Here is a 52,830-nt window from a genome sequence, read left to right on the forward strand (position 1 = left end):
GGCGGGGCAGTCAATCCAGCGCCAGACGGTGGTTACAACGCTTCAAACACCATTACAACCACGAACGACCCAATCAAGCGCTCGACGGACGAACGCCGGCTCAGGAGGTCCAGAACTAGACAGTGCCGCAAGCGTCGTTATGTAGTTGATGCTAGAGAATGTGACGCTTGGTCGAACAGGCTGGCTGGTGGTGTCTTCGGACGAAATGTTCGGGCAGACTCCCCGTTCGTGTGGGCTACGCTCGGTGTGTGGTGTGGCTCGATGGCACCGCTCGGTATGGGCTGGCGCAATCATGCGCTCGCTGCCGACCGCCGTCTACCGCCGGTGCCGATACGGATCGGCCGATCACTCGTCGAACAGCACGACCGTTTGCGTGTCCGGTGCGCCGAACGGTCGCCCGCGCCAGCGAACCGTGATCGTCTCGTCGCCGCCTAACTCGAAGCCGACGGTCGCGTCGGCGTCGAAGAAGTCACCGTCGTCGTCACTGTCGACCTGTGGATCGTCGACGGTGAGCCGCTCTCCTTGCTCGACCGGGAACGCGGCGACGCCACGCTCACCAGCCCACGTCACGTTCTCCGAGTGTCGTCCGTCCGAGACAGAGACGACGAGCGCGTCGCCCGCCGGTATCGCGCCACCACCGTCGTGGGTGATCGTGTATTGCTTTGCCGCGTCGTCGTAGGTCACCTCGAAGTCGACCGCCGGTGGTCCACCGACGGTCGGTACGCCGGCAGTCGCGACGGTCGCGATGAGTGCGACGGCCAGCACTGTGACCACCCACGCGCCGACTCGCTCGACGCCCAGGGCCGCTCGAAGGTATTCGCGCAACGCCATCTATTCGTGGCTGTTTCGGGACAGTCTTGAATCGGTCGGTGCCGACCTGCGCGGCCCGCCAACACCGCCGACCCGTTCTTTTCAAGTAGCTCAATCATCTACAGGTGGATAACGAATGAGCGAGGACTTCTACGAAGTACTCGGGGTCTCCCGGGATGCCAGCGAGGACGAAATCAAGGACGCGTACCGGAAGAAAGCACAGGAGTACCACCCGGACGTCTCCGACCACGAGGACGCAGAGGAGAAGTTCAAGAAGATACAGAAAGCCAAAGAAGTCCTCACCGACGACGAAAAGCGCCAGATGTACGATCAGGTCGGTCACGAACGCTTCGAACAAGCAGAGAAGCACGGGGGCGTCGGCGGCGCTGGCGGCGGCCGCGGCGGCAGCGGGCCGTTCGGCGGCGCTGGCGGTGGCGGGGGCAACCCCTTCGGCGGTGGCATGGGCGACATCTTCGATCAGTTCTTCGGCGGCGGCGGTCGTGGCCGGAGCGGACCACAGCAGGGGCAGGACCTCAAGACCTCGGTGACGATCGATCTCGAAGACGCCTACAACGGCGTCGAGAAGGAACTGACCGTCCGCCGGCCCGAGACCTGTCCCGACTGCGACGGCCGGGGTCACCCCGAGGACAGCGACTCTCGAACCTGCCCGCAGTGTAACGGGCAGGGCCAGCAGACCCGCGTCCAGCAGACACCGATGGGACGAGTCCAGCAGACTCAGACCTGCCGGCGCTGTGAGGGCGAGGGGACACTGTACGACGAGACCTGCGGGACCTGCCGTGGCGAGGGCGAAGTTCGAAACGAGGCGACGCTGTCGGTCGAGGTTCCGGCCGGGATTCAGGACGGCCAGACGCTACGGATGGACGGCGAAGGCGCGCCCGGCGACCGGGGCGCACGTAACGGCGACCTCCTGATCGAAGTCTCGGTTCGCGACCACCCCGACTTCGAACGCGACGGCGCGGACCTGCACTACCACCTCCCGCTTTCGTTCCCGCAGGTCGTCTTCGGCGACACCGCCGAGGTCGAGACGTTCGACGGCACCGTCGAGTTCGACGTGCCTGCAGGGACCCAGAGTGGCGAAGTGTTCCGCCTCTCGGGTAAGGGAATGCCCCGCCTCCGCAGACGGGGCAGCGGCGACCTCTACGTCGAGGTACAGGTCGTCACCCCCGAAGAACTGACCGACGAACAGCGCGAAGCGCTCACGCAGTTCGCCGAGGCCGGCGGCGAGGACGTCTCCGTCGACGAAGGGTTCTTCGAGAAGATCAAGAACTCACTCTAGTCCGGAATCCACCGACTTTTGAGACGCCAGTGCGTAGCCTCGGCTATGCAGGTACTGGGTGACCTCGTCGCAGACGCGCGTCAGCGCGAGGGCGCGCTGTTCGAATCGACCGAGCGGGCCGCGCCGTACAGCTACGGTGATTTCGCGGTCACCGTCTGGAAGACCGGGAACCTCCTCCGTCACTACGGCGTGCGGGAGGGGGCCCGCGTCGCCGTCGTGGCCGGGCCGAAAGCACCGACGGCGGAGAACGAACCGGGATGGCTCGGTGGGACGCCCGATCCGGTGGTAGCCTTCCTCGCGGGGGCTGTCGACGGTGCCATCGTCGATATGGACCCGCCTGCGGCCGTCGACGCCAAAGTAATGATCGCTCCGAACGACTGGCTCGCCGACTACTCGCTCGGACCGGGGACGAAGGCACTGGCCTACGGCGGGCCGCCCGAGGACCCGACGGTCGCACACCTCGAACGGGAGTCCTGGAGCGAGAATCCGCTCGAACCGCCCGCGACGGTCGATCCCGGTGATCCGGTGCTTGCAGCCGACCGGACCTACAGCCACGGCGACCTCCTGACTGCCAGCCGCGGGGTCGTCGACGAGTACGATCTGTCGGCCGACGACGAGGTCGTGCTTCGGACGCCGCTGACGGACCCCGGCACTATCGTCGCGGGCATCCTCGCCCCGATGCGGGTCGGCGCGACCGTCGTGATCGGCCCCGATGCGACCGGCACCGTCGCTGTCGGCGATGGCGGCCCGGAAGAACGTGTGATCGATCCCGGCGCTGTCTTGTAGAATCCATATCTCTCCATCCACTTGACTTCGTTAACAGTTTAGTCAGTCCAGCCACAAACGCCGGTATGGAATTCGACTTCTCGCGGTCTGTGATTCCACTCGTCGTGATCGTTGCCATCGCAACGGTCGCGCTCACGACTATGATGACCCCCACAACCGTCTTCATGATGGTATTGCCTACGATGATCGTCTTCTCGATCATCGTGTTCTTCCTCGGGATGAAACACGGTGAGTTCCGCGCCACGCCGTAGCCGAACAGGTCGATTATCTCTCGGTAGTGAGGTTCATGCTCAGATCAAGGCGTGCCGGTTCCACGAAGCAGTGCTACCGAGTGATACGTTGGCTCTTGCGCACGGTTCTGAACGGAATCGTGTAAGCGGTCGTCGGGGCTTTCCCACATGCTGTACCAACCGTCGCAACCGAAATCGACGGAATCCGACTCCGCTCGTTTATTCTGTGGGTCTGACCAGATCCGCCAGCGTGACGAGAACACCGAGGAGCCAGCCGAGCGGGATCGAGATGCCAAGCCAGATGAGCGCGTGGGCAGCGCCTTCGCGCTCGAAGTTGGCCCGGAGGTAGTCGCCCACACCGACCGGGTCCATCACGTTAAAGAGGAGCCAGCGGGCGAGGCTGTCGCTGAGCGGGATGACGGTGTCGGCGACGGCCGGCGAGAACAGCGCGGCGACGACTGGCGGGAGGAAGATGGCAGTCACGCCGAAGGGATACGAGACAAGCACCGTCACGGGCCGGCCGTCGATCCGTCGCGTGGATACCGCAAGCGCCGCGGAGACGGTCGCGACACCGCTGGCGGCGGCGACGGCGGTGATCCCGCCGGTCGCCAGATCGAGTCGGAAGCGTGCGAGCGCGATCAGTGCCCCCCAGACGAGGACCGAGAGCAGGACGACGCCGACGACGCCCAGTCGGGTCGCGGTGCTGTCGACCCGGCGGGTCTGAAATCGGAGGAACGCACCGAGAAGCACGAGTGGATAGACGACGGCGATGACGGGCACGCCGACGACAGACCAGAGTCGGTAGAGTACCTTGCCGACCTGACTGTCCGGCGTCCACTTTCCAAGTACCGTGTTGTCGGCCCCACGCTGGCGCGGATAGACGAGTTCCATCCACGTCTCGTGCAGGCGCTTGAGATCGATTCGAACACCTCCGGCGATGCCCTGTTCGCTCCCGACTGACATACGTGCTCGTTTGGCCGGCCCCTATTTAACCACTTGTGGCCGGCGAGCCGTCAGTTTTCGACACTTTCACTCCCACTGTCGTTCCGCTGTGGAACTGACCCAGCCGTTACCAGCTATCGGGGCCGAAGTCGGGGTCGACGCGCCGGTCGGTCCGGTCGATGGCGTCGATCCGTTCGATCTCCGCGTCGCTCAACGTCAGATCGAGACTCGCCCAGTTGTCCTCGATGTGTTCGCGACTCGTCGCCTTGGGGATCGCAGTGACGCCCTTCTCGCGGAGCCACGCGAGACTGACCTGTGCCTCGCTGACGCCGTGGTCCGTCGCGATGTCGTTCAGTTCGGGCACGTCGAAGACGGTGCCGCGTGCCAGCGGCGAGTACGCGACGAGGTTCAGATCGGTCTCGTCGGCGTAGCGTCTGAGTTCGTCCTGCTGGAGGAGCGGGTGCATCTCCACCTGATTGGCGAAGATCGGTTCGTCGAGGACCTCTCGGGCCTGGTCGACGTGGTGTGGCTCGAAGTTCGAGACGCCGATCCGGTCGATCAGGCCCCGGTCGAGCAGTTCGCCGAAGGCCGGTAGCGTCTCCTCGGGATCGTACGCCCGGGCCGGCCAGTGGACGTAGAGCAGATCGACCGAGTCGACACCGAGTTTGTCGAGGCTGTCTTCGGTACTCGCGATCACGTCGTCGTGTGCCAGCTGGCTGATCCACACCTTCGTCGCGAGGAAGATGTCCTCGCGGTCGACATCGGCGCGTGCGATCCCCTCGCCGACATCGGCCTCGTTGCCGTAGATCTGTGCGGTGTCGACGTGGCGATAGCCCATCTCCAGTGCCGTCTTGACGCTCTCGGCACACTGCTCGCCGTCGGTGTTCTCCCATGTTCCGAGTCCGAGCATCGGCATTCCGTCGGCGGTCGGCACGCCTGTTGTGGTGTGGTGGTCGCTCATCACACTTTTCGAGGAGTGTCGTACACAAGTGGGTTGTGCCATCACGGTTTGGCCGTCCCCACAGGTGGGAACCGTATCGAAGTATTCACTACGGGGGACCCCCAAGCGCCGCGTATGACAGACGGGACAGCCGACGTCTCACGGCGTGCCTTCATGCGCACGGCCGCGGGCGCGACGACCGCCGCCGCGGCGACCGGCACCGTTGCCGCACAGGAATCGGAGGACAGTGGCGGGGAAAGCGGCCCGCCGGACTTCGGTAGCTGGTTCGCCAGTACGGACAACTTCAGTGAGACCCAAGATTCGACTGGGCAGGACGAGGTGACCGTCAAAGTGGGGACCCAGGCCAACGGTGGGGCCTTTGGTTTCGGACCCGCTGCGGTCCACGTCGACAACGGCGCGACCGTCAAGTTCGAATGGACTGGCGAGGGTGGGACCCACAACGTCGTCTCCGATGGCGACGGCCCGCTCGATTCTGGTAGCGCCGTCGACACGACCGGCGTCCAGTACGAGCACACCTTCGAAGAGGACGGTATCTACAAGTACTACTGCGTGCCCCACGAGGGACTCGGCATGAAGGGTGCCGTCGTCGTCGGCTCGGACTACCCGACCAAAGACACCGGCGGCGGCGGTGGCGGCAGTTCCGCGCAGCCACCCCTCCCCGAAAGCGTCAAATCGCTCGGCGTGGCGACCTCCGTCGTCATGACCGCGACGCTCGGACTCGCGTACGTGTTCATGAAGTACGGCGGCGACTACGACACACCCAACTAGTCGTCTCTCGCTTTTTGTCGTTTAGACCGCGTCTGGACTGGTGTGAATCGTCAGTTCGACCTCGCGACGCCGCCCTTCGAGGTCGGCGACGATCCGTTCGACGACCCGCTCTGCCTCCTCCTGAATCAGTGGTTTGACCTTCTCGATGACCCAGTCCATCGACACCAGTCGCGGTAAATCGAGCGCGTCCGAGGACGCCGATCCCGGGTCGAACTCGACGGTGAGTCGTACCTCACAGGCGTGGTCTTCCCCGTCCGGGGCTTCCTCCGGCATGGGCGTGATCCGCCAGTGGCCGGTCGCGTGCAGGTCTTTCGTGATCTTCCAGTCGATCTCGGTCGGTCGATCGATCGCGACCACCTCTGATTTGGCGGTGTAACTGAGCTTCCACCACGCGAAGCGAAGCGCGTACTTCGTTCCCGGTGAGCCGTCGCCCTGCTGTGCCACGTCTTTCAGATACTTCGAGTAGCGCGCGTAGCCCGGGAAGTCCATCAGAAACTCGAACACCTCCGCGGGCGGCACGTAGACGACTGTACTGACGTCGACGGAGTCCACATCCTGACAAGGGTGTCGGGTACCAAATGCTTGCCCCCTTTCGACGAGGCTGTCGTCGTTCGATGGGCCGGCCAGACCCCAAAGCAGTGACCGAGCGCAATACCAGTATATATACTGCCACGCGTCCAATCGCCGCCAATGCTTTCGGGAGTGAACGTCGCGCTGGGCGTGACCGGGTCGATCGCGGCGGTCAAGACTGTCGAACTCGCGCACGAACTGCGGCGACAGGGCGCGACCGTCCGGGCCGTCGTCACGGACAGCGCCACCGGAATCGTCCACCCGTGGGCCGTCGAGTTTGGGACGGACAATCCGGTCGTGACGGAGTTGACGGGGGCCGTCGAACACGTCGAACTGTGTGGCGTCGACGGCTGGGCCGACGTGTTTCTGATCGCGCCCGCGACGGCCAACACCGTCGGCAAGATCGCTGCGGCGATCGACGACTCGCCGGTGACGACGTGTGCGACGACGGCCCTCGGTGCGGACGTGCCCGTCGTGATCGCCCCGGCGATGCACGAGCCGATGTACGACCATCCGGGCGTCCTCGATGCCATCGAGCGCGTCGAGTCGTGGGGCGTCGACTTCGTCGATCCACGCATCGAGGAGGGGAAGGCGAAGATCGCGAGCGAGGACGCCATCGTCACGGCCACGGCCCGGGCAGCGAGTGACCGACCACTCGCGGGTCGACACGTCGTGGTCACCAGCGGCGCGACCGCCGAATCGATCGATCCGATCCGAACGCTCTCGAATCGGGCCTCCGGCCGGACCGGTCGCGCGGTCGCGCGCGCCTGCCACGTCGCGGGCGCGGACGTGACACTCGTCCACGACGGCCCGGACGTAGCTTACGCGACGGTCGAATCGGTCGAGAGTGCCGCCGAGATGACAGCGGCCACCGTCGACGCGTGTGCCGACGCCGACGCCCTGCTCTCGGCGGCAGCTATCTCCGACTACACGGTCGAGCGCCGCGACGAGAAGATCAAGTCCGGCGAGTCGTCACTGACACTCGAACTCACACCGACGCCGAAACTCGTCGACACGGTCCGAGAGACCCACTCCGACCTCGCCATCGTCGGGTTCAAAGCCGAGACTGGCGTCGACGACGAGACGTTGATCGAGCGTGCCCGGGCGATCCGCGACCGGGTCGACATGGCCTTCGTCGTCGCCAACGACGCCGACGTGATGGGCGCGGACCGAACGCGAGCGCTCGTCGTCGACACGGAGACGGCGACGAACTACGAGGGCGACAAGACGGGGCTGGGCGAGCGCGTCGCGACCGAACTGGCCGCGCGACTCGACTAGTCGTCGGCGGGTTCGTTTTCGGTGCCCGTCTCGACCTGTTCGGGCCAGACCGCCTCGCCGTAGAACGGCACACCCATCTTCTGGGCCGCGCGGGAAATCATGTGCGCACCCGTGGGTGCCGTCAGGAACAGGAAGACGATGCCGACGAGGGAGGTGAGACCGGCACCCTCCGGGCCGTAGTACACCGTGGCCGCCAGAAAGAGCGACGCGGCTCCGAGCGTCGTCGCCTTGCTCGTGGCGTGCATCCGGTTGTACACGTCGGGCAGGCGGATGAGTCCGATCGTTCCGATCGCCAGGAAGAAGCTCCCGACGACGACCAGTGCCGTGACGACGACGGCCTGTAGCATGGTGGTCATGGTTCGATGATGTCCCCCTCCGTGACGAAGCGTGCGACGGCGATCGTACTGATAAATCCGATGATCGCCAACACGAGACTGACCGTGATGAAAAGCCCCGTTTCCGTCACCAGCGCGTAGAGGGTCGCGATGGCGACGACGTTCGTTCCGATGGTGTCGAGTGCGACGACGCGGTCGGGCGTCGTCGGACCGACGATGACGCGATAGCCCGCAAGCAGCGTCACGCTGCAGGCGAGTATCAGCCCGCCCTGCAACACGAGTTCGAGGAACTGGAAGCTCTCACCGGCCATCGTCCTCACCTCCTGTCGTGACCTCTTCGGTCTCCGGGGTCTCGGTTGCCGCATCGAACGCATCGTCTTTGGGAACGCGTGGCACCGATGCCGACGGCGCACGCTCCTCGTCGAAAATCCGCAGCGCGTAGTCCTCCCAGCTACGGATCGGGTCGACGACCTCGGCACGGGTGGTCGCGGCCAGCGCGTGGACGTACAGTGAATTACGCTCGGCATCGTAGTCCATCGACAGCGTCCCCGGCGTGAGTGTGATCGAGTTCGCGATGGTCGTGATCGCCAGATCCGACTCGACGCGCAGCGGGACTTCCACCACCTTCGGCTCGATCGGCATCGACGGTGAGAGGACGCGCCGCGCCACGTCGATGTTGGCGGTCAGGAGTTCCCAGGCGAACAGCACGACGTAGCCGAGGATGGCTGGGATCGACCGGATCACCTGTCCGACCGGATACGTGTCGGTGTAGAACTGTCGCGTGACAAATGCCAGCGGGACGCCGACCAGCAGGCCGATGATGAACTCGGCGACGATCCGGGACGGTTCCAGTGCCACGCCGCGGACGAACAGCCACAGGAAGGCAAGCCCCAGCCCGATCGCGGGCCAGCGTCTCATCGGTCCACCTCCAGTACCGCGTTCCGGTACGCTTCGGGGTCCGTCGCGGCATGTGCGCCCGCTCGCGCCGACTCCAGCACTGGATCGAACCCGACGCCCAGAGCGACGATAACGACGGCGAGCGCGACGACGACGCCAAGCAGGAGCGGCGAGAGTCGCATGTTCGCGATCAGTTCCGAGGGTTCGCCCCAGAAGCCGAGACTCCACGCCCGCGAGACGTACGCGATCGTCAGGACCGCCCCGACGAGCGCGACCGCGAGACCGAGCCACGCCGACGGCGATCCAGCGGCCATCGCCCGTCCGGCCGTATCGAACACCAGTAGCTTCCCGAAGAAGCCGGTCAGCGGTGGGATGCCGACGAGTGCGAGGCCGCCAACGAAGAAACTGGCCGCCGCCAGCGGCTGTGCCCTGGTCAGGCCGCCCAGATCGTCGAGCCTGACAGAGCCGAGACTCTGCTTTATGCTCCCGCTGAGCAAGAACAGCAGGGCCTTCGCGAGCGCGTGGTTCAACGAGTAGATCAGTGCAGCGACGACGCCCAGTACAGCGATCGCGGGGTCTGTCACCGTCGCCGCGATCGCAAGGGGCAAGATGATGAAGCCGACTTGCCCGATCGAGGAGTAGGCGAACAGACCGTCGAGATCGGGGCGACTCACTGCACCGACGCCGCCGATCAAAACCGACGCCGTCGCCAGCACGAACAGGACCGGCCCGAAGAAAGCGAGGAAGGACGTTCCCGAGAGACCCGGAACGGCGAGATCCCGCGGAAGGGTCCCGGCGGCGAAGACCACGAAGTAGAGCCTGATGATCGCGTAGACGCCGACTTTCTTCGTGACGCCTGCGAGCATGGCCGTCGCGGGCGCGGGGGCGGCCCTGTACGCCGAGGGCACCCAGAACTGGAAGGGGACGATCCCGGCTTTCAGCGCGAACACCGCGAGCAGCAGCGCCGCGAGTCCGAGCACCGGCGTCGGATCGGCGATCGCTGCCCCTGCCGTCCCAGCGTTGGCGAGGCGCATCGAGAGGTCGGCCATGTTGAGCGTGCCGGTCGTGCTGTAGAGACCACCGATCGCCAGCAACATCACGGCCGACCCCATCAGATTCAGGGCGGTGTACTTCAGGGCTGCGTCGGTGTGCTCGCTGCCGCCGTGGAAGACGACGAGGATGTACGACGGCATCAACATCACCTCGAACCAGACGAACAGATTGAACACGTCGCCGGTGAGGAACGACCCGGAGATCCCGACGAGCATGAAGTGAAAGAGCGGATGATACGAGATCGACTGCCCGACCCTGTCGATCGAAACTGTCGAGAAGACGACGGCCGCGACCGCGACGATGGCCGCGATCGCGAGCATGAACACCGACAGCGCGTCGGCGACGAGCGTGATCCCGTAGGGGGCCTGCCAGCCCGAGAGCTGATAGGTGAGGATCGCTCCGGCGTCGGTGACAGACGCCCCCGAGAACACCGCGGCCGGGAGGATTCGCTCGCCAAGCATCGCGACCGCACCGGCGTATGCCAGTACCCCCACGACACTCACGACGCGCTGGACGCGCGGCGCGAAGCGAATCCCCAGTGTGACGATCGCCGTCGCGAGCGCGACCAGCATCGGCAACACGACGATCTCGCTCATCCGCGCACCTCCCTGAGATCGATCGTCCCGTTGGTCTGATAGACCCGGTAGGACAGGCCAAGCGCGAACGCCGTCGTCCCGAAGCCGATGACGATCGCCGTCAGCACCAGCGCCTGCACCAGCGGATCGGTCGTCTCGGCACCGTGCCCGTGACCGTGGAGGATCGGGACGCCACCAGCGAACCCACCCATCGTCACCAGATAGACGTTTGCGGCCTGTGACATGATCGTCAGCCCCCAGACGACCCGCACGAGATCCCGGCGCAGGACGAGGAAGGTCCCGAGCGCGAACAGGGTCCCGAGCACGAGCGCGAGAACGAACTGCGTCATTCTGCACCCACCACCGCGAGGACAGTCAAGAGTGCCCCGACGACGACGGCGTACACGCCCAGATCGAAGACCAGCGCCGAGGCGACCTCGAACTCGCCGTAGATCGGAACGTGGTGGAAGAACCACACCGCCTGCGTGAGGAACGCTTCGCCAAAGAGGATCGCGACGACGCCGCTGCCCGCGGCGAGTGCCAGCCCGGTCGTAACGAGCGTGCCGTACTCGCGCTCGATCCCGGCCTCGTCGCTGAAGGGTGCCGACGGTGCCCGACCGAGCAGTTCCCGTTCGAGGAAGTCCAGTCCGTAGATGACGTAGATCAGCCCCACGGCTGCGACCGTCAGGGTCCCGGCGATGAAGCCACCACCGGGGAGGTTGTGGCCCTGCAGGAGCAGGGCGATCGCCGTCACGACGATGATCGGGAAGACGACGCGTGCGACCGTGCGTGCGATGACTGTCGTATCGTGCTCTGTCGTCACTGAGTCTCACCTCGTGTGCGCATCGCGATCAGGGTCACGATCGACAGGGCCGCCATCGCGACGACGCTGATCTCGCCCAGCGTGTCGAAGGCCCTGAAGTCGACCAAGATCACGTTGACCACGTTGTGGCCGCCACCGGAGTCGAGCAGGAAATTGCCGTGCTCGGCCGGCGGGGGCGCGCGTTCGATAAAGAAGTCTTTCAGGCTCTTGTCGAGGTACGACGGCACGCCGGGCGTCCGGGCCGTCGACAGCAGGACCGTCGCCGCGACCGTGCCACCGACGAGGAGGGACGCGCCCGCGTCCCTGATCGTCGTCCACCGACCCGAGTCACCGTAGAACGCCGGGAGCTTGTCCAGTACCAGCAAGAAGAGCAGGAGTACCAGCGTCTCGATGACCAGCTGGGTCAGCGCCAGATCCGGCGCGTCCGCGAGGATGTAGAAGATCGCGACCATGAATCCCAGAATCGAGAGCGTCAGCACCCCTGCGATGTGGGAGGGGGCGTCCGTCACGGCCGCCGCGCCGACGATGGCGACGACGAGGACGATGCCGATGGCCGGCGTCACGGCGAACGTCGTGAACGCCGGCACCGGGACCGTGGCGGCGACGTACGCCGAGAGTGTCAGGACGCTCGTACCGGCGAGGAACCACAGCGCGTACGTCCGCAGGAGTCCGTTGTGGATCAGGTCGCCAACACCGTTGGCGTCGACCCACGCCGTCGCGCCGTCGTAGTACCAGTTCGGCCGGAGGGGATCGGCGTCGCGGACCTCCCGCAGCGCGTCCCGGATACTATCGTAGAACGGGTAGGCGACAGTGCCGACGGCGACCGTGATGGCGCTCATGGCGAGCCACGGCGAGAGCTTCGTCGGGAGATAGTACGAGAAGTGGACCGCTTCGCCGTGGGCCGGCACCGAACTCTCGATCACCCGTGAGACGAACTGCTCGACCGGGCCGAGATGGACACCGAACACCGCCGTCACGCCGCCGAGACCGACGATGCCGGCAAGCACCGCGAGCAACAGTGGTGGGCCGCGCATCGACCACGGCGGGCTGTGGACGTGCCCCAGTGCGTCGGGTTTCTCACCGAAGAACAGCATCAGGAACCGGATCGAGTAGAGGAACGTAAAGACGCTGCCGAGGACGGCGACGACCGGCAGCAGCCACCAGAGACCGCCGTCGTGGGCAGCCAGTTCCCACGTCGCGTGAAAGAGCAGTTCCTTGGAGTAGAAGCCGTTGAACGGCGGGACGCCGGCCATCCCGAGGGCGGCGACGGCGGTGATGCCCGCCGTCAGCGGGAGGTCCTTCCGAAGGCCGCCGAGTTCGTCGATGGCACGCGTCCCGGCCTCGTGGGCCACGATCCCGGCGACGAGAAACAGCGTCGCCTTGAACAGTGCGTGATTCAGGATGTGAAAGGCACCCGTCTCGGCGCCGAGTAGCCCGATGTGGCTGTCGGCCGTGCTGGCGATCCCGTAGCCGGCGACGATCAAGCCCAGATGCGAGGCCGTCGAGTACGCGAGTAGTTCCTTGATGTCGCTGGCCGTGACCGCAAGCATCGCGGTGACGGTCATCGTGAGGAGTCCCAGCAGCGCGAACAGCAGGACCCACTCGTCGGTGACCAGCAGTGGACGCACGCGCCCGATCAGGTAGACGCCGGCTTTGACCATCGTCGCCGAGTGGAGGAACGCCGACACGGGCGTCGGCGCTTCCATCGCGTTCGGAAGCCAGATGTGCAGCGGGACCTGCGCGGACTTGGCGGCCGCACCGACGCCGACCAGCAGCAAGACCGGGACGAGCAGGCCCTGCTGTCTGAGGGCGGTCTGCATCGCATCGGCGTTTGCAAGCATCGATCCCTCACCGGCGAGTCGGAACGCGGATTCGACGGCGGCCACGTCGAGGGCGACCCAGTGGAGCAAGAGGAAGCCGATCAGCATGAACAGCCCACCGGAGACAGTGATGAACATCGATTTGCGGGCCGCGTACTGGCCCGACTCGTCCTGATAGTGGCCGATCAACAGGAAGGAGGCGACTGAGGTCAGTTCCCAGAACAGGAACAGGGCGATCAGGTCCGCGGCGAAGGCCACGCCCAGCATCGCACCCATGAACGCGAGCAAGGTCGCGTAGTAGCGCTGCTTGCCCGGCTCGGTGTGCATGTAGCCACCGGAATACGTGAACACGAGGACGCCGACACCACTCGCGAGAAAGCCGATCAAAAGCGAGAGACCGTCGACGTAGAAGGAAAGCGAGATATCGAACGCGGGAATCCACTGGAAGGCAACGGCACCTTCCGTTCCGAACTGCGTCGCGATCAGTCCGAAACAAGCTGCTGCGATCGCTGCGGCGAAGTATGCGGTTCGTTCACCGATGACACGATAGACGAATGGGACAGTCGCCGCAGCGAGAAAGGGCAGTGCGACGACGGCCAGTACGATCCCCGCTGTCGGTTGCACGTGCGACCCTCGGGCGACCCACGACTTAATCCTTCTCAAAGTCCGTCGCATGGCGATTCTCATGCCAATTATTGCCGCTGAGTCTGGCCTACAAGGCCACGTTGACCGGTGCCGTCCGGCGTTCAAGCCTGGCCTAATTTTTTCCATTGATACTGGCGCAGGAGTCTTTATTTACCCGTCTCGGGAACCCTCTGACAAGCGCGTGACCGACCACGGATGGCCTGCCCGATGGTGTTCACACCACCGAGTCGGTGGCCGACGTGCCCGGCGCGCGACGAACGGAGACAATCCATGCACGTGAAAGAACTTCTCAACGACGACGAGGCCGTGAGCCCGGTGATCGGTGTCATCCTGATGGTGGCTATCACTGTGATCCTCGCGGCCGTGATCGCAACGTTCGTCCTCGGACTCGGGGATCAGATCAGCAGCACTGCGCCACAGGCCAGTTTCAGTTTCGACTACGACGAGTCAGCGTCGCTTGCGTCGCCCAGTTCCGATCTCAACCTCACTGGTGGTGCGACTCCCGCTGGAAACCTCACCGTCCGACACAGCAGCGGCCAGACGATCGATAACTCCAGTATTCGTATAGCCGCCAACCCCGGTGGAAGCGTCGATGGTAGCAATACGACCTTCGGAGCTAAGATTTCCGCAGGTTCATCGACGACCGTCTCAGTCAGGAGTGACGCAAAGGTCAACCTCGTCTGGCAGAGCAGCGACGGCGGTGACTCCGCGACGCTCGGTCAGTGGACCGGCCCGGACGCCTAAACAGCGACCCGTCGGTCTGATTTCCGTTCTTCTTAGCCATGTTGAGCAACAGATGTACCGCTGCGATTATATACTGTCCCCACCCATCCTGGGACGTGCGAAGGATGGTCGTGACGGAATCTCGAACGCCGGGGTCGATCGGCGATGAGTAACGCGGATGCGACACAGGTCACCGCCCGGGACAAGCTTTCCAAGGGCGAAATATTCGAAGTCCTGCAGAACAAACGCCGCCGGTTCGTCATCCAGTACCTCCGTCGCCACGGCGGCCCCGTCGAACTCGGGGAACTCGCGAACTACGTCGCTTCGTGGGAATACGATTGCGCACGCGACGACATCTCCAAGGCCCAGCGCAAACGGGTGTACACGACGCTGCAGCAGACCCATCTACCCAAGATGGACCGTACGGGAATCGTCGCGTACGACGCCGACGACGGGGTGATCAAGACGACGCCGCAGACGGACGACCTGACGGTGTACCTCGAGATCGTCCCCGGTAGCGAGTTCCCCTGGCGGGAATTCTATCTCTCCTTTGGAGCAGTGAGTCTGGCCATCGTCGCGACGCTGTGGGCCGAGGTATTCCCGTTCACCATGGTCTCGCCGCTCGTCTGGGCGACGCTGTTCGCAAGCATTCTCACCCTCGCAGCGGGGTACCACACCTACTCGGCTCGCGAGATGACCCTCTCGGAATACGAGGAGCCACCGCACGACGAGGACATAGAGTGACAGCACGGCGGTACTCCGACTACGACGGATCGCTGAGAATATTCAATCGACAGGCCACCGATAGACGAAAGTTATCGGTGGCCCAGACTCGAAGGTCACCTCTGGCATGTCGATCACGATCGGCGTGAACGACGACTACGACATCACGTTGGTCTTCCAGGAACCGGACAAGGACGAATCGACGACGCTGGACTCCGACACCGGCCCGGCCGCATGAGCGTCATCTCATGCTCGCTTTCGACAGTCAATCTCGTTCGAGCGGCCGTGGCTACGAAATAGTTGTTACGAACACCGTCCGAATACTATCGGGTCTGCTACCGCTGATTTCCGGTTATAGGTTCTCTTGAAGCGACTCAGGCATTGGTTGAACCGGTAAAACGTAGGAGGGGTATAAGTGCACCCGCCGAAGTGGATGGTAGTAGCACCCACCGCGAGCGGGGGAGGCAGGGGACAGTTCCTTCTCGCTGTGGACGGGTGTGCGTGATCAACCATGGATCTGAAAGCACTATTCAACGACGACGACGCGGTATCGCCTGTCATCGGTGTCATCCTGATGGTCGCCATCACGGTGATTCTGGCAGCCGTCATCGCATCGTTCGTCCTCGGACTCGGCGACCAGGCACAGAGTCAGCAGGCTCCTCAAGCTAGCTTCAATTGGGAGTACGACGGAACGAACGTGACTGTCTCCCACGAATCTGGACAGTCTATTGAAGCAGACAATCTTGTCTTCCGTGGTAGTGGGTTCAACAACGGCGGGACGGCTTGGATTAATGCATCCAACCATAGATGGACGAACGCAACCGATTTCAGTGAGGGAGATTCGGTGAGCGCCGGTTCGAAAGTCGAGGTCGCTGCAGGCAGCAGCTACGATATCAGTCTGATCTACGAGGAGCCAGGAAGCGGCAGCTCAACGACGCTGGACTCCGACACCGGTCCAGACGCATAATCGCGCAGTTCACCTTCTCCATCTTTCGAGGTCGTGAGCGATAGTGTCATCAATGCATGTGATACATTGCGCGTGCACGCTGTGATCTGTTTCGCGACGGCGACCGCGACGATTTTCGTCTGCTTCGCCGCCGTCGAGTACTACGGACTCGGCGAGTCACACGCGATACCGATGATGCGTGTCATCGCCGAGACACTGCCGCTCCGTTGACGACGGGTTTTTGTCCCCGCTCGAAGTACCGCCGACATGGATCAGCTCAAGCAGTCACTGCTCGACGCCCCGATCATCGAGAAAGAGGGGTATCACTACTTCGTCCACCCGATCAGTGACGGTGTCCCGATGCTGCGACCCGAACTGCTCCGTGAGATCGTCATCAAGATCATTCGCAAGGCGGAACTCGAAGACGTCGACAAAATCGTCACACCGGCCGCGATGGGGATCCACATCTCGACTGCGGTCTCGCTGATGACCGACATCCCGCTCGTCGTCGTCCGCAAGCGCCAGTACGGTCTCGACGGCGAGGTCGCACTCTCGCAGGTCACTGGCTACTCCGAGAACGAGATGTACGTCAACGACGTGTACGAAGGCGACCGCGTTCTCGTCCTCGACGACGTGCTCTCGACCGGCGGCACGCTCGCAGCCCTCACCGGCGCGCTCGAAGAGATCGGTGCCGACATCTGCGACATCGTCTGCGTCATCAAGAAGGTCGGCGGCCAGAACAAACTCGAAGACGACGGCTACCACGCGAAGACGCTCATCAACGTCGATGTCGTCGACGGCGAAGTCGTGGTCGTCGACGACCACGGCGACGACTAGACGACCACCTTTTTCCCGCTCGGGTCAGCTTCGCTGACCTCTCGCGGCAACAACGTCCTCAGAGATCGAAGATCTCTGATGTGCTCGCGAGAACACAGTTCTCGCGAACGTGGGTGAAAAAAGCCGGACGCTCCCTTCGGTCGCGTCCGGAGAACCGGGCGACCTGCCGGGTCCTTCGGACCGCTCGGTCGCCCGGATGCTCCAGCAAAGCGATTCCACGCTGCGGTGGCGCACGCTGTCGCGCTCCTGTGGCGCGACAGACATTGTACGAGGTCTTCCTGAACGAAGTGAAGGAAGGATCGGGAGAGCTTGCTCTCCCGATGGATGAGGAGCGCAGTGAAGCGAGCACCGCAATCGGTTGGGGAGGAAGGTGAATGCGGTGTTGTGCGGTGCGTTCCTGGTGGACGATCGGGCGAGGTGCGGTGGGCGGTTCTGCGCGGGCACTATCCGAGCGAGCGTAGCGAGTGAAGATATCCCGCACAGAACCGCCCAGCGTTCCGAGGGCGTTCAGTTCACTCGCCGCTCTGCTCCTCGTTCAGTTGGTCGCTCGAAAATAGCGGGAGGTGGATTTGAACTTGGGGACGAAATGCTCGCTCCCGGCGGTCGCTGCGCGTTCCGTCCTGAGTTCAAATCACCACGTTGTATTTTCGCTGTACACGCGACTCGCTTCGCTCGTCGGTTTGTGTACAGCGAAAATAGCGGGAGGTGGATTTGAACCGGAGGAAGACTCACTGCGTTCGTCTTCCAGGGTTCAAACCACTCCGTACGATCTTCTGTTGCTCACGAATTTGTTCGCAACAGAAATAGCGGGAGGTGGATTTGAACCGGAATCAGACGTGCTCGCTCACTCCATTCGCTGCGCGCGACTGATAGGGTTCAAATCAACGTGTGCTATTTCGAGCGACCGGACCACTCGTCGCTGCGCTTCTCGTTCAGTTGGTCGCTCGAAAATAGCGGGAGGTGGATTTGAACCGCGAGGACTTCGCTTCGCTCGTCCTCTGGGAACAAATCCACTGTTCGAATATTTGCCGCTCGCGAGTTAGCTCGCGGCAAAAGTATAGCGGGAGGTGGATTTGAACCACCGATCTACGGGTTATGAGCCCGCCGGAATCTCCTGGCTATCCCATCCCGCTACTTCTTCGTATCGCCGCCCCCGGATTAAGGGTTGTGATTCGGTCGTCCTCTGTCACTTCCTCCCGCGGTTCGCATCGACAACCGAGTGCGTGGCTGGGTAGTCGACCAGCAGACGGTCCACAGCGGGCCACTCACTCGTGGATACGCCAGGTAAAGAGGCTCTCGAAGACGTAGTTGACGAGCATCGCGATGGCGATAGCGCCACCCTTCACGGCGATGGGCCACAGCTCGACGCCAGCGAGCGAGAGCGGGTACTGAATCTCGTAGACGACCAGCACGGTAACGAGGATAGCCCACTGGAGCGTCGATCCGCCGGCCCGGACGAGATGAGAGCGGAGCAGTCGACGGCCCAGCGACCGGTGGTCGCTGTCGCCCTCGTCGGCGAACGTCCAGGTGTCGTTGACGGCGAACATCACGAGGATCGCGACCTCGATGCCGATGGCGTTTGCGAGTGCGGTCGGGACGCCGAAGAACTGATCGAGGGCGACGAACGTGGTCGTATCGAAGACGGCACCGATCGCGCCGACGGAGGCGAACTTGCCGAACCTGATCCCCGAGAGGAGTTCTTTCAGATGGGGGGTGAATCGACTACTCATCTTTCTCGATCAGTGCCGGCCCCTCCTCACGCCGTGCGGCGATGGCGGTGTGGAGGCGACTGTTGCGGATGCGTTTCGCGCGGTGGCGTGCTCTGAGGAGCGCGGTCCCCATGTTGAGCGACGTGCGTACGGGCGAGACGGTCGATCCCGGTCTGTCCTCCCAGTCGATCGGGACTTCGTCGACGGTCAGATCGAGCGCGCCAGCGATGGCGATCAGTTCCACGTCCCAGGCGAAGCCGGCGTCGTAGAGGTGGTCGCGAACGAGGTCCCAGCCCGCGGCCGTGATCGCCTTCGCGCCACACTGGTAGTCGTACAGCGACACGGCAAGCAGGTGGCCGGCCAGCCACGCGAACCCGTCGCCGAGGAACCGTCGGGCGAAGGTCTGGTGGCTGTGGACGGTCGCGTCGGGGTGGCGACGGGAGCCGACGGCGAGGTCGGCCGAGCCATTGGTGACACGATCGACGATCCGAGCGAACGACGCGGCGTTCGTCGATCCGTCCGCGTCGGCAAAGGATCGTACGTCGGTGTCGATCGCTTCGAAGCCGGCGGTGATCGCCGCACCCTTGCCCCGCCGATACGGGACGGCGTTGATCGTCGCCGGCAGATCGGAGAGTTGCTGGGGAACGCCAGCGTTCGGATCGTCGAGTTCGATCCTGATCACGTCCGGTTCGAGACGGTCGTCTAACGCGGTGACGTAGGACCGCACTCGCTCGACGTTCGGGCGGAACGCGGGGACGACGATACCCACCGACGGAGCCATTCGTTTGTCCAATCACGACGGCGATTAAAAACAGTTCGACTTTCTGCCCGGACACCCGACAGTGCAAAAGACGTATAGTCGATCGTTACACTGTCACGAGTGATGGAATACGGTCTCGTCGCACTCTGGCTCGCGCTCTATCTCGCCTTGCTGGTCGCCGGCAGCGTCGTCGCGAGCTGGCTGTTCCCCCGGTTCGAGGACTACGGCTCCGGTGTCGCGGTACCACTGTCGATCACGGTGCTCTGGCTGGTCACGTTCTTCGTCGGCCGGGTGTCGCTCACCGCCGGGGTCTGGCTCGGCGTTGCCGTCCTCGTCGGTCTGACAGTGCTCGCGGGCTATCGTGACGTGTCAGTCGATCTGGGGCGGATCGGTGAGACCTGTCTCGTGTTTACGATCGCGTTCCTGTTCTGGGTCGGGATGCGCGTGTTCGCCGTGCCGCTGGGTGCGAGTGATCCGGTCATCGCGCCGCTGCCACTGGCGGTCGGCGAGAAGATGCTCGACTTCGGACTCCTGAAGTCGCTCCTGCGCGCACAGACGCTGCCGCCGGAAGACATGTGGTTCGCTGGCGAACCGGTGGCGTACTACTACGGGGGCCACCTCGTCGCAGCGATCCTCGCACGTATCACCGGGACGGCGGGCCGGTTCGCGTACAATCTGGCACTCTCGGGCTTCTACGCGATGCTCGTCACGGCCGTCTACGGCGTCGCCAGCAACGTCGCGGCCGACCGTCAGGTGCCGCGCCGCCTCGCGGGCGGCCTGAGCGTCTTCGCTGTCGCGGTCGCCAGCAATCTCTCGACACCCGGGCGATACCTCCTGTCGGTACTCCCCGACGGGCTCGCCTCGTGGACGGCCGGCGTCCTCGGCATCGAACAGCGCGGCCTCGCGACCGGCACGGAGAACTTCGGCTACTTCGACGCGAGCCGGATCATCAGCGACGACAAAGTCGACTTCGCCTTCCAGTTCCCGGATGCCGGGCCGTCGGCGACCTCGCCGACGATCAACGAATTCCCCTTCTTCGCGTGGTTCAACGGCGACCTCCACGCCCACATGATGAGTACGGCGTTTCTGGTGCTGGCCGCCGCGGTCTGCCTGTCGTACTACCAGACGCCGGCGGGGGAGGTTCGACGGCGGCGACTGCTCCTGTTCGGTGTCCTCCCACCGGTCGCTGGCCTGCTGGCGGTCACGAACACGTGGTCGTTCCCGGCGCCGGCCGGGCTTGCACTCCTGACGGTGTTTCTCGCCCCGGCGGACGCCCGGACGTTGCTTCCCGACGCGGCCGCCGATCGGTTGCCCGGCACGGGTCTGCAACGCGAAGGGTCGAACCTCCTCGTCGGACTTGGCGTTGCCGTCGGCGTCGTCGCGCTCGGACTTCTCTGGTCGCTGCCCTTCTGGCTCGGTCCTGCGAGCGGGCGCGAGATATCCGCCCTGCCCGACCGCTCGTCGCTGGTCGAACTCCTGCTCGTCCACGGACTGTTCCTCGCCGTGTTCGGTGCGTACCTCTCCGGGCGCGGCCGAGAGCTGTTCGGCGAGCAAGCCACCCAGCTCACCCTCGTCACCGTCGGTGGCGTGCTCGTCTTCGGCCTCGCCGACCTCGCGGCACTGGGCCTGTTCGTGCCACTCGTCGGCGCGTGCTGGCTCCTCTCTCGGGAGCGTGCACTCGTCCATCGATACGCCGGCCGCTTTTTCGAGACCGACGAAGCCACGTCCGACGGCGGGACGGATGTCGCCGACTCGTCGTTCGGATCGGATCTGGTCGGCTTCGAGACCGTCCTGATCGTCGCCGGCATCGGGCTGGTGACGCTCGTCGAGTTCGTCTACCTCAAGGAAGGCACCGGGCGGATGAACACCGTGTTCAAGGTGTACATGCAGGTGTGGGTGCTCTGGGGTATCGCCGTCGGTCCGGCACTGGCGTGGTTCCTCACGAACCGCGTCGGGACGCCGTCGACCGACTTCGAACGCTTGCGTGGGGCCGTCGTTCGCGGGGGACTCGCAGTGCTGCTCGTCTCGGCAGGCCTGTACGCACCGCTCGCGGTCTCCAGTAGCTTCGACACCGACGATCCGACACTCGACGGCCTGACCTACCTCGAATCGGAGTACCCCGAAGAGGCGGAAGCGATCCACTGGCTCGACGACCGTGAGGGCCGGCCAGTGATCGTCACCGCTGCACCCGGCGGCTATCGCTGGAACCCATCGGCGGGGAAGGGATCGAGCGCGCCCGCGAGTCTGACCGGCTTACCGACGGTGTTAGGGTGGTTCCACGAGGCACAGTACCGCGGCGACGAGCCGTATCGGGAGCGACTCTCGGACGTACGAACGATCTACACCGGCGAACCGGGCCAGCAGGCCACCGTGCTGGCGAAGTACGACGTGCGCTACGTCTACGTCGGTCCGGCCGAGCGTGCGAAGTACGACCGGATCACGGTCTCGCAGGTCGACGGCGTCGAGCCGATCCGTCGGTACGCTGCGGTGACGATCTATCAGGTCGACCACGACGATCTCGCGGAGAATCGATAGCGTTCGGTGTCCGGTGACAGCGTCGAAAACAGCGGTCGGCTTACGCGCTCCCTTTGGCTTCGATGACCTCGACTGCATCGGCGTCGACGTCCTCGGTATCGAGGTGCATCGCCATGAACTCACGTCGCATGTAGGTCTCTCGTTCGTCCGGTTTGCCGATCGTACACCACAGTTGTGGTTCTTCGGGACCGTGCCAGTCGCCCTGTCGGGAGATGCCAAAGCAGACGTATTCCTCGCCGTCGTATTCGATGACGGCACCCTTCCGAATTCCGGGGTCCCCGTGGATGATGAGCTTCTTCATGCGCGGACGTTTGCCGACAGCGTACTTAGTGACTTCGAAGGCTATCGGGAGCAGTGGACGGCATCGACACTCGATTTCGTCGGGCCACAGCTATTTTGACGCTGGCACCGTCAGTAGTCTGCGTATGGACGACGCACTCGAAGTCGTCGAACTGGTGGCGAATTCGGGCTTCGAAGGAGCGATCGTCTGGTTCCTCCGCCTCGTGGGCCTGATCGCGATCCTAGCGGGGCTGGGACTGTGGCTGTTCACCGAGTCTGGGCTGCTCGTGATGCCGGCGCTCCTGCTCGTCGCTGGGGCCGTCCTCATCGCCGTTCCGGGGATGTTGCTCGCGCTGGTCGACCTGTTTGCCTGATACGGCCGGCCGAACCGACGCCGGCCGTGCCAGCGCGTCGCACGGCCGGGCGACATCGAACCGTCGGGGTTTTAAGCACCGCTGTGCAACCTCGCCGTAAGGTCGATATCTATGCAGATGCCACGCCGATTTAACACGTACTGTCCGCACTGTCACGCACACAACGAACACGAGGTCGAGAAGGTCCGCTCGGGTCGTTCCTCGGGCATGACTCACATCGGCGGTCGTCAGGCAGACCGCAACTCCAAAGGGATCGGGAACTCGGGGAAGTTCTCGAAGGTGCCCGGTGGCGACAAGCCCACCAAGAAGACGAACCTCAAGTACCGCTGCAGCGACTGTGGCAAGGCCCACCTCCGCGAGGGATGGCGCGCTGGCCGACTGGAGTTCCAGGACTAAAACAATGGCAGGAAGCTTCCTTTCCGTCGAATGCCCGGATTGTGAGAACGAACAGACGGTCTTCAGCAAGGCCGCCACCGAGGTCGCCTGTGCGGTTTGCGGGCACACGCTCGCCAGCCCCACCGGTGGCAAGGCGGCCATCGAGGGTGAGGTCCTCGAAACCGTCGAACAGCGATGAAGTACAGCGGCTGGCCCGAACCCAGTGAACTCGCCGTCGGCAAGATCGACGAGATCGAGGACTTCGGTGTCTTCGTCGATCTGGAGGAGTACGAGGACAAGCGCGGTCTCTGTCACATCAGTGAGGTCGCCAGCGGCTGGATCAAGAACGTCCGCGACCACGTCAACGAAGGCCAGACGGTCGTCGTCAAGATCCTCGAAGTCGACGAGGACGCCCAGCAGATCAACCTCTCGATCAAGGACGTCAACGACCACCAGCGCAAAGAGAAGATCCAGGAGTGGAAAAACGAGCAGAAGGCCGACAACTGGATGGAACTGGCCTTCGGCGAGGACCTGGACGACGAGCAGTACGCCGCGATCGCGAACGAACTGCTCGCCGACTTCGGATCGCTGTACGACGGCTTCGAGGCCGCCGCTATCCACGGGACGGAGGCGCTCGACGACATCGATCTCTCCGACGACGAGATCGAGGCCATCGTCGAGACCGCCCGAGAGAACGTCTCGGTGCCCTACGTCAACGTCACGGGCTACGTCGATCTGACCTGCCCGGATCGGGACGGCGTCGAGATCGTCAAAGAGGCGTTGCAGGCCGCCGAAGGTAACGGTGAAGTGCCCGAAGAGATCGAACTGGAAGTGACCTACGTCGGGTCGCCCGAGTACCGAATCAAGGTCCGCGCGCCCGACTACAAGCGCGCCGAGTCCGAACTCGAAGCCAGCGCCGACCGCGCGAGTGCGGTCGTCTCGGAACACGGTGGGACGGCGTCGTTCCACCGCGAGCGAAACGTTGACGACGAGTAAGTCGATGCGGGCCGACCTTCACGTCTGTTCGGCGTGGAAATCCGAGCACGAACGGCCCGTCTACACCCTTTCTGAGACGTGCCCGGAGTGTGGAGCAGACGCCGTCAACAGCGCGCCAGCACCGTTCAACCCCGAAGACCCCTACGGTGAGTATCGACGCGCACTTAAGCGCCGCCGCCGGGAGTAGGTCCATGGACGAGTTCGAATTCGAGCGAGTCGCCGAAGTCGAATTGACAGACCCCGTTCTGGTCGAGGGACTGCCCGGTGTCGGCCACGTCGGCAAACTCGCGGCCGAGCACCTGCTCGAAGAACTCGACAGTGAACTGGTCGGTCGCGTCTACTCACAGCACTTCCCGCCGCAGGTGACCGTCGAGGACGGCGTCACACAGCTCGCCTCGGCGGAGTTTCACGCGGTCACCGTCGCGGACGGACAGGACCTGCTCGTCCTCTCGGGCGACCATCAGGCACAGGACAATCAGGGCCACTACGGCCTGACCGACACGTTCCTCGACGTGGCCGAGGACTTTGGCGTCGCGTCGGTGTTCGCGCTGGGCGGCGTCCCGACCGGGGAACTCATCGAGGAGTACGACGTGCTCGGCGCGTCGACCACCGAGTCGCTGGTCACGGACCTCGAAGAGGCGGGCGTCGAGTTCCGCGAGAACGAACCGGCCGGCGGCATCGTCGGCGTCTCCGGTCTCCTGCTCGGTCTGAGTGGCCGCCGCGACATCGACGCGGCCTGTCTCATGGGTGAGACCTCGGGCTATCTCGTCGACCCCAAGAGCGCGCAGGCGGTTCTCGAAGTCCTGCAGGCGCTGCTTGGGTTCGACATCGATTACGAGGCGCTCGAAGACCGGGCCGACGAGATGGAGGAAGTCGTCCGCAAGATACAGGAGATGGAACAGGGCACGCCGACGCCCTCGGACGAGGACCTGCGTTACATCGGGTAGACACTCGACCGTCCGCTGGCGAACGATTCTTAATCAGTGACCCCCAATACCACGGTGTGTTCGCGCAGTTTGGGACGCTGCCGGAGTGGCTCGTCGTTGGACTCGGACTCGGTATAGCCGGTAGCCTCGCGGTCGCCGGCCTGTTTTTCGCCGCAGCCCGTTTCTTTCCGCCGCCGGCCGCGAGCCAGTCGGCCCACACCAGCGAGAACCGCCGGCGTGAGGAACTCCGGTCGTATCTGCGAGCGATCGAGGAGCCGTTCGCCGAGGAGCACTTCGTCGAAGGCCAGCACGTCGCCTTTTACCTCCCGAAGCGGGACGTGGCGATCACGTTCGACGCCCGCGCGTTCTATCGGATCGAGCGCTCGGGAACGATCCCGGTGCTGGTCGAACACGAGATGCCGGGCTGGCAACTCGGCGCACGGCTTCCCTTCGAGACACCGGAGGTCGGATACGGGACCGAGCAGACGACCACTGACCACGAGCGCGCGCGACGGACCCAGTACGATCCGACTATCGCCGCGTTTCGTGAACTCGACCTCTCCACGTCGGCGACGCTGGAGGAGGTCAAGGGGGCCTATCGAAACAGAGTCAAAGAGGTCCACCCCGACCACGGCGGCGACGAAGACGAATTCAAGCGCGTTCGCGAGGCCTATACGCGGGCGAAACAGCACGCGGCAGACTGAGGAACCCGACCGTCAGATTCCCTGACTCATCAGGTGGCTGCGCAGCAGGTCGTCTTCTTTGGCCCCGGCGACGGGGTTGACGACTGCGACGGTCGCGTCGTCGGCGAAGTGATCGGCGAGCGCGCGCACACCGGCGAGTGCGACCCCGCCGGTTCCGCTCACTTCCAGCCCCGACGTACTCGCGGCGTCGACGGCTGCTTGCAGTGCCTCGGTATCCTCGACCGACACGGCGCTGCCGCCGGTCTCGTCGACGGCGGCGACGGCGTGTTCACCGAGTGCCGGGTCGGGCACTTCCAGCGGGCCGACGATGGTGTCTGGCTGATCCTCGGGCACCACGTCGTCGGCGGTCCCGCAGGCGTCCACAATCGGCGCACAGCCGTCGGGTTGGGCGGCGTACAGCGTCGGCGTCTCGTCGATCACTCCCACGGCGTCCAGTTCCTCGATGGCGCTGTGGAGCGCCGTCAGGACGATGCCGTGACCGGCCGGGACGACGACGGCATCCGGCGTCTCCTCGCCGAGGAGGAGTTCGTAGCCAAGCGTTTTGACGCCCTCGCAGCGGTACGGCGACGCGGGACCGACCGGAAACCACGCTTCGTCGTGGCCGTCCTCGTAGGCTGCCTGCGCGTCGGGATAGCGGCCTTCGACGACGTTCATGTCGCCGCCGTGGACGTTGATCATCGCCTTGTTGACGAACGGCGACCGAGTCGGGACGTAGCTGTGCGAGGCCAGTCCGGCGCGGCCGGCGTAGGCCGCCGCCGACTGGCCGCCGCTGCCGGTCGTCGGCAAGGCTACGTCGTCGGCCCCGAACTGTGTTGCCGCCGTGATCGCGACCGCGAGTCCGCGGTCGGTGACGGCACCGGTCGGATTGCGCCCTTCGTCCTTGACGAGCAGCCCCTCGACGCCGAGTTCCTCGGCCAGCGTCGGGCAGTCCGTTGCCGGCGTGTCGCCTTCGTCGATCGAGACCACCCGAGTACGGGCGAACGGGAGCGGCGGCACTGTCGGCTCGTCGCGCTCGTCGTGATCGTACCGGGCGACGAGGACGCCGCCGCACGACGGGCAGCGCTCCTCGATCGCGTCGGCCGTGAACGTCTCGTCACAGTCGGCACAGGCAAAGTGGCGGAAGGCCGCGGTCGTCTCCATACCGGTCCTCGGGACCGCGATCCCTTGTGCTGTGCGGTCGCCGCTCGCCCGTGCCGGCGTCGATGCTGGTGGCGTCCTATCGTGATTCCGTTCCGGTGGGGGTGGCACACGCCATCCGCGTCGACGTGCCCGACACCGTCAGCGTGCCGTCCTGTTCGACGACGAACCGTGTCGAAGAGCTGTTACAGTCAAGCGTCGCTGTCTCCACGGCGTCCGTCCCGAGGAGCGTCGTCTCGATCCGGTAGTGCTCGGTCTGGTCGAGCGTGAGCCGCGCCGTCGCGCCGGTTTCGAGGGTGTAACAGCCGTCGAACACAATTCGATCGCCGCGCCGGACCATGACGCGAGCCGTTCGCTGGCTCGCGGTTGGATTCTCGACGAGTACCTCGTCCCTGCGGTCGTCCTCGGAGGGGGTAGTGGTGTCGACGGCGGTGGTGACTGTCGCGTCGGCCGCGACCTGCTCGGTCTCGACACCGGGGCAGGCCATCAGTGTCGAGATCGATGTCGACGAGAGCGTTCCGTCGGTCTCGACGGCGAACCCCGTCCGCGTGACGTTACAGGTGAACAGATCGGGACCGATCGTGACCGACTCCGTCGCGTCGTGTCCCGGCAGCGCCGCTTGCACGTCGTACGTGGCGAGGTCGGTCAGGGTCACGCCGACGACGGCCTCGGATTCGAGCGCGAACCGCTCGGCGAACACGTCCTCGCCGTCGCGCTGGATCGTGAGCGCGACCGTCCGAGTCGTCGTAGTCGGGTTCCTGACCGTGACTCGATGAGGGCGTCGAAGCCCGGTGTCGGTGAGCGTTTCCGATCCGACGCGGCGCTCGTACTCGTCGTCACTCGCCACGGGCGTCCCGTTCGGTGGCTGGTCGGTCGCCGTTTCGGTGGGAGTCTCTGTCGCGGTGTCTGCTGTCGATCCATCGTCGGACGCCGTCGTTCCGGTCGAGCCTGTAGCAGCCTCTTCCCCTGTGTTGGCCACACAGCCTGCGGTCGTTGCCAAGCCGATACCGATCGTTCCGAGAAACGTTCTCCGTTTCATACGAGGTCTTTCGAGGGGGCATTCTATCGTCCTATCCCAGAGTCAAAGCGCTCTTTGAGTCCGTGACGCTCATGCCGGGACCTGCTTCTCTCGTGCCGGTCGATAGGTCCGAACGTACCACAGTCCGAACAGCACACAGATCGTTAGCAGGCCGAGCAAAAGCACGGTCCCGCCGGGTCCGGTGACGAACTGCGACAGCGTCTCACTCAGTGTCGGCTCCTGTGTCGGTGTCAGAGTTCGGCGCGTCGGTGTCGCCAGCCGCGCCGACCACTGCTGGTGGACGACGACGCTGCCGATACCGACGAGACCGACCGCACCGAGGACGCGCCGCAACGCACGATCGAGTGACGGCGTCGCCCGTCTCGCCCCAGTGTACAGCACGAGCGACGTACTCGTCGGCCCGTAGACGGCCATCTCACGGCCCTGCTCGGAGTACCACGTCTCGACGACTTCGAGGAGGTCGGCCTCACAGAGCCGGTCGAGGTGGTAGCTGACGTTCTGGACCGACGTGTCGATCTCGTCCGCGAGATCGGACGCCGTCCGTGGCTCGTCGTAGGCCGCACCGAGGATACGACGTGCGGTCGTCGAGGAGACGGCAGCGAGTATCTCCTCGGCGTCGTCGTCTTCGAAGTCGACGAGCCGTGGCTCGATATCGCGATCCGCTCGCGACGGCGGTGTCGGTTCGAGTGGCAGCAGTGAGGACATGTATGGTGGTCTCTGGTGAGCCGCTATAGTGTTACGCGACACTCAAAGGAGTCTTTGACTCTGTGTATCGGTCCCGTCCGTCCCGAGGCGTTTTTGTGGGCGGGGTCGAACGACCGGATATGGATGTCGTCGTCGCCGGTGGGGGACTCGCAGGACTGGTCGCGGCCCGCCACCTCGCCGAGTCGGGCGCTGACGTGTCGCTGTTCGAACGACGCGGCGAACTCGGGGGCCGGGTCCGGTCGCGCGAGGTCGACGGATACACGCTCGACCGGGGCTTTCAGGTGCTCTTTCCCGCCTATCCCGCGGCCCGGCGCGAACTCGACCTCGACGCGCTCGACCTCCGGCGGTTCTCGCCCGGTGCGACCATCGCACGCGATAGCACGCGCTCGGTCCTCTCGGACCCGTTGCGAAATCCGAGCGCGGCACTGGAGACGATCACCAACGGGGAAGTGACGTTCCGGGACAAACTCCGGGTGTTCCGCCTCCAGCGGGAACTGAGTGGTCGCTCGGTCGAGGAGATCATGCGTCGCGGTGGCTCCTCGATCGAGGCGTATCTGGCCGACCGGGGCTTCTCCGAGAACTTCGTCGACGCCTTCGCCGCACCCTTCTACGGCGGGATCACGCTCGATCGGTCGCTGTCGACCGACAGCGCCGTCTTCGAGTACACCTTCAAGATGCTGAGCGAGGGCGCGACCGCGGTCCCGGCTGACGGGATGGGTGCGATCTCGGCACAGTTGGCAGAGCGCGCCCGCGAGGCTGGCGTCACCATCGAGACCGGGACCGCCGTCGAGTCGCTGACGCCCGCGGGCGACGAGCAGGCGACGGTCTCCGTCGAAGCGGGGGGAGAGTCGTTGACGGCCGACGCGGCGGTCGTCGCGACCGATCCGAAGGCGGCGAAAGAACTCACCGGCGTCGAGGCGATCACGACCGAGGCACAGAGTTGCGTGACCCTCCACGTCGCCCTCCCCTCGGGCCACCGGCCAACGATGGGCAAGCGGATCGTCCTCAACGCCGACGACGACCGGCCAAACTCGGTCGCGCCGATGTCCGGCGTCGCGCCCGACTACGCGCCAGACGGGCGGACGCTGTACAGCGCCACGTTCCTCGGCCAGCAGGACGCCACCGACGACGAACTGTTCGAGGAAGTCCGCGCGGCGCTGGCCTCGTGGTACCCCGGCGCGAGTTTCGCCGATCTCGAACCCATCGGTGTCGACCGGATCGACTTCGCACAGTTCGCACAGTCGCCGGGATTTCAGGCGGGACTGCCTGCGGTCGACGCACCCGAGGGGGCGGTCGCACTCGCGGGCGATTACACCCGCTGGTCGTCGATTCAGGGCGCGCTCGAAAGCGGACGGGTCGCGGCCGAGACGGTGGCCGAGTTCTAACGTGGGACAACAGGTGTCGGAGCGTCCGGCCTAGGCGAGGCGGCCACCGGCCGGCTGCTCATTTCCCTCGTGGTCGTGCTCCTCGTCGTGGTCGTCTATCGACAGCACCTTCGGCACGTAGTAGATCGTCGCCAGCGTCAGCAGCGCGAGGACGACGATCGTCGTGGCGATGAGTGCCAGTGCAGCGTTGGTCGCAACCATATTCGGTCGTCCATCGGGATCGCTCAAATATCTGCCGTTCCCGAACGCTACAGCATGCGCCGAAATTCTCCCAGTGGCGGAAAGTCGAGCGCTTCGCGACTGTGCTCGTCCCAGACGAGCGGCCGGAACTGGTCGACGCTTCGGATCAGCGGCGACATGAACTCTTTTGTGTGCATCTCGTTGATTCGGACCCCGGCCAGCAGGCGATTGAACGCCGGGAGCACCACTACGTCGGCACCCTCGTAGACGGCCTCGCCCACGAGATAACACGGGCGGCGCTGGCCCTCGATCTCGATGGTCGGGTGGTCGTGGCCGACGATGTAGCGCTCGGCGTCGGTCTCCGGTGCTTCGTGGCCGTGCAAGACCAGCGTGTCGCCGATCTCGTAGGCCGGTGTCGTCGGCCCGTCCCACACGGAATCGAGCATGGTGTCGTGGTTGCCGGGCGTGACGACCGGGCGCGCTCCGTGGTCGCGACAGCGCTGTCGGATCGCCGCGAGCGTGTCCGCGACGGTGTGGGGCACCGTCGAGTAGGAGTGGAGCAGGTCGCCGGCGATCACGACCGCCGCGGGGTCGTGACGGTCGAGCAGGCCCGAGAGCCGGTCGAGCGTGTCCCCGCTGTCGCCGACGGGGAGTTCGAGGTTCGACGATCCCTTGCCGACGTGCAGGTCCGCGAGCACGAGCGTGTCGTCAAGGACGACGGCCCGGTCGTCGAAGGCGAGGTCCATCGTCCGACGGTCGGTCGGCAGCGTGCAAATGTCTGACGGGTCACTGCCAAACCGTAGCCTTTCCGGTGGTCGCGGTGAAAGGACGCGTATGACCGACCTCGAAGACGCAGTCGAGACGTTCCTCTCGGAAGCCGACGCCTGTTACGCCGACTACGACCGTGGCTACGACGACGCCGACGCCGCCCTCCGGCGACTGGAAACGCACATCGAGAACCTCTGCGAAGCGACCGAGTAGGCGACGACGCGCTCGCACCCTGCGCGACCGACGGAACGATAATGTTGCTTCAGCGTCATCTTTTCGTATGGGAGACGTTGTCCTCATCGATGGCGCACGCACTGCACACGGCGAGCTACTGGGAGCACTCTCGGCCCAGACTGCGGTCGACCTCGGACAGACGGCCGTGCAGGGCCTGCTCGACCGCAACGGCACCGGCACCCAGCGAATCGACTGGGTCTGTCTGGGCAACAGCGTGCAGGCCGGGGTGGGACAGGTCCCCGCCCGGCAGGTCGTCGTCGCGACCGACCTCGCCGACGACGTGGCTGCCACGACGCTCAACGAGGCCTCCGGGTCGGGCCTGCGCGCGATCACCACGGCGGTCGACCGTATCGACGCCGGCCGCACCACGATGTGTGTCGCCGGTGGTATGGAGTCGATGTCGAACGCACCCTACCTCGTGCGCGACATGCGCGGCGGGCGACGCTACGGCGATACGGACCTCGTCGATGCAATGGTGTACGACTCGCTGTGGGACGTGGGTTACGACGCCCACATGGGCGAACTCACCGAGCGTCTCGTCGAGGAGTACGACATCGGCCGCGAGGCCCAGGACGAGTACGCGCTTCGCAGTAATCGTCATGCCGCGGCCGCGATCGACGAGGGAGTCTTCGACCCCGAAATCGTTCCCGTCGAGGCCGACGACCACCTCGTCACCGAAGACGAGGGTCCCCACCCCGATACCTCGCTGGATCGCCTCGGCAGCCTCCCGCCGGCCTTCCGGGACGGCGGGACGATCACCGCCGGGAACGCCTCGAAACTGGCCGACGGCGCGGGCGCAGTCCTGCTGGCCGACGCCGAGGTCGCCGCCGACGCCGGCCTTGGTCCGATGGCCCACGTCGTCGACTACGCCGTTGCCTACCGCGACCCCGCGGAGTTCGGTCTGGCCCTGATCGACGCCGTCGACATCCTCCTCTCACGCAACGACCTTTCGCCCGGTGACGTGGACCACTTCGAACTCAACGAGGCCTTCGCCGCCCAGACCGTGCTGGCCCGCGACGAACTCGCCATTCCAGAGGAGGCGCTGAATCCGCTTGGCGGCGCGGTCGCGATGGGTCATCCGATCGGTGCCAGCGGGGGCATCCTCACGACGACCCTGATCCACGCGATGGAACGCGAGGACCACGACCGGGGTGTGGTGGGGATGAGCGTTGGCGGGGGCGGCGGCGTCGCAATGTTGGTGCGACGGTAAGCGCACGCGACAACGCGAGTGAGCGTTGTGACGGGCACAGTCTCTCTCGCTACTGCTCCGGGCGAGACACCTCTTCGCCAGCATCATCAAGAGTTATCGGCCCCCGACACCGTCCACAAGGTATGACACAGTTCTCCAGTCGAGTCGAGCAGGTGTCGATCTCCGGAATCCGGGAGGTCTTCGAGGCCGCGGGCGAGGACGCGATCAATCTCGGTCTCGGCCAGCCGGATTTCCCGACGCCCGACAACGCCCGGCAGGCGGCCATCGACGCGATCCAGTCCGGTGCAGTCGACGCCTACACCTCGAACAAGGGGACCCGTGAGCTACGGGAGGCTATCGCCCACAAGCACGCTCGGGACAACGACCTCGACGTGGACCCCGAGGACATCATCGCCACCTCGGGCGGCAGCGAGGCCCTGCACATCGCGCTGGAAGCCCACGTCGACAGCGCGGGACACCGTTCCGCGAACGACCGGTCGCAGTCCGGGAGTGCGGGCGACGAAGTGATCTTTCCCGATCCGGGTTTCGTCTCCTACGACGCCCTGACCCACCTCGCTGGCGGGACACCCAGACCCGTGGGGCTTCGCGAGGACCTCACGCTCGACCCCGCGACGGTCGAGGATGCGATCACCGACGACACGGCGGCCTTTATCGTCAACAGTCCGGCCAATCCCACGGGCGCGGTCCAGTCGCCCGACGACATGCGCGAATTCGCCCGTATCGCCGCCGAGCACGACGTGCTCTGTATCTCTGATGAGGTGTACGAGCACATCGTCTTCGAGGGCGAGCATCGCACCCCCGCCGAGTTCGACGACAGCGGCAACGTCGTCGTCGTCAACGCCTGCTCGAAGTCCTACTCGATGACTGGCTGGCGACTCGGGTGGGTCACCGGGAGTACCGAGCGCATCGAGCGCATGCTGCGGGTCCACCAGTATGCACAGGCCTGTGCGAGTGCCCCCGCTCAGTTCGCGGCCGAGGCTGCCCTGTCAGGTCCACAGGACGTGGTCGAGGAGATGCGCCAGTCCTTCCAGCAGCGCCGTGACGTGTTGCTCGACGGACTGGAAGATATCGGACTGGACTGTCCGACGCCGGAGGGTGCCTTCTACGCGATGCCGAAGGTTCCCGACGGGTTCGTCGACGAGTGCATCGAACGCGGGGTCGTGATCGTCCCCGGCGAGGCCTTCGGTGAGCACGGCGCAGGCTACGCTCGCATCTCCTATCCAGTGAGTGTCGAGACGCTGAAGGAGGCACTCGCGATCATGGGTGATGCGCTTTCGGCCGTCGAGTAGGGTCGGATCGATCCCAAAACACTATTCGGCTGGATGTCAGTATTTCAAGTGATGGCCCTCCAACCGTCAGCGCTCCGATCCGCGTTCGGAACCGGATTGTCCCTGCTCGTCGGGGTCCTGTTCTGGACGCTGTCGGTGCTCCGAACGACGACGACACGCCTGTGGGAAGTGTTTCAGACGACGACAGTACGCCTGTGGCAGTTTCTCGGCCGCGCGTGGCGACTGTCGAAATCACTCTTCCGACGGTTTCGGACACGGAGCCGAGCGATCCTCGCTGGACCGGTCAAGCGTGGCCTGACCGGCCCAGTCAGCGACGCGATGCTCGGTCGCCGACTCGATGTCTCACTTCTGATCGTCCTGTTGACGCCCCTGTTCGCACTCGCGACGGCGTGGTGGGTCGGCTCGACCGTCGAGTTCGCCACGCTCGAAGCGTGGGTGCGCGGGACGTGGAACGGGACGAACCCCCGACTTGCCGTCTTCCTCGCGGCAGGTGCGCTGTTCGCGCTCGGGACGATCAGTGCCGCGCTCAACTCCGGACTGGTGCCGACGACGCTGCTGGTCGCCGCGCCCGTGTTCGGTGCGGCGGTGACCCGCTACGGCACCGAGGTCACGTATCACTGGGGGACGACCGTCGTCTCGCTGCCCGACGCGCTCGGAGTGGCTGCCGCGGTCGCGCTGGTGATCGGTGTCCCGGTCGCGGTCGGCAGCTTTCTGCTGGGTTCGGCGCTTCGGCGCGTTCTGTCGGTCCTCGTCGGTGGCTCCGGCCCCGCATCTCGGGCCGAGAGGGTCTGAGACAGCCGATCGAAAGTCCGACGGCGCGATTCGTCGGGCCATACCTGTGTGACCGGCTCGGCAACGACCGGAACCACATCGACAGCGACGACACGACGTGGGTATCTGGATCGAATTTGGAAGAGAGTCTATCCAGAGCTGGAATAATTTCTGAAAAATACTCTTTTATTTAATCACCGATGGCCGAACTGTGCCATCCGGCACTGACATCTCATGACTGACGATACGACGCCGACGACTGCTGTACAGAGCGATCGAAGAATCTCGCGCCGAACGTTCGTCGCGGGGGCTGGCGCGGCCCTGTTGGGTGCCAGCGGGACGGCCGTCGCGAGCAGTGACTCGGAGGGTCTCAAATTCAACGTTCGGCTGACAAACGTTTCGACTGCCACCACGCTCGAAACGAGTGCCGACGGTGACGCGGCGACCCAGCCGGTCCCGCTGTCGCCGGTCGTCTGGGCCGTCCACGAAGCCGACGAACCGATCTTCAGCGCCGAGGAACCCGCTCGTGGGAACGGTCTAGAGCAGGTGGCCGAAGACGGCTCCCCCGGTTCACTCGTCGCTTCGCTGACCGAGCGCTCGACGGTACACGACGCTGGCGTACAGGCGGTTCCCGCCGGGAGCGAGGAGCCGGGGCCGCTGTTGCCCAACCGATCCTACGACTTCGAGACCGACCGGATGGACCCGAGCACGCTCTCGCTGTCGCTCGTGACGATGTTCGTTCCCTCGAACGACCTGTTCTACGCACTCGGCGGGGCGACCGGGGTCCCCCTCCAGACGGACGGCCAGCCGATGCAGGGTGATCTCACCGAGTCCATCGATCTGTGGGACGCTGGCACGGAGGTCAATCAGGAACCCGGCGTGGGCGACGATCAGGTACAGCGCCAGCCGAAGCCGGGCGCTGGCGAGGCCGAAGACGGGGTCGTCACCCCAATCTCGTCGATCGATGGCTACGAGTACCCCGACACGAGCGAAGTCTTGCGGCTGCTCGTTCAGCCACGATAGCACGTCTCACTGTTCGGAGAGACGCCGCCGGCTCACGGAACGGTCCGGCGGCCCGACTGCTTGCTGGTGTTCGAAACTCGCCGTCGAGACGCCCGACGGTCGGCCTGCGTTCGTCGGACGCGATGAATAGGCATATAATCGAGCCGTTTGCAGTGTCGTCAAGATGATGCGATGGAAAAGGCCCTCTGGTATCTTCTGACTGCGACCCGAGGCGGGGAAAATCGCGCACGGATCATCGACGCACTTTCCGACAGACCCATGAACGCAAACGAACTCGCCGACGAACTGGACGTGGGCTACAAGACGATTCGACACCACATGGAGTTGCTCGTCGAACACGACGTGGTCGAACCGGGCGACACCGACTACGCGAAACTGTACTTCCTGACCGACCGATTCGAGCGCAATCGAGACACCTTCGAGGACATCGTGGAGCGGATCGACTGATGGCGATGGGACCTCTCATTCAGGCGGCAGCGGCACTCGCGGCGCTGAACGTCGTGCTCCTGCTACCGCTGATCGGTATCTGGGTGCGTAACTACTCGACGTTTCGCACACCGCTGGTCGGCGGACTGGTCGTGTTCGCCGTCGCAATGCTCGCCGAGAACGCCATGGCCGTGTACTTCTTCTTCTCGATGTCGAGTCTCTACGCCGGCGATCCACACGTCCAGCAGGCCGTGCTGGTCCTTCGAAGCCTGCAGTTCGTTGCGGTCGGGGTCCTGAGCTACGCGACGCTGAAGTAGTGTCAGTGAAACGGACGACAGCCACATCACTGCCCGACCCCATATACTGGGTGTATGGAACATCTGGCACCGTCGAACGTGCCGGTCTACGAGACGCGCGACGAACAGCGTGCGGTCTGGGAACGCTGCCGGGATCGCGGCCAGCCGGTCCTTGCAGTCCGGGACGCCGAACGGGGGTACATCGTCCGGTACGATCTCCAGCATCTCGATGCTCGCCTGACCAGTGACGCGGTCCAGTCGCTGCGTGACCGGGTCCGTTCGCGCCGATCGTATCCGACCGGCACCGATCCGATCTCGGAGGCCGAGGGCGTCGGCGGCGAAGCCGGCCACGTCTCGGGCGAACTCCACGCCCACACCGAACGTGGGGCACGACAGCTCGCCTCCCACGTCTCCGGGTTCGTCCTCGACCGCGGTAACTGGCGATGAACCGGCCGACTGCGACGTAACGCCGGCAAGCCGTCGGGTCGTCGGCGCTGACCGACCGCGACTTTTTGTCACTTCAGTACGACGTTGCGCCCATGTCGATCGCCACTGACGGACACGGGCCGGTCGCGACGGTGCGCGCCTTCGCGTCACAGATCCACCCGGTCTTCATGCTCCCCCCGGTCGCAGCGTCGCTCTTTGGCGGCCTGTTCGGGCCGCGGTTCTCGCCCGGTCTGGCCGGCCTGCACGCCGTTGCCGTGTTCAGTGCGGTGTACACCGCCCACGTCAAGGACGGCTACGTCGACTTCTACGGCCGTGGGGAAGACGACACCCACCCGCTGACCGAACGGGGGTGTACAGTCGCACTCGCGCTGTCGAGTACCGTCTTTTTCGCGGCAACGGCCGCTATCGGCGTCCTCGTCGGCCCAGTCGCGGCACTGCTGACGCTGCCGGGGTGGCTGATCGGCTTCCACCACGCGCCACAACTGGACATGCACCCAGTCGGTGCGACCGCCGGCTATCCGACTGGCATCGCCATCTCGCTGCTGGGTGGCTACTACATCCAGTCGCGCACGCTCAGCACGACGGTGCTCGTCCTCGCCGGGGTGTTCCTGCTCGTGCTCTCGGGGATCAAGGTGATCGACGACGCGACCGACTACGACTACGACCGCTCGATACAGAAGCGGACCGTCGCCGTCGCCCTCGGCCCTGCTCGCGCTCGCCGGCTGGCGTACGGCCTGATGACCGTGGGGATGGTCGCCGTCGTCGCCGCTGGCGCTCTCTTGCCCGGCGTCCCACCCAGCAGTGCGCTCGCGGCGCTCGCGTTCGCCGTCGTCGCACTGATCGCACGTGGTGCAGACCCCGAACTTGCGACGATGCTCCTGATCCGTGGCTCGTACGTCTTCCTCGCGGTGCTTGCCGCCGCGGTGTGGCTCCGCCCGTTCGCCTAGTTCGAACTGACGATCTTGATCACGTCGCCCTCACTCAGTTCGTGGTCGTCGCTGATGCGCCGGTTTGCCCGGGCGTCGACCGCGTGAATGTACCCCTCGCCGATGTCGGAGTGGACGGTGTAGGCCAGGTCTTTCGGTGTCGACCCCGTGGGAAGCAAGAACGCGTCGGGCAAGACGTTCCCTTTCGCGTCGGTCCACTTGTTTTCGTTCTGGACGGGATAGGCCGTCAACATGTCCAAGAGACCATACACTGCCTGATCGAGTGCCTGCTGGACGCCGGTGCCCTCGCCCTCGGCCATGACCTCGCGAATCTGTTCGAGACCCTCGCGTTGCTGGTCGCTCACGTCACCGACGATGTCGAAGTCGTCGTCGCCGGGATCGTACTCGATCACGCCGGCTTCGGCCGCGCGTCGCAGGCCGAGTTCGCCGTCTGCCGTCGTCGGGACGACGAGGTCCGCGGCATCGCGGAGACGGTCGAGGTTCTCCGGCGGTGCGATGTCGGCCTTGTTGGCGACCACGACGATGGGCTTGGTGCGTCGTCTGATCTCGCGGGCCAGCGTCTCACGGTGGTCGTCGGCCCAGGCGATCGGATCGTCGGGATAGTCCATGTCTCGCAGCACGGTCGCCACGTCCACGGCCGTCGCGCCGACGCCGGTGAGCATGTCGGTCAGTTCCTCGTCGAGGTCGAAATCCGGCGACCGGGAGGCCCGTTCGATGGACTCCCAGTTGCGGTCGACGATGCTGGCGAGCCACAGGTCCAGTTCCGTCTCGACGAAGTCCACGTCCTCGACAGGGTCGTGGCTGCCGACCTCGACCGGTTCCCCCTCCTCGTTGGTCCCGCCGGAAGCGTCGACGACGTTGAGAATCACGTCGGCGGTGGTCAGTTCGTCGAGGAACTGATTGCCCAGACCACGCCCCTCGTGAGCGCCCGGTACCAGCCCAGCCACGTCGAGCAGTTCGACCGGGACGTAGCGCTTGCCCGCTCGGCAGTGTTCGTCGCCACAGCGCTCCTCGCGGTCCAGACAGGGGCAGTCGGTGCGGACGTAGCTGACGCCGCGATTCGGGTCGATCGTCGTGAAGGGGTAGTTCCCCACATCGACGTCGGACTCCGTCGCGGCCTTGTAGAACGTAGACTTGCCGGCGTTGGGTTTGCCCGCCAGCGCAACAGAGAGCATGCTACCGGCTACCGCAGTCAGCGAAAAGGGGGTTTCGGTTCCATCAGTACTCGACACGGGGTGGTGACGAGCGGTCGTGTTTAGTAAGTGGAAGTCGATACTGCGCTCGTGCAATACCCGATCCGCGTCCTCTCGGTCGGCGACTCGGCCGGCGATGAGGGGGCTGTCGGGGCGGTACTCGAACGGGACGCGGACCGCTTTGCCGTGACGACCGTCGCGACTGAGGCCGCGGCCCGAGAGCACCTCACAGGGGACCACTCCGTCGACTGCCTCGTCGTCGACGAGTCGCCAGTGTCCGACGGCGTGGCGTTGCTGGGCAGGCTGATAGCCGAGTGGCCGGCAGTGCCGTCCCTGTACGTCGTCCGTGAGGGTGAGGTAGACGCCGTCGCCGAGGCCCTCGATGCGGGAGCGCGCGAGTATCTCCGGTGGTCACCCAGCGTCGATCAGACTGCGATACTCGCACGACGGATCGAGAGCGTCGTCGACGAGCAACGCCGGTCGTCGCCCCGATTGCCGTCGGTCGAGACGCGCCTCGATGCACTGTTCGAGCAGTCGCCGGACATGATCAATCTCCACGACGACGAGGGACGGATCGTCGCCTGCAACCCACGCCTGCGCGAGCAAACAGGGTACAGCGAGGACGAACTGACCGATATGTACGTCTGGGACATCGACCCATCGGCCGACCGCGAGCGCGCCCGGCGACTCTGGGCGAGTATGACTCCCGGTGACCAGCACCGGATGGACGGCGTCTTCGAGCGTGCCGACGGTTCGACGTTCCCCGTCGAGATCCACATCCGCTGTCTCGAGGTCGGCGAGACCCGGCAGTTCGTCGCCATCAGCAGGGACGTCTCCGAACTGAAAGACCGGAAAGCGGAACTCGAACGGAAGAACGATCTCTTCGAGCGAGCACAGGAGATCGGCAACGTCGGTACCTGGGAGTACGACGTTATCGACGAGTCCTGGTGGTGGAGCGACGAAGTCTACGAGATCTGTGGTCTCGATCCCTCGAACACCCCGACGGTCGAGACAGTCATCGAACTCGTCCACCCTGACGACTCCGAAGCGGTGTTCGACGCCGCCGCACGGTCGATCCGGTCGGGGACTCGCCTCAACACGACGTTCCGCCTGCAAGCCGCCGACGGTGACGAACACTGGGTGCAGGTCCGGGCCGAGTCACAGACGGTCGACGACTGGACCGTCGGCGTCCGGGGAACGGTGCAGGACATCACCGAACGGACCGAGCGCGAGCGCGAACTCAGAGAGAAGAACGAGCGTCTCGACGAGTTCGCCTCGATCATCACGCACGACCTCCGCAATCCCCTGCAGGTGCTGCGTGGTGCGCTCGACGGTGCGGAGGTGACCGACGACCCGGTCCACTACGAACGCGGCCGGCGTGCGATCGACCGAATGGAGTCGATGATCAGCGACGTGCTCGCGCTGGCACGACAGGGCGAGCGCGTCAACGAACGCAGCACGCTCCGTCTGGACGAGATCGTCGAACAGTGCTGGGAGAGCGTGCTGACCGAGCGCGCGACGCTCGAAGTCGAGACCGAGCAAACGATCTACGCCAGCGAGACGCGCCTGAAGCAACTGCTGGAGAATCTGCTTCGCAACGCGATCGAACACGGACCGTCGGACGGCACCGTCCGCGTCGGCCCGCTCCCCGACGGGTTCTACATCGCCGACGACGGACCCGGTATCCCGCCTGAAGACCGGGAGCGAGTCTTCGAGAGTGGGTACTCGACTGCGATCGACGGCACCGGGTTCGGACTGGCCATCGTCGATGCGATCGCCGAGGCACACGACTGGACAGTCTCTCTCGAAGCGAGTGAGACGGGCGGCGCGCGCTTCGAGTTCACCGATGTCGACATCGTCTAACCGCGGTCCTCACGGCGAATCCAGCGATCAGTACGGTGGCCCGCCGAACGGAACGACGGCCGCTTGCCCCCCGTCCTCGCCCACGTCACCGGTCGTGTCCGAACTGCCGTCGCCGTCGTCGCCACCGTCGGCAGCATCGCCAGCGCCTGCCACGGGCGGGCCGGGGTGGGACGAATCACTCACGCCCAGCGCTTTCAGGAGTCCGCCGAACGCGATCAGCGTGGGGACAACGAGGGCGATCCACGGTCCGGTGAGGTAGCCGGCGGTAATCGATTCGGTCACCGAGACGGCACAGATCACGACGGCGAGAAAGATCGCAAACAGTTCGTAGACGATCGCTTTCTGGAGGGCGCGTGACATAGCGGGCGTTCGAAACGTTCGAACAAGAATGTCGTGGGTGACCGGTCAATCGCTGGCTTCGACGGTGTCGTCCGTCCCTGCCGCCGACTCGTCGTCGGTGTCGTCCTGCTCGGCTGGGGCTTCCTCGTCGGTCTCGTCCGGTTCCGCGCTGTCGTTGCCGTCAGTCTCGTCTGGCGGGCCGTCGTCTGCCAACTCCTCTGCGGCGGCAGCCATCGCCTCGGCGGTCTCGTCGGGTCGGTCGATCACCGCGTCGGTGTGCATCCGCATCTCGCCGGTGGCACGAATCGTCCCGTCGACGGTCGCGTTCTCGTGGAGTGCCACGTCGTGGGCGACCACGTCGCCCCACACCGTGACGCCGGGACCGATCTCGACGCTCCCCGATCGGGTCGTCACGTCGCCTTTGATCTCGGTCCCGCGCCCGACCACCACGTCCTCGCGCGCTCGCAGGCTGCCAAAGACGATGCCGTTGCGGCCCACTTCGAGTGACTGGGCGCGGATGTTGCCGTGGAGGCGACAGTCGTCGCCGATGGTCGCCGGGGTCGAGACCTGCCACCGGTCGTCGCTGACGCTCGCACCGCGTGGGATCAGGAGTGGCTCGTGGTCCGGGCCGTCGTCTTCGGTCAACGACGCGAGTACGTCTTCGGCGGCTTCCTCCTCGCCGATACGGAGCAACTGTGAGAGGTAGACAAAGAGGAAGACGATCGTCGGCATCGGATTGCGGATGACGATCCAGCCGTTTGCCTCGAAGCCGTCTTCGATGTCTACGTCGTCGCCGATGTCGAGATCACCAGCGACCTTCAGTTCCCCGTCGATCTGAACGCGCTCGCCCAGATAGGCGTTCTCGCCGACGAGGACGTTGTCGCTCACGTCACACCACATGTCGAGGCGACAGTCGCCCTCGGCCTCGATATGGCCGCCGAAGTCGACGCGTTCGCCCGCCATGACCGAGTGGCCCCGGACCCCGAAATCGACCGTGCTCTGGCCGCCGACGATGACGTTCCCGTCGGTGACCAGATCGTGCTCCTCGACGGTTGTGCCGTCGGGAATAGACAGCCGGTCGAGTGGGTCGGAACCGAGTCGCACAGCCACAGTACTGTTTTCCGCCGTCTTAAACCCTCATGCTGGAGACGACGGGCGTCTGACACCCGTCTGACGCGCCCGTGCCGTTCGGTCCGGCGCACCGTTGAAGCACCCACAGTCCTAACCCCCACTCGATGACGACCGACCAGCCGCCGGACCGGGCGCTGGTTCGTGACCGCGTCCGTCGCCTCGATAGCGAAGGATTCGCCGACTTCGTCGCAGCGGTCTGGTCGGCGCGTGGCTGGACTGTCGAGCGCGAGAACGCTCTCGTCGTCGCGCGCGACGGCGAGCGAACGCAGCGCATTCTTCCGGTCGCCGTCGACTGGCTGAGCCGTCCAGTGCCCGTCGCGGATCGCCGCGTCGATGTCGACACGGTGGTGACTGCCGACGACGCGATCGCACCGCCCGACGATCTGGCCGGCGAGCCGACGGTCGTCGATGCCACCGCGCTCGTCGATACGTTCCTCTATGGGATCGATTCGAGCGCGACCGATCGAATCGCGGTCTCGTGCTTTGGCACGTCCGTGGCGGGGATCGAGGCCCCGTTGTGGCGTCGGCTCGGTCGCCGGATCACCCGCGTTCGAGTCTCACGTCGGGCCGCACTCGTCTCGTTGGTCCTCCTCGCCCTCGTCGTCGGCGGCGTCGCCCTGCAGGCAGGACTGAGTGCGCTCGGTGCCGATCGGTCACCAAATGGCGTATCGACACCGACGCCGTCTGCGACGACTGCCACCCCGATGCCGGGCGAGTCGACACCGAAATCGTTCGACAGTCCACCTGATAGTATCGAAGTTCCCGGTGTCGGCACCGACGGGTCGGTGACTGCCGATCGATTGATCGAAGCTCACAGTCAGCGACTGACCGGCCGCTCCTATCAGATCAGGCGTTCGTATCGTGGGCCACCGGCAGATGGTGAGACCGATCAGACGTTCCTGCGCAGCAGGACGCTCGCGACGACCCCGTTGCGATCACTGATCGAAGTTCGAACCACGTGGACCAACGGGAGCCAGCGCGGGACCAAGGATCTCTACTACGACGGTGAGTTCTGGTATCGCGCGCAGTATCGTGCGGGGTCGATCAGTCACGGCAATTCCTCGGGCGCGCCGGATCTGCTGGTGGTCAACACCGATGGCACCCAGACACTGGAGCGTTATCTGCAGACGAGCGGTCGGCTGGTCGTGACCGAGCGTCGACCGACGGTCAACGGCGTTCGCTACCTGATCGAGGGCCGCGGTGCCCCGCGGACGACGGCGTTCGCCGGGGCAGCCAACTACACCGTTACGGCGCTGGTCGCTCCCGACGGCGTCGTCCAGCAACTGAGCGCGACCTACACGCTCGCGGTCGACGATCGACGCGTGCCGGTGTCGGTCGACTGGCGACTCGAACGCGACGAGGAGCTAGTGATCGAACCGCCGATCTGGTACCGTCAGGAGTTTGCGACGACGAGAACGGCATCGCAGACGGCAACGGCATCGATGGAACGCGACGACGGCACCGACGACGACGGTCCGTAGTAGTGTGATACGTTTTTATCCGTCCTCGGCCTACCGCCGTGTATGACTGTTCTTTCGTTCGACGAGCAGGGTGTGGATGTCGTCTACGACGGTACCGAGTTCAGGCTAGAGAAGGCGCTGATCGAGGACGCCATTGGCAAATCGTATCCCGAGGTGACCGACCACGAAGTCCTCCAGATCGTCGAACCGGAGCCGAGCCTCTCCGGCGAGCCACGACAGGTCGCCGAAATCGTCGACTGAGACGGACCGACCGAGCGGACTGTCGAGAGCAGGTCACCGGCCGACTGGACGCCGGCTGTCAGTTACACACGAAGGTATTAAATGACTTCGTGGGAATGTATCCGATATCTTTCTTGTAGACCGCCGTATTGCGGTTCTCGCGTGCCGAAATCGTGCCAATCGGTCACAGGGGCGGCAGGCATTTAAGTACTGAGAACGACCGTTCCAGTAATGTCCGATCCACGCGTTGCCGGGGCCGGCGTGACCCAGTTCGGGAGCCACCCCGAACGGACCGGTCGCGACCTGTTTGCGGAGGCGGGACTGGAAGCCCTAGACCAGTCCGGGGTCCCCGCGGCGGATGTCGAAGCACTGTACTACGGGAACTTCATGGGCGAACTCGCCGAACATCAGGGCCATCAGGGACCGCTGATGGCCGAGATGGTCGGCCTCGATGCACCCGCGACACGCTTCGAGGCGGCCTGTGCCTCCGCTGGTGCGGCGATCAGGGAAGCTGTCCGTGCGATCCGTTCCGGTGAGGCCGACGTGATCATGGTCGGCGGTGCAGAGCGCATGACGAACATCGGCACCGCTGGTGCGACCGACGCCCTCTCCATCGCGGCCGACGACCTCTACGAGATCCGTGCCGGGATGACCTTCCCCGGTGCGTACGCGCTGATGGCCCGGGCCTACTTCGACGAATACGGCGGCACTCGCGAGGATCTGGCCGAGATCGCCGTCAAGAACCACGAGCACGCGCTGGTCAACGACCACGCCCAACTCCGCAAGGAGATCAGCGTCGCGGACGCACTGGAGGCCCCCATGGTCGCCGATCCGCTGGGGCTGTACGACGCCTGCCCGATCACGGACGGGGCGGCGGCAGCGATCCTTACCAGCGAGTCCTACGCCGAGGAGCACGGTCTCGACGCACCCGTTCGCATCTCGGGGACGGGACAGGGTGGCGACAACCTCGCGCTACAGGACCGCGCTCACTACGCCCAGACGCCAGCGGCGGACAAGGCCGCCGACGAAGCCTACACCGACGCTGGCATCGAGGCCGACGCCGTCGATGTGGCGGAAGTCCACGACTGCTTTACTATCGCGGAAGTGCTCGCGCTCGAATCGCTCTCGCTGTTCGAGCGCGGCGAGGCGATCACGGCCGCCCGCGATGGCACGACGACCCGCCACGGCGACCTCCCGGTGAACCTCTCCGGGGGCCTGAAAGCGAAGGGCCATCCGGTCGGCGCGACCGGTGTCGCACAGCTGGCGACGATCGCGTGGGTCCTCGATGGCTCGCACCCGCGGGCCGACGCCGTGCCGGACGCGACAGTGGGCGTCGCACACAACGCCGGTGGGACCGTCGCGAGCACGACCGTCCACGTCTTGGAGGTGGGAGAATGAACGAACTGCGTGACGTGAATTCACCCGCCTCGGGAGAGCTTTGCTCTCCCGGTGGTCCCGAGAGCGAACACAGTGAGCGATCGGGAGACCGACAGCGCCCCGCGCTGGAGGTGGACCGATGACCGACCGCGCACGCGACGGTGCGTTCGACGACTGGCTCGACGCCATCACCGAGGATGAGCCGTACTATCTCGAATGTTCGAACGGCCACGGCTGGCTCCCGCCCCGACGCGTCTGCCCCGACTGTGGCTCGCGGGACCTCGCTCGCGAACCGCTTCCAGAATCCGGTGTGATCGCGACCTACACGACCGTACAAGTCGCCACGCCGCAGTTCGAGGACGACGCCCCCTACGTCACTGCCATCGCCGACTTCGGGCCAGTCTCCGTGACGGGGCTGGTCCGCGGTGTCGACCCCGACGCGGTCGAAGTCGATACTGTCGTCGGTATCGAGATCGGTGAGCGCGCGACGACCGGCGAACGTGCGGTCGTGTTCCAGCCGCGCTGAAACGGGATCAGGCGACCGCTTTCTCGTACTCGCCACGCACCACGTCGACGAACTGCTCGGGGTGTTCGACGTGGGGCAGCAACAGTGCGTCGTCGAACACGACGAGGCGAGCATCCGCGTCGTCGGCCAGTTTCCGCCCGTCCGACAGCGGTGTGATGTCGGCGTCACGACCCCACACGAGCGTGATCGGCACGTCCAGTGCAGCGAGTTCGTCGCCCAGATCCACGTCGACGTCGAGGAAGCCACTGACGAACGAGGCCGGCGCGAAGCGAGCACCGGACTGGTGCCCCGTGGTCCACTCGTAGTCGACGATCTCGTCGGCTAGATTGTCCATGTCGTAGTAGCCGTGGTCGTCGTGGAAGTGGCGCAGCGACGGCTTGCTGACGATCAGATTGTAGATCCCCTGCCCCAGCAGTGGCGAGCGAAGCAGTGAGCGCAGCCAGACCCGCTGGCCGCCCATCGACGTCGCCGTCGGGCTGACGAGGACCAGCGAGTCGAGATCGGTCTCTCCGGCAGCGAGCGTGGCGTAGGCTCCCGTCAGCGACGACGCGACGACCGTCGGATCGTCGCTGTTGTCGGTGAGGAAGTCGGTGACGAACGTCGTCAGCAGCGACCCCGAGTACAGCAGCGGGGGCCGGTCTGAGTGCCCAAAGCCCGGGAGGTCCGGGGCGAGGACGTGGTACTCTTCGGCCAGCGCGTCGACGACGGCGTGAAATTCGTGGCTCGACGCCGCCGCGTTGATCCCGTGCAGCAGGACGAGATCGGGGTCCTCGGGATCGCCGGCCTCGGTGTAGGCCACGTCGAAGCCACGCCAGCGGTAGGTCCGGTGCGTGCCGTCGAGGAACGGTTCGAACTCGCCTGCCCGCGCCGTCAGCAACCGATTCGCCACTGCCGTCAGCCCGACAGTCCCGGCGGCGACGCCGAGGATGTTCCGCAGTTTCATACGTTCACACAGGTGCCTGATGGATAAATAATCACTGCACGTCGTATCGATACACGCCGGCTCACTCGCCGTGTCGGGCCTGCAGACACTCCCTGATCGGATCGAGGATCTCCTCTGTGACGGTGTAGGGATCGGACTCGCGCGCGAGCACGTCGTCGACGTACCGATCGATCCCGCCGCTTGCGGTCAGTTCTCGCTCCAGCAATTCGTTCGCGTCCTCTCGCAGGAGCGTTCTGATCTCGGCTGCGTAACGCGACCGCTGCTTTGCCTCGCGCTGGCCCGACTCGTCGAGATAGGCCAGATGTTCGTCGACGGCCGTCACGAACGCGCCGACGCCCTCGCTCCTGTTTGCGACGGTCTCGACGACCGGCGGTTCCCACGGGTCGACATCGCCATCGGCCGTATCAGCCGGGTCGCCGCTGGTCGGACCGGGGCGGCCCTGCCCGTAGTGTAGCATCTCCGTCAACTGCTGGACGGTCCGGTCTGCCCCGTCCAGGTCGGCCTTGTTGACCGCGAACAGGTCCGCGATTTCGAGGATACCGGCTTTCAGCATCTGCACGTCGTCGCCGCTGTCGGGCGGGACGAGCACCGCGACGGTGTCGGCGGTCCTGACGATGTCGATCTCGTTCTGGCCCGCGCCGACGGTCTCGATGATGACCTTGTCCTTGCCGAAGGCGTCCAGCGCGGTGACGGCGTCGGTCGTCGCCGTCGACAGGCCACCCAGCGAGCCACGGGCCGACATCGACCGGAAGAACACGTCCATGTCGCCCGCGTTCGAAGCCATCCGTATCCGATCGCCCAGTACGGCACCGCCGGTAAAGGGCGAGGAGGGATCGATCGCGATGACGCCGACGGTATCGCCACGCTCCCGGTAGGCCGCAGCGACCTTGTCGACCAGCGTCGACTTGCCTGCACCGGGTGAGCCGGTGACGCCGATCACGTCGGCCTCGCCCGTGTGACGATGCAACTCGGAGACGATCTCTCGATAGCCCGGCGACCGATCTTCGATCTTGCTGATGACTCTCGCCAGCGCTCTGTGCTTGCCTGCGAGCAGTTCGTCGACGAGGTCGCTCATCGATCCCGATCTGGTGCGTGTTCGCGAACGTACGCGATCATCTCGTCCATCGACGCGCCGGGACCGAAGATCTCCGCGACCCCGAGTTCACGGAGTTGCGCCTTGTCGTCGTCGGGGACGATCCCCCCGACGAGGACCAGCGTGTCCTCGAACGCGTCGTACTCCTTGAGACCGTCGAGGATCTTGGGGACCAGCGTCTTGTGTGCTCCAGAGAGGATCGAGATACCGAGCACGTCCACGTCCTCCTGGACGGCGGCCTGCACGACTTCCTCGGGAGCACGGTGCAGCCCCGAGTAGATCACTTCGAAGCCGGCGTCGCGGAACGCCCGCGAGATGACGTGTGCGCCTCGGTCGTGACCGTCGAGTCCGACTTTCGCGACGAGACAGCGAATAGTTGCCTCCGTCTGCTGGTCCGCACTCATGTCAGCACCTACCACGCCGACCGATTTGACTCTGACGGTGGTGCTGTGGCTGCCGCATCCGAAAGCACAAACACGGTCGAACCCCGAGAGCAACGCATGGCAGTCGCAGATCTCCAGTCGCACGCTCGTGCTCGACCGCGTGCGGTAACGGCCGTCCTGTCGGTACTGGGCTACGTGCTGGTGCTCGGAGCGTTCACCGACCTGTTCCCGTTTCCCGAAATCTCGCGCGACGCCGTCATCCTGCTCGGTGACGCCATCGCCGTCGTGAACTTCGTCGCGCTGACGGCGATCCTCGCCGGCGTCTACTTCATCAAGACGGATCGAGTTCGCGAACACCGGGCCGCGATGCTCACGGCGTTCGCGCTCATCATGCTCTTTCTGGTGCTGTACCTGACGAAGGTCGGCGGGGGCTTCGAGAAGGAGATTCAGGCGACCGGTCTCGTCTGGGGGGCCTACATCGTGATGCTGGCGATCCACATTCTCCTGTCGGCTCTCTCGGTGCCCGTCGTCCTCCACGCAGTCGTGCTCGGCCTCACGCACACGCCGGCGGAACTGCGCGAGACGGTCCACGCAAAAGTCGGGCGAATCGCCGCGGCCGCGTGGTCGCTGAGCCTCTTTCTCGGTCTCGTGACCTACGTGATGCTGAACCACATCTACATGTGGACGCCGCGCTGAGCGGAGCAAGGAGACCCGAAGCAGAAAACGGTCGGTCAGTCAGTCCGGGGCAGCGCCAGCGCGCCGGCGAAGAACAGGGCGATCCCGACGACGACGAGGACGGCGAGGTTCTCGATGGCCGCGCTCGTCGACCCGCCGGTCGCGAGGAGTCGGACGCCACGCGAGAAGTACGTCAGCGGCGAGAGACCGGTCGGGAGCCACGCCGGCAGCAGAGTCGTCGGAACGAACGTCTCCGAGAGGAAGAGAAGCGGGAGCGCGATGCCGTTCGACGCCGCGATGACGCCGTCCTGTGAGTCGGCGTAGCTTCCGAGCAGCGCGCCGACGCCACAGAACAGCGTGACGCCGATCACGAGGAAGGCGACGCCAAGCCCGATCGACGCCGGCGTCAGGACGATCGACGCACCGGTCAACAGCACCATCAGACCGAGGACGAGCACGCCGGCGAGACCGATGACGGCGACATTGACGAGGCTCTGACCGACGAGCCACTCCGGGCGCGAGAGCGGCGTCGTCGCCAGCTTCTCGAAGCGATTGCCCTCGCGGTGGCGCGCTACTTCGCTGCCGACGCGGGAGAGGGGCGTAAAGAGGACGACGACGGCGAGATACCCCGGCACGTAGAACGCCGGTGGTTCGGTGAACAGCCCGCCGCCGCCGGGCTGAGTCTGGACCAGCGCGCCGAAGATCACGACGATCAACAGCGGGAAGAAGAAGGTGAAAAAGACCGCGGTCCGCCGACGGAGGAACGCCTTGCGGGCTGCGGTCACCTCGGCACTGATCCGGCCACCGCGGGTCATCGTCGGTCACCCCCTGTAGTCACACCGATCGGCTCGCTGGCACCGGTCCCACGGGCCACCGACTCGCCAGTCAGTTCGAGATAGGCGTCTTCGAGGTCCGGTTCGCTCCACGTCAGGCCGTCGTAGCTGACGCCGGCTCCTTCGAGCGTCGCGACCACGTCCCCGATGTCGGTCGGCTCGACGTCGAAGACGGTCAGCGTCCCCGAACTGACTTCGGCGGGGCGATCCAGTTCGCCAGTGATCGCCGGATCGAACTCGCCGGTAAAGGTGAGCCGACGCGTCCCGCCGTACTCGGCGACGAGCGCCGCGGGGCTGTCGACGGCAGCGAGGCGGCCGTCGGCGAGCAGTCCGACGCGGTCGGCCAGCTGGTGGGCTTCTTCCATGTAGTGGGTCGTCACGAGAATTGTCACGCCCCGGTCGGCGAGTCCAGAGAGCAGTTGCCACAGCGAGCGCCGGCCGGCCGGATCGATCCCAGTCGTCGGCTCGTCGAGCACCAGCAGGTCCGGATCGTTGATCAGCGCCGTCGCGACACAGGCCCGGCGGCGCTGGCCGCCCGAGAGGTTCTCGTACCACGTCTCGGCGTCGTCGCCCAGCCCAACGTCGGTCAGCACCTCCGCCACGGGGCGAGTCTCGTCGTACAGGCCTGCGTAGTATTCCAGCAGTTCGGTCGCAGTCAGGCGTTCGTGTGGTGTGAAGTCCTGCGGGAGCAGGCCGATACGAGCGCGCTCGACTGCGGTCGGGGGCTGGCCGAACAGTTCGACAGTGCCCGTCGCGTCGGTCGTCCCGGTCAGCGCTCGTACGAGCGTGGTCTTGCCCGCGCCGTTGGGTCCGACCAGCGCGAACACCTCACCTTCGGCCAGCGACAGCGACACCCCGTCGACGGCAACGGTGTCGCCGTACTCGCGGCGCACGTCCTCGGCGACCAGTACCTCGGTCATGTGTGTGGCTGAGAGTGGCCCGCCGAAAGCCGCTTCGACTCGCATGCGGGCCCGAGCGGAACCGAACCAAGTGCACAAGTGGGCTACAGTGCCGACCGAACCGTCCGAACGATCTCGTCGACGTCGGCGTCGGCTTCGTCCTTGTCGTAGACGACCTCCTCGTCCACGTGGACCCGGAAGACGCCGTGGTCACCCATCACCAGCGACAGTTCGTCTATCTCGCGCTCACAGCCGTTGAGGATCGCCTCGGCGAGGTCGAGCGCACGCCGACGGAAGCCACACGGAACGCAATACTCGATTTCGACAGCGTTCATGCCCGTTTCTGAGCGCCCGGGCGAGAAAAGCGTACTTTTTTGACTTGAGCTATTGATAGGTTCTGGTATGAGCCTCCGGACCTCGTCACTCGCGGAGTATTCGCTGTCCTCCACGCCGGTCGTCGGTGTCGTCACCAGCGTACAGACGTACAAGAACCTCCTCTATCTCGCGCTCACCTTCCCGCTCGGCCTGTTTTACTTCGTGGTGCTTGCGACGGGTGTCCCGCTCGGTGTCGGTCTCCTCTCCGTCGTCATCGGCCTGCCGGTGCTGATCGGCCTCCTCGTCGTCTCCGATCGCTTGCTCGTCTTCGAACGCTGGCTCGCGAGCAGTCTGCTGGGTACGTCGATCCCGCTCGACAGGCCCAGCGACACCAAGGACTGGCGTGATTACATCCGCGAGCCGATGACTGATCTCGGGACCTGGATCGGCATCGGTTATCTCGCGGCGAAGTTCGTCGTCGGTCTCGCGACTTTTATCGTCCTCACCGTGCTGTTTACCCTCGTCGCGAGCCTGCTTCTCGCACCCCTGTACTACGACACGGCGGCCATCGGTCTCCACCTCTCTGGACCGATCGATCTCTCGCTGTCCTACGTCGCGCAGTTCTGGAGTGGCGCAGCCGTCATCACGCTCCCGTTCACGCTCACGTCGTGGCAGGTGACGACGCTGTGGGAAGCTGTCGCACTCTCGGCCGCCGGCGGCGTGCTCGGCATCCTCTCGTTGCACCTCTGTAACGGACTCGCCCGGTTGCAGGGCTGGCTCACGGCACTTGCGATCAAGCCCCGACCCTACGAGGTCGATCTGTCACGACTGACCGTCGACTGACCTACTGCTTCCAGCCCGGTCGATAGTACAGTAAGGCGAGCGTAGCGACGAAGACGGCCGTCGAGACGGTGTAGGAATTGTTCAGTACTGCGTCGGCCAGCGCCGTCGACCCGCCGAAGACGCTCGTGATGATCGTCGCGAAGAGCGGCCAGTTACACGACACACACGAGAGCAGTCCGAGGACGCCGGCGACGGCACTGCCCGCGGTTTCGAGGATCGACGCGTAGACAAGATAGCCAAGCGCGAGGTAGCCGACGAACTGATAGAAGATGATGTCGATCTGGAACAGCGCCGTGTCGAGGTGGACGATCGGCGTCCAGCCCGGCGACGGCGTGGCGAGATCGACTGCGAATCGCCAGCCAAATTCCGACGGACCGACTGCCCACAGGCCACCGAAGTAACTCAGCAGTCCGAAATACACCGTCGCCACTGCGATTCCGGTCACGCGGGTCCGGTATGGGACCGACGGCAGATCGGTACGGGTGACGACCCACAGCGCGAGGTTGATCCAGACGAAAGGGATGATCGCCGACGTGATCTCCGAGACGACGTTGTTCGAGAGGAGCTGATAGCCGAGCAACAGGAGGAGCTCCGTGTTGATCAAGAGAACGCCCCACAGGACGGTGTCCTTGCGAATCTCGAAGCGATCGAGCTGGTACGTGGTGGTGCTCATAGCACGAGTGCGTCGACGACGATCGCGATCAGTACGGTCCCGAGGTAGGCGTTCGACGCGTGGAACGCCCGAAACGCTGCTTGCTCGGTCTGTTCACGGTGGAGGCGCACGACCGTCCAGAGGAAGACGACTCCGAGCAGCGCCGTCGAGGCGGCATACAGCGGCCCCAGCGGCGTGATTGCGACCATCGCACCGGCCGCGACCAGCGTCGCCCCGAGGTAGTAGACGATGTGTTTACGCGTCTCGGTCTCCCCACGGACGACCGGCATCATCGGGAAGCCGCCTTTCGCGTAGTCTTCCTTGTACGCCAGTGCGAGATTGTAGAAGTGGGCCGGCGTCCACAGGAAGATGAGACCGGCGAGTGCCAGCCCCGGCAGGTCGAAGCGACCGGTGACGGCAACCCAGCCGATCAGAGCCGGCAGTGAGCCGGCAAAGCCCCCGATCACGGTGTTCTGGACGGTGTTGGGTTTGAGTACGAGCGTGTAAACCACGCTGTAAAAGAGGATCGCA

The 52,830-nt window shown here is 65.1% G+C and carries 66 protein-coding genes and 1 tRNA gene (1 of these 67 only partly in view); 36 read left to right on the plus strand and 31 right to left on the minus strand.

What is annotated here, in order from left to right:
- The coding region (locus AC5FRW_RS14650) for an integrase core domain-containing protein (RefSeq protein ID WP_493569381.1) at window positions 1-119 on the plus strand (119 nt) is incomplete at its 5' end.
- A 226-nt stretch (window positions 120-345) separates the two neighbouring features.
- Here the strand turns inward: AC5FRW_RS14650 and AC5FRW_RS14655 are convergent.
- A complete protein-coding gene (locus AC5FRW_RS14655; protein ID WP_493569208.1) occupies window positions 346-831 on the minus strand; it encodes a type IV pilin in 486 nt (161 codons plus the stop codon).
- Between the two features lie 115 nt (window positions 832-946).
- On the opposite strand from AC5FRW_RS14655, the gene dnaJ reads away from it, so the two are divergent.
- The 3 genes from dnaJ (at window position 947) to AC5FRW_RS14670 (ending at window position 3,144) form a co-directional block, all read left to right on the plus strand.
- Window positions 947-2,107: a molecular chaperone DnaJ gene (dnaJ, locus tag AC5FRW_RS14660; RefSeq protein ID WP_493569209.1), complete on the plus strand. Its 1,161-nt coding sequence runs from the start codon at window positions 947-949 to the stop codon at window positions 2,105-2,107.
- Between the two features lie 45 nt (window positions 2,108-2,152).
- A complete protein-coding gene (locus AC5FRW_RS14665; protein ID WP_493569210.1) occupies window positions 2,153-2,893 on the plus strand; it encodes a hypothetical protein in 741 nt (246 codons plus the stop codon).
- Window positions 2,894-2,958: 65 nt separating this feature from the next.
- Complete coding sequence (locus AC5FRW_RS14670; protein ID WP_493569211.1) at window positions 2,959-3,144, plus strand: DUF7333 family protein; 186 nt, start codon at window positions 2,959-2,961, stop codon at window positions 3,142-3,144.
- Window positions 3,145-3,342: 198 nt separating this feature from the next.
- Here the strand turns inward: AC5FRW_RS14670 and AC5FRW_RS14675 are convergent, their stop codons facing one another.
- Complete coding sequence (locus AC5FRW_RS14675; RefSeq protein ID WP_493569212.1) at window positions 3,343-4,086, minus strand: hypothetical protein; 744 nt, start codon at window positions 4,084-4,086, stop codon at window positions 3,343-3,345.
- Between the two features lie 106 nt (window positions 4,087-4,192).
- Window positions 4,193-4,981 carry an aldo/keto reductase gene (locus AC5FRW_RS14680; protein WP_493569382.1) on the minus strand — a complete coding sequence of 263 codons (789 nt, stop codon included), beginning with the start codon at window positions 4,979-4,981 and terminating at the stop codon, window positions 4,193-4,195.
- A gap of 159 nt (window positions 4,982-5,140) precedes the next feature.
- Here AC5FRW_RS14680 and AC5FRW_RS14685 point away from each other — a divergent pair, with 159 nt between their 5' ends.
- Window positions 5,141-5,794 (plus strand): halocyanin domain-containing protein, encoded by a 654-nt coding sequence (locus AC5FRW_RS14685; RefSeq protein WP_493569213.1) that lies wholly within the window; start codon window positions 5,141-5,143, stop codon window positions 5,792-5,794.
- 21 nt (window positions 5,795-5,815) lie between these two features.
- Here AC5FRW_RS14685 and AC5FRW_RS14690 read toward each other — a convergent pair whose 3' ends face one another.
- Entirely contained in the window at window positions 5,816-6,346 is a 531-nt protein-coding gene (locus AC5FRW_RS14690; RefSeq protein ID WP_493569214.1) for a type II toxin-antitoxin system RatA family toxin, read from the minus strand.
- Between the two features lie 138 nt (window positions 6,347-6,484).
- Here AC5FRW_RS14690 and coaBC point away from each other — a divergent pair, with 138 nt between their 5' ends.
- Window positions 6,485-7,642, plus strand: a complete 1,158-nt coding sequence (coaBC, locus tag AC5FRW_RS14695; protein WP_493569215.1) for a bifunctional phosphopantothenoylcysteine decarboxylase/phosphopantothenate--cysteine ligase CoaBC — start codon at window positions 6,485-6,487, stop codon at window positions 7,640-7,642.
- Here coaBC and mnhG read toward each other — a convergent pair.
- The 7 genes from mnhG to mbhE are packed head-to-tail and all read right to left on the minus strand — an operon-like array spanning window position 7,639 to window position 13,769.
- A complete protein-coding gene (mnhG, locus tag AC5FRW_RS14700) occupies window positions 7,639-7,989 on the minus strand; it encodes a monovalent cation/H(+) antiporter subunit G (protein ID WP_493569383.1) in 351 nt (116 codons plus the stop codon). The two genes, coaBC and mnhG, sit on opposite strands and share 4 nt — an antisense overlap.
- Window positions 7,990-7,994: 5 nt before the next feature.
- Complete coding sequence (locus AC5FRW_RS14705; RefSeq protein ID WP_493569216.1) at window positions 7,995-8,288, minus strand: MrpF/PhaF family protein; 294 nt, start codon at window positions 8,286-8,288, stop codon at window positions 7,995-7,997.
- Window positions 8,278-8,895 carry a Na+/H+ antiporter subunit E gene (locus tag AC5FRW_RS14710; protein WP_493569217.1) on the minus strand — a complete coding sequence of 206 codons (618 nt, stop codon included), beginning with the start codon at window positions 8,893-8,895 and terminating at the stop codon, window positions 8,278-8,280. The genes AC5FRW_RS14705 and AC5FRW_RS14710 overlap by 11 nt, the downstream gene beginning before the upstream one ends.
- Window positions 8,892-10,523 (minus strand): complex I subunit 5 family protein, encoded by a 1,632-nt coding sequence (locus tag AC5FRW_RS14715; protein ID WP_493569218.1) that lies wholly within the window; start codon window positions 10,521-10,523, stop codon window positions 8,892-8,894. Before AC5FRW_RS14715 ends, AC5FRW_RS14710 begins: the two co-directional genes overlap by 4 nt.
- Entirely contained in the window at window positions 10,520-10,852 is a 333-nt protein-coding gene (locus tag AC5FRW_RS14720) for a sodium:proton antiporter (RefSeq protein WP_493569219.1), read from the minus strand. The genes AC5FRW_RS14715 and AC5FRW_RS14720 overlap by 4 nt, the downstream gene beginning before the upstream one ends.
- Window positions 10,849-11,325, minus strand: coding sequence for an MnhB domain-containing protein (locus AC5FRW_RS14725; protein WP_493569220.1), 477 nt, complete (start codon window positions 11,323-11,325; stop codon window positions 10,849-10,851). Before AC5FRW_RS14725 ends, AC5FRW_RS14720 begins: the two co-directional genes overlap by 4 nt.
- Window positions 11,322-13,769 (minus strand): hydrogen gas-evolving membrane-bound hydrogenase subunit E, encoded by a 2,448-nt coding sequence (gene mbhE, locus AC5FRW_RS14730; protein WP_493569221.1) that lies wholly within the window; start codon window positions 13,767-13,769, stop codon window positions 11,322-11,324. Before mbhE ends, AC5FRW_RS14725 begins: the two co-directional genes overlap by 4 nt.
- Window positions 13,770-14,060: 291 nt before the next feature.
- Between mbhE and AC5FRW_RS14735 the strand changes: the two genes are divergently transcribed.
- The 5 genes from AC5FRW_RS14735 to hpt all read left to right on the plus strand — a co-directional run bounded on the left by AC5FRW_RS14735 (window position 14,061) and on the right by hpt (window position 17,019).
- Window positions 14,061-14,534 (plus strand): type IV pilin domain-containing protein, encoded by a 474-nt coding sequence (locus AC5FRW_RS14735; RefSeq protein WP_493569222.1) that lies wholly within the window; start codon window positions 14,061-14,063, stop codon window positions 14,532-14,534.
- Between the two features lie 144 nt (window positions 14,535-14,678).
- Window positions 14,679-15,257, plus strand: coding sequence for a DUF7344 domain-containing protein (locus AC5FRW_RS14740; RefSeq protein ID WP_493569223.1), 579 nt, complete (start codon window positions 14,679-14,681; stop codon window positions 15,255-15,257).
- A gap of 490 nt (window positions 15,258-15,747) precedes the next feature.
- Window positions 15,748-16,203, plus strand: coding sequence for a type IV pilin domain-containing protein (locus AC5FRW_RS14745; RefSeq protein WP_493569224.1), 456 nt, complete (start codon window positions 15,748-15,750; stop codon window positions 16,201-16,203).
- 72 nt (window positions 16,204-16,275) lie between these two features.
- Window positions 16,276-16,413 carry a hypothetical protein gene (locus tag AC5FRW_RS14750; protein WP_493569225.1) on the plus strand — a complete coding sequence of 46 codons (138 nt, stop codon included), beginning with the start codon at window positions 16,276-16,278 and terminating at the stop codon, window positions 16,411-16,413.
- A 36-nt stretch (window positions 16,414-16,449) separates the two neighbouring features.
- A complete protein-coding gene (hpt, locus tag AC5FRW_RS14755) occupies window positions 16,450-17,019 on the plus strand; it encodes a hypoxanthine/guanine phosphoribosyltransferase (RefSeq protein WP_493569226.1) in 570 nt (189 codons plus the stop codon).
- A 1,058-nt stretch (window positions 17,020-18,077) separates the two neighbouring features.
- Here the strand turns inward: hpt and AC5FRW_RS14760 are convergent.
- The 3 genes from AC5FRW_RS14760 to AC5FRW_RS14770 form a co-directional block, all read right to left on the minus strand.
- Window positions 18,078-18,152: transfer RNA gene (locus tag AC5FRW_RS14760), tRNA-Met, on the minus strand.
- Between the two features lie 132 nt (window positions 18,153-18,284).
- Entirely contained in the window at window positions 18,285-18,749 is a 465-nt protein-coding gene (locus AC5FRW_RS14765) for a GtrA family protein (protein ID WP_493569227.1), read from the minus strand.
- Window positions 18,742-19,509, minus strand: coding sequence for a glycosyltransferase (locus AC5FRW_RS14770; protein WP_493569228.1), 768 nt, complete (start codon window positions 19,507-19,509; stop codon window positions 18,742-18,744). The genes AC5FRW_RS14765 and AC5FRW_RS14770 overlap by 8 nt, the downstream gene beginning before the upstream one ends.
- Before the next feature lie 102 nt (window positions 19,510-19,611).
- Between AC5FRW_RS14770 and AC5FRW_RS14775 the strand changes: the two genes are divergently transcribed.
- A complete protein-coding gene (locus AC5FRW_RS14775) occupies window positions 19,612-22,023 on the plus strand; it encodes a DUF2298 domain-containing protein (RefSeq protein ID WP_493569229.1) in 2,412 nt (803 codons plus the stop codon).
- Between the two features lie 40 nt (window positions 22,024-22,063).
- Here the strand turns inward: AC5FRW_RS14775 and AC5FRW_RS14780 are convergent, their stop codons facing one another.
- On the minus strand, window positions 22,064-22,324 hold the full coding sequence (locus AC5FRW_RS14780) for an HAH_0734 family protein (RefSeq protein WP_493569230.1): 261 nt from the start codon (window positions 22,322-22,324) through the stop codon (window positions 22,064-22,066).
- 124 nt (window positions 22,325-22,448) lie between these two features.
- Here AC5FRW_RS14780 and AC5FRW_RS14785 point away from each other — a divergent pair, with 124 nt between their 5' ends.
- The 7 genes from AC5FRW_RS14785 to AC5FRW_RS14815 all read left to right on the plus strand — a co-directional run bounded on the left by AC5FRW_RS14785 (window position 22,449) and on the right by AC5FRW_RS14815 (window position 25,677).
- On the plus strand, window positions 22,449-22,676 hold the full coding sequence (locus AC5FRW_RS14785; RefSeq protein ID WP_493569231.1) for a hypothetical protein: 228 nt from the start codon (window positions 22,449-22,451) through the stop codon (window positions 22,674-22,676).
- Between the two features lie 111 nt (window positions 22,677-22,787).
- The gene (locus AC5FRW_RS14790) at window positions 22,788-23,072 is read left to right on the plus strand and encodes a 50S ribosomal protein L44e (protein WP_493569232.1); all 285 of its coding nucleotides are present in this window, start codon (window positions 22,788-22,790) and stop codon (window positions 23,070-23,072) included.
- 4 nt (window positions 23,073-23,076) lie between these two features.
- Entirely contained in the window at window positions 23,077-23,250 is a 174-nt protein-coding gene (locus AC5FRW_RS14795) for a 30S ribosomal protein S27e (RefSeq protein ID WP_493569233.1), read from the plus strand.
- Complete coding sequence (locus AC5FRW_RS14800) at window positions 23,247-24,047, plus strand: translation initiation factor IF-2 subunit alpha (RefSeq protein ID WP_493569234.1); 801 nt, start codon at window positions 23,247-23,249, stop codon at window positions 24,045-24,047. The genes AC5FRW_RS14795 and AC5FRW_RS14800 overlap by 4 nt, the downstream gene beginning before the upstream one ends.
- 4 nt (window positions 24,048-24,051) lie before the next feature.
- Entirely contained in the window at window positions 24,052-24,234 is a 183-nt protein-coding gene (locus AC5FRW_RS14805) for an RNA-protein complex protein Nop10 (protein ID WP_493569235.1), read from the plus strand.
- 4 nt (window positions 24,235-24,238) lie between these two features.
- A complete protein-coding gene (locus AC5FRW_RS14810) occupies window positions 24,239-24,994 on the plus strand; it encodes a proteasome assembly chaperone family protein (protein ID WP_493569236.1) in 756 nt (251 codons plus the stop codon).
- 56 nt (window positions 24,995-25,050) lie between these two features.
- On the plus strand, window positions 25,051-25,677 hold the full coding sequence (locus tag AC5FRW_RS14815) for a J domain-containing protein (protein ID WP_493569237.1): 627 nt from the start codon (window positions 25,051-25,053) through the stop codon (window positions 25,675-25,677).
- Window positions 25,678-25,689: 12 nt separating this feature from the next.
- Here AC5FRW_RS14815 and AC5FRW_RS14820 read toward each other — a convergent pair whose 3' ends face one another.
- From AC5FRW_RS14820 to AC5FRW_RS14830, 3 genes are all read right to left on the minus strand, one after another.
- A complete protein-coding gene (locus tag AC5FRW_RS14820) occupies window positions 25,690-26,817 on the minus strand; it encodes a threonine synthase (protein WP_493569238.1) in 1,128 nt (375 codons plus the stop codon).
- 76 nt (window positions 26,818-26,893) lie between these two features.
- A complete protein-coding gene (locus AC5FRW_RS14825) occupies window positions 26,894-27,793 on the minus strand; it encodes a hypothetical protein (RefSeq protein ID WP_493569239.1) in 900 nt (299 codons plus the stop codon).
- Window positions 27,794-27,922: 129 nt separating this feature from the next.
- Window positions 27,923-28,558 (minus strand): ArsR/SmtB family transcription factor, encoded by a 636-nt coding sequence (locus AC5FRW_RS14830; RefSeq protein WP_493569240.1) that lies wholly within the window; start codon window positions 28,556-28,558, stop codon window positions 27,923-27,925.
- A gap of 62 nt (window positions 28,559-28,620) precedes the next feature.
- Here AC5FRW_RS14830 and AC5FRW_RS14835 point away from each other — a divergent pair, with 62 nt between their 5' ends.
- Entirely contained in the window at window positions 28,621-29,943 is a 1,323-nt protein-coding gene (locus tag AC5FRW_RS14835; RefSeq protein WP_493569241.1) for an NAD(P)/FAD-dependent oxidoreductase, read from the plus strand.
- A gap of 30 nt (window positions 29,944-29,973) precedes the next feature.
- Here the strand turns inward: AC5FRW_RS14835 and AC5FRW_RS14840 are convergent, their stop codons facing one another.
- On the minus strand, window positions 29,974-30,144 hold the full coding sequence (locus AC5FRW_RS14840) for a hypothetical protein (protein WP_493569242.1): 171 nt from the start codon (window positions 30,142-30,144) through the stop codon (window positions 29,974-29,976).
- Window positions 30,145-30,191: 47 nt separating this feature from the next.
- A complete protein-coding gene (locus AC5FRW_RS14845; RefSeq protein ID WP_493569243.1) occupies window positions 30,192-30,869 on the minus strand; it encodes a metallophosphoesterase in 678 nt (225 codons plus the stop codon).
- A gap of 88 nt (window positions 30,870-30,957) precedes the next feature.
- On the opposite strand from AC5FRW_RS14845, the gene AC5FRW_RS14850 reads away from it, so the two are divergent.
- The 9 genes from AC5FRW_RS14850 to AC5FRW_RS14890 all read left to right on the plus strand — a co-directional run bounded on the left by AC5FRW_RS14850 (window position 30,958) and on the right by AC5FRW_RS14890 (window position 37,534).
- Window positions 30,958-31,104 carry a hypothetical protein gene (locus AC5FRW_RS14850; RefSeq protein ID WP_493569244.1) on the plus strand — a complete coding sequence of 49 codons (147 nt, stop codon included), beginning with the start codon at window positions 30,958-30,960 and terminating at the stop codon, window positions 31,102-31,104.
- 67 nt (window positions 31,105-31,171) lie between these two features.
- Complete coding sequence (locus AC5FRW_RS14855) at window positions 31,172-32,335, plus strand: thiolase family protein (protein ID WP_493569245.1); 1,164 nt, start codon at window positions 31,172-31,174, stop codon at window positions 32,333-32,335.
- 122 nt (window positions 32,336-32,457) lie between these two features.
- Window positions 32,458-33,624 (plus strand): pyridoxal phosphate-dependent aminotransferase, encoded by a 1,167-nt coding sequence (locus tag AC5FRW_RS14860; RefSeq protein WP_493569246.1) that lies wholly within the window; start codon window positions 32,458-32,460, stop codon window positions 33,622-33,624.
- Between the two features lie 51 nt (window positions 33,625-33,675).
- A complete protein-coding gene (locus AC5FRW_RS14865; protein ID WP_493569247.1) occupies window positions 33,676-34,416 on the plus strand; it encodes a DUF8071 domain-containing protein in 741 nt (246 codons plus the stop codon).
- Window positions 34,417-34,629: 213 nt separating this feature from the next.
- Window positions 34,630-35,418, plus strand: a complete 789-nt coding sequence (locus tag AC5FRW_RS14870) for a spondin domain-containing protein (protein WP_493569248.1) — start codon at window positions 34,630-34,632, stop codon at window positions 35,416-35,418.
- A 171-nt stretch (window positions 35,419-35,589) separates the two neighbouring features.
- Entirely contained in the window at window positions 35,590-35,865 is a 276-nt protein-coding gene (locus AC5FRW_RS14875; protein WP_493569249.1) for an ArsR/SmtB family transcription factor, read from the plus strand.
- The gene (locus AC5FRW_RS14880; RefSeq protein WP_493569250.1) at window positions 35,865-36,161 is read left to right on the plus strand and encodes a DUF8036 family membrane protein; all 297 of its coding nucleotides are present in this window, start codon (window positions 35,865-35,867) and stop codon (window positions 36,159-36,161) included. Before AC5FRW_RS14875 ends, AC5FRW_RS14880 begins: the two co-directional genes overlap by 1 nt.
- Before the next feature lie 54 nt (window positions 36,162-36,215).
- Window positions 36,216-36,587 carry a hypothetical protein gene (locus AC5FRW_RS14885; protein ID WP_493569251.1) on the plus strand — a complete coding sequence of 124 codons (372 nt, stop codon included), beginning with the start codon at window positions 36,216-36,218 and terminating at the stop codon, window positions 36,585-36,587.
- A 92-nt stretch (window positions 36,588-36,679) separates the two neighbouring features.
- Window positions 36,680-37,534, plus strand: coding sequence for a UbiA family prenyltransferase (locus AC5FRW_RS14890; RefSeq protein ID WP_493569252.1), 855 nt, complete (start codon window positions 36,680-36,682; stop codon window positions 37,532-37,534).
- Here AC5FRW_RS14890 and AC5FRW_RS14895 read toward each other — a convergent pair.
- Entirely contained in the window at window positions 37,531-38,709 is a 1,179-nt protein-coding gene (locus AC5FRW_RS14895; RefSeq protein ID WP_493569253.1) for a redox-regulated ATPase YchF, read from the minus strand. The genes AC5FRW_RS14890 and AC5FRW_RS14895 overlap by 4 nt on opposite strands.
- A gap of 87 nt (window positions 38,710-38,796) precedes the next feature.
- Here AC5FRW_RS14895 and AC5FRW_RS14900 point away from each other — a divergent pair, with 87 nt between their 5' ends.
- The gene (locus tag AC5FRW_RS14900; protein WP_493569254.1) at window positions 38,797-40,590 is read left to right on the plus strand and encodes a PAS domain S-box protein; all 1,794 of its coding nucleotides are present in this window, start codon (window positions 38,797-38,799) and stop codon (window positions 40,588-40,590) included.
- 27 nt (window positions 40,591-40,617) lie between these two features.
- Here AC5FRW_RS14900 and AC5FRW_RS14905 read toward each other — a convergent pair whose 3' ends face one another.
- The gene (locus tag AC5FRW_RS14905; protein ID WP_493569255.1) at window positions 40,618-40,950 is read right to left on the minus strand and encodes a hypothetical protein; all 333 of its coding nucleotides are present in this window, start codon (window positions 40,948-40,950) and stop codon (window positions 40,618-40,620) included.
- A gap of 45 nt (window positions 40,951-40,995) precedes the next feature.
- Window positions 40,996-42,033: a polymer-forming cytoskeletal protein gene (locus tag AC5FRW_RS14910; RefSeq protein WP_493569256.1), complete on the minus strand. Its 1,038-nt coding sequence runs from the start codon at window positions 42,031-42,033 to the stop codon at window positions 40,996-40,998.
- 131 nt (window positions 42,034-42,164) lie between these two features.
- On the opposite strand from AC5FRW_RS14910, the gene AC5FRW_RS14915 reads away from it, so the two are divergent.
- From AC5FRW_RS14915 to AC5FRW_RS14930, 4 genes are all read left to right on the plus strand, one after another.
- Window positions 42,165-43,541 (plus strand): hypothetical protein, encoded by a 1,377-nt coding sequence (locus tag AC5FRW_RS14915; RefSeq protein ID WP_493569257.1) that lies wholly within the window; start codon window positions 42,165-42,167, stop codon window positions 43,539-43,541.
- A 42-nt stretch (window positions 43,542-43,583) separates the two neighbouring features.
- The gene (locus tag AC5FRW_RS14920) at window positions 43,584-43,781 is read left to right on the plus strand and encodes a DUF5800 family protein (RefSeq protein ID WP_493569258.1); all 198 of its coding nucleotides are present in this window, start codon (window positions 43,584-43,586) and stop codon (window positions 43,779-43,781) included.
- 210 nt (window positions 43,782-43,991) lie between these two features.
- The gene (locus AC5FRW_RS14925) at window positions 43,992-45,158 is read left to right on the plus strand and encodes a thiolase domain-containing protein (RefSeq protein ID WP_493569259.1); all 1,167 of its coding nucleotides are present in this window, start codon (window positions 43,992-43,994) and stop codon (window positions 45,156-45,158) included.
- Window positions 45,159-45,276: 118 nt separating this feature from the next.
- Window positions 45,277-45,663: a Zn-ribbon domain-containing OB-fold protein gene (locus AC5FRW_RS14930; protein WP_493569260.1), complete on the plus strand. Its 387-nt coding sequence runs from the start codon at window positions 45,277-45,279 to the stop codon at window positions 45,661-45,663.
- Between the two features lie 7 nt (window positions 45,664-45,670).
- Here AC5FRW_RS14930 and AC5FRW_RS14935 read toward each other — a convergent pair whose 3' ends face one another.
- From AC5FRW_RS14935 to AC5FRW_RS14945, 3 genes are all read right to left on the minus strand, one after another.
- Window positions 45,671-46,606, minus strand: a complete 936-nt coding sequence (locus tag AC5FRW_RS14935; RefSeq protein WP_493569261.1) for an alpha/beta fold hydrolase — start codon at window positions 46,604-46,606, stop codon at window positions 45,671-45,673.
- 61 nt (window positions 46,607-46,667) lie between these two features.
- Window positions 46,668-47,681, minus strand: coding sequence for a methylmalonyl Co-A mutase-associated GTPase MeaB (gene meaB / locus AC5FRW_RS14940; RefSeq protein ID WP_493569262.1), 1,014 nt, complete (start codon window positions 47,679-47,681; stop codon window positions 46,668-46,670).
- Window positions 47,678-48,103 carry a cobalamin B12-binding domain-containing protein gene (locus AC5FRW_RS14945; protein WP_493569263.1) on the minus strand — a complete coding sequence of 142 codons (426 nt, stop codon included), beginning with the start codon at window positions 48,101-48,103 and terminating at the stop codon, window positions 47,678-47,680. The genes meaB and AC5FRW_RS14945 overlap by 4 nt, the downstream gene beginning before the upstream one ends.
- Before the next feature lie 96 nt (window positions 48,104-48,199).
- Between AC5FRW_RS14945 and AC5FRW_RS14950 the strand changes: the two genes are divergently transcribed.
- Window positions 48,200-48,778 (plus strand): DUF420 domain-containing protein, encoded by a 579-nt coding sequence (locus AC5FRW_RS14950; RefSeq protein ID WP_493569264.1) that lies wholly within the window; start codon window positions 48,200-48,202, stop codon window positions 48,776-48,778.
- A gap of 35 nt (window positions 48,779-48,813) precedes the next feature.
- Here AC5FRW_RS14950 and AC5FRW_RS14955 read toward each other — a convergent pair whose 3' ends face one another.
- The 3 genes from AC5FRW_RS14955 to AC5FRW_RS14965 form a co-directional block, all read right to left on the minus strand.
- Window positions 48,814-49,572: an ABC transporter permease gene (locus tag AC5FRW_RS14955; RefSeq protein ID WP_493569265.1), complete on the minus strand. Its 759-nt coding sequence runs from the start codon at window positions 49,570-49,572 to the stop codon at window positions 48,814-48,816.
- Window positions 49,569-50,510 (minus strand): ABC transporter ATP-binding protein, encoded by a 942-nt coding sequence (locus AC5FRW_RS14960; RefSeq protein WP_493569266.1) that lies wholly within the window; start codon window positions 50,508-50,510, stop codon window positions 49,569-49,571. Before AC5FRW_RS14960 ends, AC5FRW_RS14955 begins: the two co-directional genes overlap by 4 nt.
- Window positions 50,511-50,593: 83 nt before the next feature.
- The gene (locus tag AC5FRW_RS14965; protein ID WP_493569267.1) at window positions 50,594-50,824 is read right to left on the minus strand and encodes a SelT/SelW/SelH family protein; all 231 of its coding nucleotides are present in this window, start codon (window positions 50,822-50,824) and stop codon (window positions 50,594-50,596) included.
- Between the two features lie 67 nt (window positions 50,825-50,891).
- Between AC5FRW_RS14965 and AC5FRW_RS14970 the strand changes: the two genes are divergently transcribed.
- Entirely contained in the window at window positions 50,892-51,647 is a 756-nt protein-coding gene (locus AC5FRW_RS14970; protein WP_493569268.1) for a sensor domain-containing protein, read from the plus strand.
- A gap of 1 nt (window position 51,648) precedes the next feature.
- On the opposite strand, the gene AC5FRW_RS14975 is transcribed toward AC5FRW_RS14970, so the two are convergent.
- A complete protein-coding gene (locus tag AC5FRW_RS14975; RefSeq protein WP_493569269.1) occupies window positions 51,649-52,320 on the minus strand; it encodes a DUF7546 family protein in 672 nt (223 codons plus the stop codon).
- Window positions 52,317-52,830, minus strand: partial view of a heme o synthase gene (gene cyoE, locus AC5FRW_RS14980; protein ID WP_493569270.1) — the 3' end only. The gene runs 902 nt beyond the window's last position; the window shows 514 of its 1,416 coding nt (coding positions 903-1,416); the start codon falls outside the window, past its right edge; its stop codon occupies window positions 52,317-52,319. Before cyoE ends, AC5FRW_RS14975 begins: the two co-directional genes overlap by 4 nt.

This window comes from Halomicrobium sp. HArcht3-1 (assembly GCF_058933345.1).

What these genes read in the sequence shown, in the direction of transcription:
- AC5FRW_RS14655 (WP_493569208.1), bottom strand. Translation starts at nt 831, where the DNA reads ATGGCGTTGCGCGAATACCTTCGAGCGGCCCTGGGCGTCGAGCGAGTC.
- dnaJ (WP_493569209.1), top strand. Translation starts at nt 947, where the DNA reads ATGAGCGAGGACTTCTACGAAGTACTCGGGGTCTCCCGGGATGCCAGC.
- AC5FRW_RS14665 (WP_493569210.1), top strand. Translation starts at nt 2,153, where the DNA reads ATGCAGGTACTGGGTGACCTCGTCGCAGACGCGCGTCAGCGCGAGGGC.
- AC5FRW_RS14670 (WP_493569211.1), top strand. Translation starts at nt 2,959, where the DNA reads ATGGAATTCGACTTCTCGCGGTCTGTGATTCCACTCGTCGTGATCGTT.
- AC5FRW_RS14675 (WP_493569212.1), bottom strand. Translation starts at nt 4,086, where the DNA reads ATGTCAGTCGGGAGCGAACAGGGCATCGCCGGAGGTGTTCGAATCGAT.
- AC5FRW_RS14680 (WP_493569382.1), bottom strand. Translation starts at nt 4,981, where the DNA reads ATGCCGATGCTCGGACTCGGAACATGGGAGAACACCGACGGCGAGCAG.
- AC5FRW_RS14685 (WP_493569213.1), top strand. Translation starts at nt 5,141, where the DNA reads ATGACAGACGGGACAGCCGACGTCTCACGGCGTGCCTTCATGCGCACG.
- coaBC (WP_493569215.1), top strand. Translation starts at nt 6,485, where the DNA reads ATGCTTTCGGGAGTGAACGTCGCGCTGGGCGTGACCGGGTCGATCGCG.
- mnhG (WP_493569383.1), bottom strand. Translation starts at nt 7,989, where the DNA reads ATGCTACAGGCCGTCGTCGTCACGGCACTGGTCGTCGTCGGGAGCTTC.
- AC5FRW_RS14705 (WP_493569216.1), bottom strand. Translation starts at nt 8,288, where the DNA reads ATGGCCGGTGAGAGCTTCCAGTTCCTCGAACTCGTGTTGCAGGGCGGG.
- AC5FRW_RS14710 (WP_493569217.1), bottom strand. Translation starts at nt 8,895, where the DNA reads ATGAGACGCTGGCCCGCGATCGGGCTGGGGCTTGCCTTCCTGTGGCTG.
- AC5FRW_RS14715 (WP_493569218.1), bottom strand. Translation starts at nt 10,523, where the DNA reads ATGAGCGAGATCGTCGTGTTGCCGATGCTGGTCGCGCTCGCGACGGCG.
- AC5FRW_RS14720 (WP_493569219.1), bottom strand. Translation starts at nt 10,852, where the DNA reads ATGACGCAGTTCGTTCTCGCGCTCGTGCTCGGGACCCTGTTCGCGCTC.
- AC5FRW_RS14735 (WP_493569222.1), top strand. Translation starts at nt 14,061, where the DNA reads ATGCACGTGAAAGAACTTCTCAACGACGACGAGGCCGTGAGCCCGGTG.
- AC5FRW_RS14740 (WP_493569223.1), top strand. Translation starts at nt 14,679, where the DNA reads ATGAGTAACGCGGATGCGACACAGGTCACCGCCCGGGACAAGCTTTCC.
- AC5FRW_RS14745 (WP_493569224.1), top strand. Translation starts at nt 15,748, where the DNA reads ATGGATCTGAAAGCACTATTCAACGACGACGACGCGGTATCGCCTGTC.
- hpt (WP_493569226.1), top strand. Translation starts at nt 16,450, where the DNA reads ATGGATCAGCTCAAGCAGTCACTGCTCGACGCCCCGATCATCGAGAAA.
- AC5FRW_RS14765 (WP_493569227.1), bottom strand. Translation starts at nt 18,749, where the DNA reads ATGAGTAGTCGATTCACCCCCCATCTGAAAGAACTCCTCTCGGGGATC.
- AC5FRW_RS14770 (WP_493569228.1), bottom strand. Translation starts at nt 19,509, where the DNA reads ATGGCTCCGTCGGTGGGTATCGTCGTCCCCGCGTTCCGCCCGAACGTC.
- AC5FRW_RS14775 (WP_493569229.1), top strand. Translation starts at nt 19,612, where the DNA reads ATGGAATACGGTCTCGTCGCACTCTGGCTCGCGCTCTATCTCGCCTTG.
- AC5FRW_RS14780 (WP_493569230.1), bottom strand. Translation starts at nt 22,324, where the DNA reads ATGAAGAAGCTCATCATCCACGGGGACCCCGGAATTCGGAAGGGTGCC.
- AC5FRW_RS14785 (WP_493569231.1), top strand. Translation starts at nt 22,449, where the DNA reads ATGGACGACGCACTCGAAGTCGTCGAACTGGTGGCGAATTCGGGCTTC.
- AC5FRW_RS14790 (WP_493569232.1), top strand. Translation starts at nt 22,788, where the DNA reads ATGCAGATGCCACGCCGATTTAACACGTACTGTCCGCACTGTCACGCA.
- AC5FRW_RS14795 (WP_493569233.1), top strand. Translation starts at nt 23,077, where the DNA reads ATGGCAGGAAGCTTCCTTTCCGTCGAATGCCCGGATTGTGAGAACGAA.
- AC5FRW_RS14800 (WP_493569234.1), top strand. Translation starts at nt 23,247, where the DNA reads ATGAAGTACAGCGGCTGGCCCGAACCCAGTGAACTCGCCGTCGGCAAG.
- AC5FRW_RS14805 (WP_493569235.1), top strand. Translation starts at nt 24,052, where the DNA reads ATGCGGGCCGACCTTCACGTCTGTTCGGCGTGGAAATCCGAGCACGAA.
- AC5FRW_RS14810 (WP_493569236.1), top strand. Translation starts at nt 24,239, where the DNA reads ATGGACGAGTTCGAATTCGAGCGAGTCGCCGAAGTCGAATTGACAGAC.
- AC5FRW_RS14820 (WP_493569238.1), bottom strand. Translation starts at nt 26,817, where the DNA reads ATGGAGACGACCGCGGCCTTCCGCCACTTTGCCTGTGCCGACTGTGAC.
- AC5FRW_RS14830 (WP_493569240.1), bottom strand. Translation starts at nt 28,558, where the DNA reads ATGTCCTCACTGCTGCCACTCGAACCGACACCGCCGTCGCGAGCGGAT.
- AC5FRW_RS14840 (WP_493569242.1), bottom strand. Translation starts at nt 30,144, where the DNA reads ATGGTTGCGACCAACGCTGCACTGGCACTCATCGCCACGACGATCGTC.
- AC5FRW_RS14845 (WP_493569243.1), bottom strand. Translation starts at nt 30,869, where the DNA reads ATGGACCTCGCCTTCGACGACCGGGCCGTCGTCCTTGACGACACGCTC.
- AC5FRW_RS14850 (WP_493569244.1), top strand. Translation starts at nt 30,958, where the DNA reads ATGACCGACCTCGAAGACGCAGTCGAGACGTTCCTCTCGGAAGCCGAC.
- AC5FRW_RS14855 (WP_493569245.1), top strand. Translation starts at nt 31,172, where the DNA reads ATGGGAGACGTTGTCCTCATCGATGGCGCACGCACTGCACACGGCGAG.
- AC5FRW_RS14860 (WP_493569246.1), top strand. Translation starts at nt 32,458, where the DNA reads ATGACACAGTTCTCCAGTCGAGTCGAGCAGGTGTCGATCTCCGGAATC.
- AC5FRW_RS14865 (WP_493569247.1), top strand. Translation starts at nt 33,676, where the DNA reads ATGGCCCTCCAACCGTCAGCGCTCCGATCCGCGTTCGGAACCGGATTG.
- AC5FRW_RS14870 (WP_493569248.1), top strand. Translation starts at nt 34,630, where the DNA reads ATGACTGACGATACGACGCCGACGACTGCTGTACAGAGCGATCGAAGA.
- AC5FRW_RS14875 (WP_493569249.1), top strand. Translation starts at nt 35,590, where the DNA reads ATGGAAAAGGCCCTCTGGTATCTTCTGACTGCGACCCGAGGCGGGGAA.
- AC5FRW_RS14880 (WP_493569250.1), top strand. Translation starts at nt 35,865, where the DNA reads ATGGCGATGGGACCTCTCATTCAGGCGGCAGCGGCACTCGCGGCGCTG.
- AC5FRW_RS14885 (WP_493569251.1), top strand. Translation starts at nt 36,216, where the DNA reads ATGGAACATCTGGCACCGTCGAACGTGCCGGTCTACGAGACGCGCGAC.
- AC5FRW_RS14890 (WP_493569252.1), top strand. Translation starts at nt 36,680, where the DNA reads ATGTCGATCGCCACTGACGGACACGGGCCGGTCGCGACGGTGCGCGCC.
- AC5FRW_RS14895 (WP_493569253.1), bottom strand. Translation starts at nt 38,709, where the DNA reads ATGCTCTCTGTTGCGCTGGCGGGCAAACCCAACGCCGGCAAGTCTACG.
- AC5FRW_RS14905 (WP_493569255.1), bottom strand. Translation starts at nt 40,950, where the DNA reads ATGTCACGCGCCCTCCAGAAAGCGATCGTCTACGAACTGTTTGCGATC.
- AC5FRW_RS14915 (WP_493569257.1), top strand. Translation starts at nt 42,165, where the DNA reads ATGACGACCGACCAGCCGCCGGACCGGGCGCTGGTTCGTGACCGCGTC.
- AC5FRW_RS14920 (WP_493569258.1), top strand. Translation starts at nt 43,584, where the DNA reads ATGACTGTTCTTTCGTTCGACGAGCAGGGTGTGGATGTCGTCTACGAC.
- AC5FRW_RS14925 (WP_493569259.1), top strand. Translation starts at nt 43,992, where the DNA reads ATGTCCGATCCACGCGTTGCCGGGGCCGGCGTGACCCAGTTCGGGAGC.
- AC5FRW_RS14930 (WP_493569260.1), top strand. Translation starts at nt 45,277, where the DNA reads ATGACCGACCGCGCACGCGACGGTGCGTTCGACGACTGGCTCGACGCC.
- AC5FRW_RS14935 (WP_493569261.1), bottom strand. Translation starts at nt 46,606, where the DNA reads ATGAAACTGCGGAACATCCTCGGCGTCGCCGCCGGGACTGTCGGGCTG.
- meaB (WP_493569262.1), bottom strand. Translation starts at nt 47,681, where the DNA reads ATGAGCGACCTCGTCGACGAACTGCTCGCAGGCAAGCACAGAGCGCTG.
- AC5FRW_RS14945 (WP_493569263.1), bottom strand. Translation starts at nt 48,103, where the DNA reads ATGAGTGCGGACCAGCAGACGGAGGCAACTATTCGCTGTCTCGTCGCG.
- AC5FRW_RS14950 (WP_493569264.1), top strand. Translation starts at nt 48,200, where the DNA reads ATGGCAGTCGCAGATCTCCAGTCGCACGCTCGTGCTCGACCGCGTGCG.
- AC5FRW_RS14955 (WP_493569265.1), bottom strand. Translation starts at nt 49,572, where the DNA reads ATGACCCGCGGTGGCCGGATCAGTGCCGAGGTGACCGCAGCCCGCAAG.
- AC5FRW_RS14960 (WP_493569266.1), bottom strand. Translation starts at nt 50,510, where the DNA reads ATGACCGAGGTACTGGTCGCCGAGGACGTGCGCCGCGAGTACGGCGAC.
- AC5FRW_RS14965 (WP_493569267.1), bottom strand. Translation starts at nt 50,824, where the DNA reads ATGAACGCTGTCGAAATCGAGTATTGCGTTCCGTGTGGCTTCCGTCGG.
- AC5FRW_RS14970 (WP_493569268.1), top strand. Translation starts at nt 50,892, where the DNA reads ATGAGCCTCCGGACCTCGTCACTCGCGGAGTATTCGCTGTCCTCCACG.
- AC5FRW_RS14975 (WP_493569269.1), bottom strand. Translation starts at nt 52,320, where the DNA reads ATGAGCACCACCACGTACCAGCTCGATCGCTTCGAGATTCGCAAGGAC.